Annotated in this window: 66 protein-coding genes and 2 tRNA genes (1 of these 68 only partly in view); 43 read left to right on the top strand and 25 right to left on the bottom strand. The window is 68.0% G+C overall.

From position 1 onward, the window contains the following. Positions 1-209, bottom strand: the start of a protein-coding gene (locus CRT23_RS21160; RefSeq protein WP_103711658.1) for a hypothetical protein. It extends 304 nt beyond the left edge of the window; 209 of the gene's 513 nt are visible here — the first part of the coding sequence; its start codon is at positions 207-209; its stop codon lies beyond the left edge, outside the window. A 208-nt stretch (positions 210-417) separates the two neighbouring features. On the opposite strand from CRT23_RS21160, the gene CRT23_RS21155 reads away from it, so the two are divergent. The 5 genes from CRT23_RS21155 (at position 418) to CRT23_RS27925 (ending at position 2,376) form a co-directional block, all read left to right on the top strand. After that, positions 418-717, top strand: coding sequence for a hypothetical protein (locus CRT23_RS21155; protein WP_103711657.1), 300 nt, complete (start codon positions 418-420; stop codon positions 715-717). 111 nt (positions 718-828) lie between these two features. Further along, a complete protein-coding gene (locus CRT23_RS21150) occupies positions 829-1,155 on the top strand; it encodes a hypothetical protein (RefSeq protein WP_103711656.1) in 327 nt (108 codons plus the stop codon). A 13-nt stretch (positions 1,156-1,168) separates the two neighbouring features. Continuing rightward, entirely contained in the window at positions 1,169-1,369 is a 201-nt protein-coding gene (locus CRT23_RS27930; protein WP_146056448.1) for a hypothetical protein, read from the top strand. 73 nt (positions 1,370-1,442) lie between these two features. After that, positions 1,443-1,724, top strand: a complete 282-nt coding sequence (locus CRT23_RS21145) for a hypothetical protein (protein WP_103711655.1) — start codon at positions 1,443-1,445, stop codon at positions 1,722-1,724. 259 nt (positions 1,725-1,983) lie between these two features. Further along, entirely contained in the window at positions 1,984-2,376 is a 393-nt protein-coding gene (locus tag CRT23_RS27925) for a hypothetical protein (protein ID WP_146056447.1), read from the top strand. On the opposite strand, the gene CRT23_RS21135 is transcribed toward CRT23_RS27925, so the two are convergent. Continuing rightward, a complete protein-coding gene (locus tag CRT23_RS21135; RefSeq protein ID WP_103711653.1) occupies positions 2,373-2,567 on the bottom strand; it encodes a hypothetical protein in 195 nt (64 codons plus the stop codon). The two genes, CRT23_RS27925 and CRT23_RS21135, sit on opposite strands and share 4 nt — an antisense overlap. Between CRT23_RS21135 and CRT23_RS28575 the strand changes: the two genes are divergently transcribed. Then, positions 2,554-3,288, top strand: coding sequence for a hypothetical protein (locus CRT23_RS28575; RefSeq protein WP_103711652.1), 735 nt, complete (start codon positions 2,554-2,556; stop codon positions 3,286-3,288). The two genes, CRT23_RS21135 and CRT23_RS28575, sit on opposite strands and share 14 nt — an antisense overlap. 143 nt (positions 3,289-3,431) lie before the next feature. Here the strand turns inward: CRT23_RS28575 and CRT23_RS21125 are convergent, their stop codons facing one another. The 3 genes from CRT23_RS21125 to CRT23_RS21115 all read right to left on the bottom strand — a co-directional run bounded on the left by CRT23_RS21125 (position 3,432) and on the right by CRT23_RS21115 (position 5,064). Further along, positions 3,432-3,686, bottom strand: coding sequence for a hypothetical protein (locus tag CRT23_RS21125; RefSeq protein ID WP_103711651.1), 255 nt, complete (start codon positions 3,684-3,686; stop codon positions 3,432-3,434). Beyond that, entirely contained in the window at positions 3,683-4,024 is a 342-nt protein-coding gene (locus CRT23_RS29260) for a hypothetical protein (protein ID WP_245436457.1), read from the bottom strand. The genes CRT23_RS21125 and CRT23_RS29260 overlap by 4 nt, the downstream gene beginning before the upstream one ends. Before the next feature lie 200 nt (positions 4,025-4,224). Next, positions 4,225-5,064 (bottom strand): hypothetical protein, encoded by an 840-nt coding sequence (locus CRT23_RS21115; RefSeq protein WP_103711649.1) that lies wholly within the window; start codon positions 5,062-5,064, stop codon positions 4,225-4,227. A 302-nt stretch (positions 5,065-5,366) separates the two neighbouring features. Between CRT23_RS21115 and CRT23_RS21110 the strand changes: the two genes are divergently transcribed. The 5 genes from CRT23_RS21110 to CRT23_RS21090 are packed head-to-tail and all read left to right on the top strand — an operon-like array spanning position 5,367 to position 6,826. Continuing rightward, positions 5,367-5,783, top strand: coding sequence for a hypothetical protein (locus CRT23_RS21110; protein ID WP_103711648.1), 417 nt, complete (start codon positions 5,367-5,369; stop codon positions 5,781-5,783). Positions 5,784-5,815: 32 nt separating this feature from the next. Beyond that, positions 5,816-6,052 carry a hypothetical protein gene (locus CRT23_RS21105; protein ID WP_181017414.1) on the top strand — a complete coding sequence of 79 codons (237 nt, stop codon included), beginning with the start codon at positions 5,816-5,818 and terminating at the stop codon, positions 6,050-6,052. Positions 6,053-6,066: 14 nt separating this feature from the next. Then, positions 6,067-6,366, top strand: coding sequence for a hypothetical protein (locus CRT23_RS21100; RefSeq protein WP_146056446.1), 300 nt, complete (start codon positions 6,067-6,069; stop codon positions 6,364-6,366). 8 nt (positions 6,367-6,374) lie between these two features. Further along, a complete protein-coding gene (locus CRT23_RS21095; RefSeq protein WP_103711645.1) occupies positions 6,375-6,584 on the top strand; it encodes a hypothetical protein in 210 nt (69 codons plus the stop codon). Continuing rightward, on the top strand, positions 6,581-6,826 hold the full coding sequence (locus CRT23_RS21090) for a hypothetical protein (protein WP_103711644.1): 246 nt from the start codon (positions 6,581-6,583) through the stop codon (positions 6,824-6,826). Before CRT23_RS21095 ends, CRT23_RS21090 begins: the two co-directional genes overlap by 4 nt. On the opposite strand, the gene CRT23_RS21085 is transcribed toward CRT23_RS21090, so the two are convergent. Together CRT23_RS21085 and CRT23_RS21080 are read right to left on the bottom strand one after the other, a co-directional pair. Then, positions 6,810-7,181 (bottom strand): hypothetical protein, encoded by a 372-nt coding sequence (locus tag CRT23_RS21085; RefSeq protein ID WP_146056445.1) that lies wholly within the window; start codon positions 7,179-7,181, stop codon positions 6,810-6,812. The genes CRT23_RS21090 and CRT23_RS21085 overlap by 17 nt on opposite strands. 76 nt (positions 7,182-7,257) lie before the next feature. Beyond that, positions 7,258-8,112: a zincin-like metallopeptidase domain-containing protein gene (locus CRT23_RS21080; RefSeq protein ID WP_103711642.1), complete on the bottom strand. Its 855-nt coding sequence runs from the start codon at positions 8,110-8,112 to the stop codon at positions 7,258-7,260. A 313-nt stretch (positions 8,113-8,425) separates the two neighbouring features. Between CRT23_RS21080 and CRT23_RS21075 the strand changes: the two genes are divergently transcribed. Continuing rightward, on the top strand, positions 8,426-8,764 hold the full coding sequence (locus CRT23_RS21075) for a hypothetical protein (RefSeq protein WP_103711641.1): 339 nt from the start codon (positions 8,426-8,428) through the stop codon (positions 8,762-8,764). Positions 8,765-8,770: 6 nt separating this feature from the next. Here CRT23_RS21075 and CRT23_RS21070 read toward each other — a convergent pair whose 3' ends face one another. Then, positions 8,771-9,022 carry a hypothetical protein gene (locus tag CRT23_RS21070; RefSeq protein ID WP_103711640.1) on the bottom strand — a complete coding sequence of 84 codons (252 nt, stop codon included), beginning with the start codon at positions 9,020-9,022 and terminating at the stop codon, positions 8,771-8,773. A 263-nt stretch (positions 9,023-9,285) separates the two neighbouring features. Here CRT23_RS21070 and CRT23_RS21065 point away from each other — a divergent pair, with 263 nt between their 5' ends. Further along, positions 9,286-9,924 (top strand): 2,3-bisphosphoglycerate-dependent phosphoglycerate mutase, encoded by a 639-nt coding sequence (locus tag CRT23_RS21065; protein WP_103711639.1) that lies wholly within the window; start codon positions 9,286-9,288, stop codon positions 9,922-9,924. 145 nt (positions 9,925-10,069) lie between these two features. Continuing rightward, positions 10,070-11,167 carry a putative sulfate exporter family transporter gene (locus CRT23_RS21060; protein ID WP_056186060.1) on the top strand — a complete coding sequence of 366 codons (1,098 nt, stop codon included), beginning with the start codon at positions 10,070-10,072 and terminating at the stop codon, positions 11,165-11,167. A gap of 26 nt (positions 11,168-11,193) precedes the next feature. Here CRT23_RS21060 and CRT23_RS21055 read toward each other — a convergent pair whose 3' ends face one another. Next, positions 11,194-12,345 (bottom strand): TDT family transporter, encoded by a 1,152-nt coding sequence (locus tag CRT23_RS21055; RefSeq protein ID WP_103711638.1) that lies wholly within the window; start codon positions 12,343-12,345, stop codon positions 11,194-11,196. A gap of 214 nt (positions 12,346-12,559) precedes the next feature. Between CRT23_RS21055 and CRT23_RS21050 the strand changes: the two genes are divergently transcribed. The 6 genes from CRT23_RS21050 (at position 12,560) to CRT23_RS21030 (ending at position 17,192) form a co-directional block, all read left to right on the top strand. Then, the gene (locus CRT23_RS21050; protein ID WP_103711637.1) at positions 12,560-12,793 is read left to right on the top strand and encodes a hypothetical protein; all 234 of its coding nucleotides are present in this window, start codon (positions 12,560-12,562) and stop codon (positions 12,791-12,793) included. A gap of 78 nt (positions 12,794-12,871) precedes the next feature. Beyond that, the gene (locus tag CRT23_RS29650; RefSeq protein ID WP_274533822.1) at positions 12,872-13,006 is read left to right on the top strand and encodes a hypothetical protein; all 135 of its coding nucleotides are present in this window, start codon (positions 12,872-12,874) and stop codon (positions 13,004-13,006) included. A 278-nt stretch (positions 13,007-13,284) separates the two neighbouring features. Further along, positions 13,285-14,508: a molybdopterin-dependent oxidoreductase gene (locus CRT23_RS21045; protein ID WP_103711636.1), complete on the top strand. Its 1,224-nt coding sequence runs from the start codon at positions 13,285-13,287 to the stop codon at positions 14,506-14,508. A gap of 11 nt (positions 14,509-14,519) precedes the next feature. Further along, positions 14,520-14,858 (top strand): cytochrome c, encoded by a 339-nt coding sequence (locus CRT23_RS21040; RefSeq protein WP_103711635.1) that lies wholly within the window; start codon positions 14,520-14,522, stop codon positions 14,856-14,858. A 185-nt stretch (positions 14,859-15,043) separates the two neighbouring features. Next, positions 15,044-16,027, top strand: coding sequence for a beta-propeller fold lactonase family protein (locus tag CRT23_RS21035; RefSeq protein WP_103711634.1), 984 nt, complete (start codon positions 15,044-15,046; stop codon positions 16,025-16,027). Positions 16,028-16,106: 79 nt separating this feature from the next. After that, on the top strand, positions 16,107-17,192 hold the full coding sequence (locus tag CRT23_RS21030) for a sulfite oxidase (protein WP_103711633.1): 1,086 nt from the start codon (positions 16,107-16,109) through the stop codon (positions 17,190-17,192). 3 nt (positions 17,193-17,195) lie between these two features. On the opposite strand, the gene CRT23_RS21025 is transcribed toward CRT23_RS21030, so the two are convergent. The 6 genes from CRT23_RS21025 to CRT23_RS21000 form a co-directional block, all read right to left on the bottom strand. After that, a complete protein-coding gene (locus CRT23_RS21025; RefSeq protein ID WP_103711632.1) occupies positions 17,196-17,567 on the bottom strand; it encodes a DUF202 domain-containing protein in 372 nt (123 codons plus the stop codon). After that, a complete protein-coding gene (locus CRT23_RS21020) occupies positions 17,564-18,454 on the bottom strand; it encodes a LysR substrate-binding domain-containing protein (protein ID WP_103711631.1) in 891 nt (296 codons plus the stop codon). Before CRT23_RS21020 ends, CRT23_RS21025 begins: the two co-directional genes overlap by 4 nt. After that, positions 18,451-19,260 carry an anti-sigma factor gene (locus CRT23_RS21015; RefSeq protein ID WP_103711630.1) on the bottom strand — a complete coding sequence of 270 codons (810 nt, stop codon included), beginning with the start codon at positions 19,258-19,260 and terminating at the stop codon, positions 18,451-18,453. Before CRT23_RS21015 ends, CRT23_RS21020 begins: the two co-directional genes overlap by 4 nt. Further along, positions 19,257-19,766 carry an RNA polymerase sigma factor gene (locus CRT23_RS21010; protein ID WP_103711629.1) on the bottom strand — a complete coding sequence of 170 codons (510 nt, stop codon included), beginning with the start codon at positions 19,764-19,766 and terminating at the stop codon, positions 19,257-19,259. The genes CRT23_RS21015 and CRT23_RS21010 overlap by 4 nt, the downstream gene beginning before the upstream one ends. A 13-nt stretch (positions 19,767-19,779) precedes the next feature. Then, on the bottom strand, positions 19,780-20,163 hold the full coding sequence (locus tag CRT23_RS21005; RefSeq protein ID WP_055882999.1) for a hypothetical protein: 384 nt from the start codon (positions 20,161-20,163) through the stop codon (positions 19,780-19,782). Between the two features lie 434 nt (positions 20,164-20,597). Next, on the bottom strand, positions 20,598-20,852 hold the full coding sequence (locus CRT23_RS21000; protein ID WP_103711628.1) for a hypothetical protein: 255 nt from the start codon (positions 20,850-20,852) through the stop codon (positions 20,598-20,600). A gap of 699 nt (positions 20,853-21,551) precedes the next feature. Here CRT23_RS21000 and CRT23_RS20995 point away from each other — a divergent pair. The 4 genes from CRT23_RS20995 (at position 21,552) to CRT23_RS28570 (ending at position 25,705) form a co-directional block, all read left to right on the top strand. Further along, complete coding sequence (locus CRT23_RS20995) at positions 21,552-22,643, top strand: alkene reductase (RefSeq protein WP_055950471.1); 1,092 nt, start codon at positions 21,552-21,554, stop codon at positions 22,641-22,643. Between the two features lie 178 nt (positions 22,644-22,821). After that, the gene (locus CRT23_RS20990) at positions 22,822-24,720 is read left to right on the top strand and encodes a PAS domain S-box protein (RefSeq protein ID WP_103711627.1); all 1,899 of its coding nucleotides are present in this window, start codon (positions 22,822-22,824) and stop codon (positions 24,718-24,720) included. Continuing rightward, on the top strand, positions 24,717-25,439 hold the full coding sequence (locus CRT23_RS20985; protein WP_245436455.1) for an HAD-IA family hydrolase: 723 nt from the start codon (positions 24,717-24,719) through the stop codon (positions 25,437-25,439). Before CRT23_RS20990 ends, CRT23_RS20985 begins: the two co-directional genes overlap by 4 nt. A gap of 41 nt (positions 25,440-25,480) precedes the next feature. Continuing rightward, complete coding sequence (locus CRT23_RS28570; protein WP_103711626.1) at positions 25,481-25,705, top strand: hypothetical protein; 225 nt, start codon at positions 25,481-25,483, stop codon at positions 25,703-25,705. 5 nt (positions 25,706-25,710) lie between these two features. Here the strand turns inward: CRT23_RS28570 and CRT23_RS20975 are convergent, their stop codons facing one another. Together CRT23_RS20975 and CRT23_RS20970 are read right to left on the bottom strand one after the other, a co-directional pair. Beyond that, positions 25,711-28,164 carry a PAS domain-containing protein gene (locus CRT23_RS20975; RefSeq protein WP_103711625.1) on the bottom strand — a complete coding sequence of 818 codons (2,454 nt, stop codon included), beginning with the start codon at positions 28,162-28,164 and terminating at the stop codon, positions 25,711-25,713. 120 nt (positions 28,165-28,284) lie between these two features. Further along, positions 28,285-28,782: an outer membrane protein assembly factor BamE gene (locus CRT23_RS20970; RefSeq protein WP_055950483.1), complete on the bottom strand. Its 498-nt coding sequence runs from the start codon at positions 28,780-28,782 to the stop codon at positions 28,285-28,287. Positions 28,783-29,004: 222 nt separating this feature from the next. Between CRT23_RS20970 and CRT23_RS20965 the strand changes: the two genes are divergently transcribed. From CRT23_RS20965 to CRT23_RS20920, 10 genes are all read left to right on the top strand, one after another. After that, complete coding sequence (locus CRT23_RS20965; protein WP_103711673.1) at positions 29,005-29,604, top strand: ubiquinol-cytochrome C chaperone family protein; 600 nt, start codon at positions 29,005-29,007, stop codon at positions 29,602-29,604. Next, complete coding sequence (locus CRT23_RS20960; protein WP_103711624.1) at positions 29,601-30,140, top strand: DUF177 domain-containing protein; 540 nt, start codon at positions 29,601-29,603, stop codon at positions 30,138-30,140. Before CRT23_RS20965 ends, CRT23_RS20960 begins: the two co-directional genes overlap by 4 nt. A 189-nt stretch (positions 30,141-30,329) precedes the next feature. Further along, positions 30,330-31,364, top strand: a complete 1,035-nt coding sequence (gene plsX, locus CRT23_RS20955) for a phosphate acyltransferase PlsX (protein ID WP_103711623.1) — start codon at positions 30,330-30,332, stop codon at positions 31,362-31,364. Positions 31,365-31,401: 37 nt separating this feature from the next. Then, positions 31,402-32,415 carry a beta-ketoacyl-ACP synthase III gene (locus CRT23_RS20950; protein ID WP_103711672.1) on the top strand — a complete coding sequence of 338 codons (1,014 nt, stop codon included), beginning with the start codon at positions 31,402-31,404 and terminating at the stop codon, positions 32,413-32,415. Between the two features lie 116 nt (positions 32,416-32,531). Continuing rightward, positions 32,532-32,852, top strand: a complete 321-nt coding sequence (locus tag CRT23_RS20945) for an integration host factor subunit alpha (protein ID WP_055950496.1) — start codon at positions 32,532-32,534, stop codon at positions 32,850-32,852. A 7-nt stretch (positions 32,853-32,859) separates the two neighbouring features. Continuing rightward, a complete protein-coding gene (locus CRT23_RS20940) occupies positions 32,860-33,390 on the top strand; it encodes a MerR family transcriptional regulator (protein ID WP_103711622.1) in 531 nt (176 codons plus the stop codon). A gap of 133 nt (positions 33,391-33,523) precedes the next feature. After that, positions 33,524-33,970 (top strand): 4-aminobutyrate aminotransferase, encoded by a 447-nt coding sequence (locus tag CRT23_RS20935; RefSeq protein WP_103711621.1) that lies wholly within the window; start codon positions 33,524-33,526, stop codon positions 33,968-33,970. Between the two features lie 197 nt (positions 33,971-34,167). After that, on the top strand, positions 34,168-36,114 hold the full coding sequence (locus CRT23_RS20930; protein ID WP_055950502.1) for a PrkA family serine protein kinase: 1,947 nt from the start codon (positions 34,168-34,170) through the stop codon (positions 36,112-36,114). A gap of 106 nt (positions 36,115-36,220) precedes the next feature. After that, positions 36,221-37,522 carry a YeaH/YhbH family protein gene (locus CRT23_RS20925; RefSeq protein WP_103711620.1) on the top strand — a complete coding sequence of 434 codons (1,302 nt, stop codon included), beginning with the start codon at positions 36,221-36,223 and terminating at the stop codon, positions 37,520-37,522. Between the two features lie 77 nt (positions 37,523-37,599). Continuing rightward, positions 37,600-39,171 carry a SpoVR family protein gene (locus tag CRT23_RS20920; RefSeq protein ID WP_103711619.1) on the top strand — a complete coding sequence of 524 codons (1,572 nt, stop codon included), beginning with the start codon at positions 37,600-37,602 and terminating at the stop codon, positions 39,169-39,171. Positions 39,172-39,383: 212 nt separating this feature from the next. Here CRT23_RS20920 and CRT23_RS20915 read toward each other — a convergent pair whose 3' ends face one another. After that, entirely contained in the window at positions 39,384-39,695 is a 312-nt protein-coding gene (locus CRT23_RS20915; protein WP_103711618.1) for an ETC complex I subunit, read from the bottom strand. 37 nt (positions 39,696-39,732) lie between these two features. Continuing rightward, positions 39,733-39,809: transfer RNA gene (locus CRT23_RS20910), tRNA-Pro, on the bottom strand. Positions 39,810-40,116: 307 nt separating this feature from the next. Here CRT23_RS20910 and CRT23_RS28565 point away from each other — a divergent pair. Both CRT23_RS28565 and CRT23_RS20905 read left to right on the top strand, forming a co-directional pair. Continuing rightward, positions 40,117-40,266: a hypothetical protein gene (locus CRT23_RS28565; protein WP_181017413.1), complete on the top strand. Its 150-nt coding sequence runs from the start codon at positions 40,117-40,119 to the stop codon at positions 40,264-40,266. A 148-nt stretch (positions 40,267-40,414) separates the two neighbouring features. Continuing rightward, positions 40,415-40,714 (top strand): hypothetical protein, encoded by a 300-nt coding sequence (locus CRT23_RS20905; protein WP_146056444.1) that lies wholly within the window; start codon positions 40,415-40,417, stop codon positions 40,712-40,714. 352 nt (positions 40,715-41,066) lie between these two features. On the opposite strand, the gene CRT23_RS20900 is transcribed toward CRT23_RS20905, so the two are convergent. After that, entirely contained in the window at positions 41,067-41,258 is a 192-nt protein-coding gene (locus tag CRT23_RS20900) for a hypothetical protein (protein ID WP_103711616.1), read from the bottom strand. A gap of 40 nt (positions 41,259-41,298) precedes the next feature. Further along, complete coding sequence (locus CRT23_RS20895; RefSeq protein WP_103711615.1) at positions 41,299-41,532, bottom strand: hypothetical protein; 234 nt, start codon at positions 41,530-41,532, stop codon at positions 41,299-41,301. Between the two features lie 183 nt (positions 41,533-41,715). Here CRT23_RS20895 and CRT23_RS20890 point away from each other — a divergent pair, with 183 nt between their 5' ends. Beyond that, on the top strand, positions 41,716-42,420 hold the full coding sequence (locus CRT23_RS20890; RefSeq protein WP_103711614.1) for a glutathione binding-like protein: 705 nt from the start codon (positions 41,716-41,718) through the stop codon (positions 42,418-42,420). A 76-nt stretch (positions 42,421-42,496) separates the two neighbouring features. On the opposite strand, the gene CRT23_RS20885 is transcribed toward CRT23_RS20890, so the two are convergent. Continuing rightward, the gene (locus CRT23_RS20885) at positions 42,497-43,366 is read right to left on the bottom strand and encodes an MBL fold metallo-hydrolase (RefSeq protein WP_103711613.1); all 870 of its coding nucleotides are present in this window, start codon (positions 43,364-43,366) and stop codon (positions 42,497-42,499) included. A 118-nt stretch (positions 43,367-43,484) separates the two neighbouring features. Here CRT23_RS20885 and CRT23_RS20880 point away from each other — a divergent pair, with 118 nt between their 5' ends. From CRT23_RS20880 to CRT23_RS20860, 5 genes are all read left to right on the top strand, one after another. Next, positions 43,485-44,789, top strand: coding sequence for a glycosyltransferase family 1 protein (locus CRT23_RS20880; RefSeq protein ID WP_103711612.1), 1,305 nt, complete (start codon positions 43,485-43,487; stop codon positions 44,787-44,789). A gap of 61 nt (positions 44,790-44,850) precedes the next feature. Continuing rightward, a complete protein-coding gene (locus tag CRT23_RS20875; RefSeq protein ID WP_103711611.1) occupies positions 44,851-45,174 on the top strand; it encodes a rhodanese-like domain-containing protein in 324 nt (107 codons plus the stop codon). 86 nt (positions 45,175-45,260) lie between these two features. Then, positions 45,261-46,412: an efflux RND transporter periplasmic adaptor subunit gene (locus CRT23_RS20870; RefSeq protein WP_103711671.1), complete on the top strand. Its 1,152-nt coding sequence runs from the start codon at positions 45,261-45,263 to the stop codon at positions 46,410-46,412. A gap of 162 nt (positions 46,413-46,574) precedes the next feature. Further along, a complete protein-coding gene (locus CRT23_RS20865; protein WP_055950531.1) occupies positions 46,575-49,787 on the top strand; it encodes a multidrug efflux RND transporter permease subunit in 3,213 nt (1,070 codons plus the stop codon). Positions 49,788-49,889: 102 nt separating this feature from the next. Further along, positions 49,890-49,967 (top strand) — tRNA-Pro (locus CRT23_RS20860). A 300-nt stretch (positions 49,968-50,267) separates the two neighbouring features. Here the strand turns inward: CRT23_RS20860 and CRT23_RS20855 are convergent. Genes CRT23_RS20855 through CRT23_RS20845 form a run of 3 tightly spaced genes read right to left on the bottom strand, consistent with a single transcriptional unit; the run spans position 50,268 to position 51,057 of the window. Continuing rightward, positions 50,268-50,477, bottom strand: a complete 210-nt coding sequence (locus CRT23_RS20855) for a hypothetical protein (protein WP_103711610.1) — start codon at positions 50,475-50,477, stop codon at positions 50,268-50,270. Beyond that, on the bottom strand, positions 50,474-50,830 hold the full coding sequence (locus CRT23_RS20850; RefSeq protein ID WP_103711609.1) for a hypothetical protein: 357 nt from the start codon (positions 50,828-50,830) through the stop codon (positions 50,474-50,476). Before CRT23_RS20850 ends, CRT23_RS20855 begins: the two co-directional genes overlap by 4 nt. Beyond that, a complete protein-coding gene (locus CRT23_RS20845) occupies positions 50,827-51,057 on the bottom strand; it encodes a hypothetical protein (RefSeq protein ID WP_146056443.1) in 231 nt (76 codons plus the stop codon). Before CRT23_RS20845 ends, CRT23_RS20850 begins: the two co-directional genes overlap by 4 nt. 680 nt (positions 51,058-51,737) lie before the next feature. On the opposite strand from CRT23_RS20845, the gene CRT23_RS20830 reads away from it, so the two are divergent. Then, positions 51,738-52,037, top strand: coding sequence for a hypothetical protein (locus tag CRT23_RS20830; protein WP_245436452.1), 300 nt, complete (start codon positions 51,738-51,740; stop codon positions 52,035-52,037). The last annotated feature ends 244 nt before the right edge of the window (positions 52,038-52,281 follow it).

The following is a 52,281-nucleotide window of genomic DNA, read 5'->3' as shown; positions in this document are numbered from 1 at the left end:
AGGGGATGCCCGGGGCAGGCCTTCTCCAGCGCCGCGACGAGCGCATGGACCTGGGCCGTCCGGCCGCGCAACGCGGCGTTCCCGATGCAGATCTGCCGGTTGCACTCCTCGATGGTCCCGGTCGCTTGAGCCTTGATCAGCCGGACGTCCCGGGCGTAGCCCATGGCCATCCCCATCGACTCGTAGTCGAGCCCCCGTCCCTGCAGCATGTCGGCCTCCTCGCGCGCGTTCTAAATACCCCGCATCCTAACTCGGACCGCCTGAACGCGAACCCCACGCCGGCCTCGACGCACCGACTTTCTTCGAGGCATGGTAATTAAATCGATCCCACTCTCTTGCACCGGATTGGGGCTGAAATTATGTTCTGATCGTTCCCGTCCGCATATCATTTGATTCCCACCATTAGAGGCACCCGACATGGCCACTAAGACTTTCATCCCCGCCGCGGACGAGTACCTCACCAGGGCCGAGGCCATCGCCCAGATCCGCCAGATGGACATCACGTGCGCTCCGCTCGGCATGGACCAGTACCGGCTCGACTATCGCAGCAACGATCCCCGCCGTGTCCTCGGTGACGAGGGGACCGCATACTTCGCGGACAGCATTCGCGAGGCCTACGACGTCGCCCTGTTCATGCGCGACCGCCCGCTTATCATCGACGCCGGCGTGCACATCGCCATGCATCGCGAGGCCCTTGCCGCGCACGTCAAGCGCTGAGCGGAACGCCGGGGCCACGCGCCTCGGCCCTCCTCCGGACGCCCCGAGGGACGTCTCGATGAGGGCCGCCACACCCGCCCGATCCCTGCGGGCACTACCAGGACCACCGCCATGTCCGCCAAGACCTACAACGTCGCCGCCCTGCGCGAGAACCTGATCGCCAACCTCGGCGAACTGGAGATGCTGACCCCCGGCCTGCCGTTCGACGCCGCGGAACTGTCTAAGGCCACCAAGGCCTGCATCAAGGCGCTCGCCGATGGCTCCGATCTGCACCTGGGCGACGCGGCCCACTGCATCGAGCTTCTGTCCCGCTACCGGGGCACCTGCGAGGTGCTGGCGGCGAGCGAGGACGGTACCCGATACGGCAGCGCGGCGACCGTCGCCAACGGCGCCATGGTCAACGCCTACCCCCTCGTCGACGCCCGTCGAGCCGCCTGATCAGGAGCCCGCGGTGCCCATCGTCTACCGCCGCTCCACCCCGCCTGCTCAGCAGCCTCTTCCCGAGGGCGCCATTCTAGTGCCCCTCGACGACCCATCCGTCACTGAGAACGGCGCGCTCCTCAACCGCGAGCGCGCCCTCGTGCAGCTACGCCGCGCCAGACTCCAGATCGGCCTCGCAACACCGAAGGGATCGACCGATGTCCTCAACTAGAGAACAGCAAGCGCGCCGGTGGCTCGTGTCCTACGTGGGGCCGCGCGCATACGGCGAGAGGTGGATCGCCCCCTTGGCGGCGGCCCTGTCACAGGCCACGGGCCGCTCGGTCCGAGGGCCTCAGATATCGCACTGGATCGCCGAGATCCGCCCGGTCCCTGAATGGGTCGAGGCCGCCCTGCTGACTGTCCTCAATGCGCGTATCTCGGAGCTCCTCGCCAATGCCGGCGAGCTTCGGAAGGTCGCCAACGGCCTCGAAAGGCGGGCCGCTGCGCGCATCGCGGCGGATGCCGAGCTCGTGCCGGATGCGGAGCCTGAGCCCGAGGAAAACAACGCCCCCTCGATGGGGATGTGACGCCGTGATCATCCCCAGGTGGCTCCCCATTCCCAAGCGCAAGCGCCTTCCGCCGCTCTTCGGACCGCCTCGCGAGCGCAAAGTCGACCCCCGGCAGGTCGACCTGGTCGCGTACTTGGAGGCGCATCCGCCGGCCGCGGCGCCCCCACCGGCCGGACTGAGGGCGCTCCGGCCGTCCCTCAATATCGATGACGTGCCGGAGCATGAGATCCCCCAGCGTCCGGCACCTCGGACGTCGGGCGCCCGATGGCGGCCGAAGATGCCCGTCATCGCGCAGATCGTGCTGCTCGCCAAAGTGACCTTCGGCCAGAACTGGATCGTACGCGCCGCTGACGCCTTGGGTGTTTCCGAGCGCACTCTCCTGCGGTGGCGTGCGCTCGGGAACCCGGAGGACAAGCCTCGGCCGTCGCCGGACCATCTCGAATACATGCGCGACGCCGCCGAAGCGCATGAGTCCGAGATGTCGGACGCCCTGCGGATCGCGGGGCGCCTGCCACCGGCGAAGGAGCCCCTAAAGGCGCCCAACGCCCCACATGTCCGTCGTGGCCAGGCCATTGCCGAGGCGCTTGCGCTCCATATCAAGGAGCGCCAGGCGGCGCTGATCGAACGCTCGAAGGCGACGCGCAAGGGCCCGCAAGTCGACGAGCCCTAGGCCCTGGAGACGACGGATCGCAGGCAGCGGATCTCCTCGCCCTGCATTTCGACCGCCGTCGTCAGGGATTGCAGGGCCTCGATCAGATCCTCCAGACCCGGCCCCTCCGGCTCCCCCGACGGAGCCAAAGCCGACAGGATCGCCTGCAGCAGTCGCTCCTGCGCGGACAGCCTTTCCATGATCTCGTCCATCGGCCTGTTCTCCTGCCTGCGTGAGGGACACGTCTTCGAGGCGCGCCCGGACGGCGGCCGCCGGAACTCTTTGGCCGTCGGCAGCCTTGCTCGCCGCTCCGATCAGCCGGGTGAGCAAGCGCGCCTGGCCAGCCTCGTCGAAGACGACAGGCCCGGATCTCCCGGCATGGAGCCGGAGGCCCCGCTCGCGCAGCGCGTCCCGGAGGCCTTCGCCATCCTCCGATGCGTGCCAGGCGGAAAGGGCGGCCGCCCGGACAGACGCCAGCGCGATGCCGGTGCGCTCCTCAATGAGGCGCTCCTGCGGGCTGAGGGGCGCCACAGGGCGCTCGATGTCGAGCATTCCGGCGGCCTCAAGCCAGTCGGCGACGTCGGCGCGTCCCTCCTCGCGGAGGGCCCGGGCGATTGCGCGGGCATGCTTGGAGGGAACGGGCGCCAGCCCGTACTCGTACTCGACGATTCGAGAGACCTTCTCCCTCCTCGCGTAGTCCCATGCCAGGTCGACGACGCCCCCGTCCCGGCGGACGAGGCCGTACACGCGGTGTTCGTGCTCCCTTCCGTATTTGACATGGACGGCCCCGCAATAGGGCTGCGACGCGAGGCGGAATTCCCTCTCGAAGAGAGCCCACCACCTCCGGCGCGCGCCCGCGTTGTCCGAGATTTCGATCTCGGGGTCCACGTGCGCGTGATAGATCGGCTGGTCGGTGCGGCCCCCCAAGCTTAAAGCGACGAGCTCTCTGATCTGGCCGATCAAGTCGGGCGAACCAAGGCCCCGCGGGGCGAGGAAGATGACCTCGTCGTTCTCGGCCTTGAGCAGGTGCTTGGCGAGGGCGTCTCCGAGCCCCTTGCCGCGCATGGCGCCGCTGATCACGCGCGCCTCCCGAAGAGGCTGTCGATGGCCCGACCGATCTCGCGTCCGGTGTTCAGGACGGCGACGGCGATGGACGCGCCCTGAAAAGCCGCACGAGTTGCCTGTGAGTCGCCAGGGAGCTCGAATGACGGGCGACCGTATCCGGCGGCTGCAAGGGCGGCCGCGAGACGCCGGGCCTCGCGACGGCGGACGTGAGCCGGAAGGCGACCGCCATGGCGAAGCTCCCGGTCCAGCGTGTTGCGCACGCTCATGGCGCCCTCCGCTCGAAGCCGATCACGACCGGAACGAGGACCTGCCGCGCCCGCTCCAAGGCCTCGACGGCCTCGGAGGTTCTCCCGGCTTGCGCCGACAGCGTGGCCTCGCCGATCTCGCGGATGACCCCTGCCAGGGCCGCCTGGTCCTCCGGTGCGACCCGGACGCGCCGGCCTGAGGCTGCATCCTCGGGGCTCTCGACGCCGAGGGCATCGAGGGCGACTTGCCGGAGCCATGCGCTGTCCGAGGAACCGGACGCCGTGGCCGCCTCGGCGACGCGGGCTCTCAGGTCTGGCGTCAGGCGGATGCCCAACACCTGCCCAAGGGCGGTCCGCACCGTCGGCGTCGGAGGAAGCCGCCTTGCCGGAGGCCTCTTGGCTGAGGGGTCCACGGGGCGGAGCCACTGGGAAGCCACCGCCGGGACGGGGGTGCTGGGGGCACACTGTTGTGCACCCATGGCTGGCTCAACTCTACTTTCCGTCTGACTGCACAACGTGTCGTGCGCAACGTCGATAGTGGTCATGGCGGAATACTTCTTCACTTGGGGCCAGCGGGGACGGACGGGGCTTCCTCCGCCTTTGCGACCTCGGCCGAGGGGAGGCGAACCACGTTCGCGCCTCCTTTCCCGGTGGCGCCCCCCGCACTCTCCGACCGCCTCTTGAGCAGGGCGGCGGCGGCGGCGGCCTTCCGGGCGATGACGGCTTCGACTTCGGCGGGGATGCGCAACGCGTCCGGCGGGGCGATCCCAGCCTCCTGAGCCTCGGCACGCTGGCGGTCTCGGGCAATAGCGGTCGATTCCCAGAGTTCGACGTCATCCAGCATCGCCCGTCTCAGGCGGACGCGGTAAACGGCGTCGTTCTGGTGTTCGAGCGCCGGGCTGATGCTTGGGAGGGGCTGCCGCTCCCGGAGGCACAGTGCGACGTACGAATGGAGATCTGGCCCGAGGGCGAGCTCGACTTCGGCGCGGGTGACGCCGGGCAGGCCGACATCGGACGGTGCGCAACAGGCCTCGTGCTGCAAGTAGCGCACGGCGCGACCCGCGGGGATCTTGCGGACCAGGCCAGTCGTCCTGACGCCCATCTGATGCGCCGTCTCGCGTGCCGCCCCGGGCTGCACAACGAGCCGGGTAGCCTGCGCAACGGGCTGCACAACGGGCTGCGCAACGCGGGGAGACGGGGTGCGGTGGATCGCATGCCTCCGTCCGCCGGGACCGGGACCAGTCGCTGTCGCACTGGTCACCTTGGGGGCTGGCAGAACGGCATGACGGCGCCCGGTCGGGCCGGGGCCGACACGGGCGGGATGGGACGTCGCCGGCGCGAAGCCGAAGAGCGCGAGGAGGGAGACGAGCAGGCTCTGGAACACGGTGTCGATCTCCATGGCGAGCGGGGGGTCGTTGCGCCGCCATTAGGATGAAAGCACTCGGCCTTCCCGCTCGCCTGGTCGCAGCGTCCTAAATCGACCGCACCGCCTGATTCATTTCGCCACAGCCAAGCTTGCCCCTCTCGAAACGCGTGCTGACGTCGTGCGCACAGGTGCTGACATCCTCGCGGGACGCGCTCAACGCCCTGTCGGGGATCACGAAATCCTCGATTATCAATGCACGGAAGGGCCGCGGCCCTGGTGGCTCGCGTCTCCGGGCGGGACGATCTCCAGGTGTTCAACAGGGGATCGATTCGGTCATGGATTACCGGCTTACGGACTGGGAGCAGTTGAAGGATCAGGACGCCGTCGTCCGGCACTTGGTGCATTCGGACGACGAGGACATGGATGAGGTCATCGCGACCTTCGCCCAGTCCGACCTCGGGGCGAGGATCGCCGACGCGGCGCTGGCGCTGGCCAACGGCGACGTCGCCCTGACGGACCGCATCCCGGCGGACGAGCGCACCATCGATCTCATCGTCAACGGGCAGCCCTTCCAAGTTTCCTGGAGATATGCCGACGACGTCGGCGCCGTCACGGCCCGCGCGTTGAGGATGGCAAAGTACCGGGCCTACCTGCCCTGGGAGGCGAAGGACGAGCATGGTGTCGTCCTCGCCGCGACGGACGGACCGGCCCGCATCCGACACATAGCTCTCAGGGCGGGGACGGCATCATGAAGGCGGAGGATCGGCTAGCCGACCTGCGCTCGATGACCGACCTCCAGGTGGTCGAGGCAGCTTTCGAGGCAAACCAGGTCAGAAACTCCTGGCCTCCGGCGCCGGCCCTGCAGGTGCTACGCGATGCCGGTTTTGCCAGGGGCGCCGACCTGGAGGCGATCTACCAGGCCGGGTTCGACGCGGCCCCGGTCGAGGGGATCTTCCGAACCGACGTCGACCCGGACCGGATGCGGGCCAACATCGCGAGTCTGGTTGGAGGCGCGTCATGAAGGCGGAGGCGGGCATGATCGAACGCCCCTACAACCCGATCCTGGACGGGGATGTCTACCTGCCGCCCTTGTTCCGCGACCTCTACCCGGGCGTATCGGAAGGTCCCGGCATCCGGATCTACACCGAGACGCGCTTCCGCCTCACGCCGTCCCGACAGGCGATGATCGTCCCCGCGGTAACGCTCCAGCCCATGCCGGTTGAACTCTTCGCGCGGTTCGTCGAACTCGCCAAGCGCCCCCCGGGGCTGTCCCGCCGGGCGCGCCGTCGGCACCGGGGAGAGCGTGCATCGATCCTGAAGGAGCTTGCCCGATGAGGGGGAGGATGACGCTCGAAGCCATCCGAGCCGCGAACAAGCTGAGGATGCTGGCCCGTCTCGAAGCGCTCCGCACCGGCGCGAAGGTGGATCAGACACCCCTGCTGCGGGTGCCCGCGAAGACCGTTCGGCACGCTCCGGGCCCGAACCGGCGCAGGGTCCCGACGGGATCGGAGGCCCACTGCTTTCACCTGCGCGACCGCCTGAACCCAGCATGAGGCGCCGGGGCGAGGATACCTCCGAGGCCGGCCTCGCCCTGGGCAAGGCCGCGTCTCAGAGCCGGGCGGCCCGTCGGAACCTGGCGGCCGCCCTCGATCTGGCGGACGATGCGCGGGCCCGGGCGGCCATCGAGGCCATGATGTCGGACGTCGAGCGCGTCGCCAGGCGGGCAGACTCGATGCGGCTGCGCCTGATCGCCAAAGCGGCGTCCGCGATCACGGACGTCAGGGACGGGGCGTAGGCGGCGGGTTCCTGATCGACCCGCCGTCCTCGGGGTGGACGCACGGGACGTCGCCCCGCCAGAAATGGCAGTGCCTCGCCAAGTTGTCGAGCATGGCCACGCACCAGTCGCGCGTCGTGCAGTTCGTCCGCGTTCCCGCGGCGACGTCCCGGCACCGCTGCTCCACGACCATGGACGAACGCCGCCCGATCGCCTTCCGACAGATGGGCCGGGCCTTCAGCGGCGAGTGCGCCTGGGCGTAGGCGCGCGCCTTCCCGTAGGCCGCCAGATATTCGGCGGTCGTGTGTTGGACGGGGTACTCGGGCGCGGCCGCGGCCGGCGTCGCGAGGAGGATGAGGATGATGGCGCTGCGCATGGCGGTCTCCAATTGATGATCGGTACCAGGTCTTCGCGGGGCGCGAATCGGGCGCCCCGCGGATTTCGGGAGACGGCTAGGCCGCCTCCGCCATCTCGGCCTGGAGGGAGGTCAGGAACCCCGCCGCCCGGGAGGCCGCGCTCGCCGCGGTGAAGATCGCCTTCGGGTCGCTCCGGAGAAGCTTGAGCCAGGATGCCAGGTAGCTGGCGTGGGTCGGGTGCGGCTCGGCCTCCAGGCCCATCTCGGCCAGCAGGAACGCGCTTCCGAGTTCGGCGATGAGTTCCTCGGCGGCGTAGGCCTGCGTCTTAAACCTTCCGGTCAGGTCCCGGTCGAGGCGGCCCTTGGCCCCGGACCAGTGGACGAGCTCGTGGGCGGCGGTGCTCGCGTACCCCTGCGAGGTGGCGAACCGTTCCCGGCGGGGGAGGACGATCCGGTCCTCGGAGGGCTGGTAGAAGGCGGCGTCCCCGCCGTGCGTGATCCGTGCGCCGGTGCGCTGGACGAACCCGTCGAACACGTCCGGGATGGTCCACTCGCTCGCCGGGTGGGGCTCTCCGGCCTCGGGCGCGCCCTCCACCTGGGAGGCGTTGAAGGCGTAGCTGGCCCGGGCCACGAACCGCTTCCGGTCCTCGCCGTCGGCGGCCTCGTACTCCTTGAAGAAGACCACCAGGGTGCTGCGCTCGCCTCGCTTCACCTGGGTCCCGAGCTCCGCCCATTGCTTGTAGGTGGCCCAGCGGTCGTCCGAATAACCGGCGGCCTGCGCGCCGACCCAGAGGCTGAGGGTGTTGATCCCGCGGTAGGCCTTCCCGGTCAGGGCGTTGCGGGGGAGGCCTCCGCCGGTGCGGTGCCAGGGGCAGGTCCACTGTCCGGCCTCGCCGGCCTCCATGGTCGCGATAATCTTGTCGGTGACTGCGTGGTGGACGTCGAAGGCCATGGTGCTCTCCCGTTGGCCGCCCAGCGCGGCCTCGTGGGGAGGCCTGGAGACGGCCGGGAGCGACCCGCACCGAAGGCGGGAACGGAGTGGACGACGGCGTAGCCGTTGCGGGGAATAGCGACGGCCCGTCGTATGACCCCCCAATCGAGAGGCCGTGCGGAGCCGACAGGGGGAGGTCCTGGCCCGTCCCGTCGCATTCGAGCGGTCCTGCTCATCGGTCGGTGACCACGCCGGCGGGTCGAGCTTGGCCGTTCGCCTCTCGGTAATCCCCGCCCGGCATCCTGCCCCAATCATCAGAATGGGAGGAGCCACCATGATCCGGATCGACGACAAGCTCACCGCCGCGGAGACCAAGGAATACATAGACCGCGCCAACGCCAGCATGGACAAGGCCATGGCGGCCAAGGCCGATCCGACGAAGTGGCTGAAGTCCGCATTCTCGGACGCGGACATGACGTACGCGGTCTGGCCGGATTCGCGGGCCAAGTTCCAGGTCGGCGTCGCCGTCGTGAACGGGAAGGCGGTGCTCGCTCAATCCCGGGACACGGGGCGGACGATTGACGCCAGGTCGACGTACGTCCGGTGCACGTCCCAAGCCGAGGCTCAGGCCATGTGCGAGGTCCACGGCGACGACAAGCGGGCCGCGGCCTGATCGAACTCAGGCGTCCGGGATCTCGGGCGCCTGCGCTGACGTGCGGTACATGCCGGTGCCTGGGAACCGCTCCTGCAGCGCGACGGGATTGGACTGGCGGATGCGGCGGTCCACGTCGACGAATGCCCGGATCGCCCTGATCTCGGCCTCCAGGGCGTTCAGTTGCCGGTTCGCTCCGGTGTACGGCACCGTGACGTCGGCGGTCCATCTCCGCATCTGAAGGAGCAAGGCCTTACGGGCCTCGTCGATGCCGGGCATCTCCAGCGCGTCTAGTGGTCCTAATCTGACGCTTGGTACCCACCTGCGAAGTCCGCAACGGGTCGGTAGCCGAATGACCGCGTTGGGTGGGAAGCAGCTTGGCTGCTTTCGGTCGCAAGACGTTCTTAAGCGGACCTAAGATGACCTGCCGACTCCGGATGGACGGTCCAACCCATCGCAGGGTCGAAGTTCGTTGAAGTCGGATGCCGACATCATCAGAGGCGATGCGACCGGCACGAAAGCGCTCTGCCTCGGGAGACAGCGTGATTCACGATTGCAAAGCCCCGGTCACGCGACATCTCGTGCTGGTCCGGCATGGCCAGAGCGTAGCCAACCGATCCGGCCTGTTCACGGGATTGCTGGACTCGCCCTTGACCGAGCAGGGCCGGATGGAAGCCGAGGCAGCCGGGCGGCGTTTGGCCGAGCGCAGCTGGCGCTTTTCCGCTGCCTTCACCTCGACGCTGACGCGGGCCGTCGTGAGCGGCCGGCTTATTCTCGATGCGCTCGGGCAACCCGGATTGGTCCCCCAACGCTTCGCCGCGCTCGACGAGCGAGACTACGGCGACCTCAGCGGGCTCGACAAGATCGCCGCCGATGCGCGCTGGGGGGCGGAGCGGATCGAGACCTGGCGCCGCTCCTACGCCGAGGCGCCGCCGAACGGTGAGAGCCTGCGCGATACCGTCGCCCGCATCGTCCCATGCTACCTCCGAACCATCCTGCCGGCGGTCATGGGCGGAGACGTGCTCGTCGTTGCCCACGGCAATTGCCTGCGGGCGCTTGTCATGGCGCTTGAAGACCTGAGCCCCGCGGAGGTCGAGTACCTCGAACTCGCGACGGGCTCCGTCAGGATCTATGAGCTTGCTGCGGACACGACGATCACGGCCCGCTGGATCGACGGATGAATCCGCCTGTCGGCCCCCCACAATGCGTCTCCGCAAACTCTGAAGGGGGCCTGATCATCTATTTCAGTGATGAAAAGCATCCAATCATTCCGTTGGAGTGAATGAACGGGACCTGGGATCCTCCGGCATCACTTCGGAGCCATCCATGTCCGCGCCCAGACTTTTCTCCCACTCTCGTTCGACGCGTGCCTTGGCCGGCACGAGAGCCATCCTTCCGGGACTGGGCCTCTGTGTGGCGGTCACCGCCGCAGCGATCGGCTTCGAAGCCGTCGAGACGCACCTGTTCGGTCGCGCTTGGCTCGAAGCCTTGGTGCTGGCGATCCTGCTCGGGAGCGCGATCCGCACCGCCTGGACCCCGTCGCAGCGTTTCTTTCCCGGCATCGCCTTCGGGGCCAAGACCGTGCTGGAGATCGCGGTCGTACTGCTCGGCGCGTCGCTCAGCCTCGCGACGATCCTCGCCGCCGGACCGGGCCTGCTCTTCGGCATCGCGGGCGTCGTCGTCGTGGCGATCCTGTCGAGTTACGGCATCGGCCGAGCGCTCGGGCTGCATCCGCGCATGGCGATCCTCGTGGCCTGCGGGAACTCGATCTGCGGCAACTCGGCGATCGCGGCCACGGCACCGGTGATCGGCGCCGATGGCGAGGACGTCGCCGCCTCCATCGCCTTCACCGCGGTGCTGGGCGTGCTGGTGGTGCTCGGCCTGCCGCTGCTGGTGCCGCTGCTCGGTCTGTCGCCGATGCAGTACGGCGTGCTCGCCGGCCTCACCGTCTACGCTGTTCCGCAGGTCCTCGCCGCCACCGCGCCGGTCGCGGCGCTCAGCGTCCAGGTCGGAACCCTGGTGAAGCTCGTCCGGGTGCTGATGCTAGGCCCGGTCGTCCTGATGCTCTCGCTCGGCGCAAGCCGGCTGCGCGAGGAGACCGACGAGGCCGCCCCCGGCGTCACCGCCGGCGACCGCCCTGCTCGCGCCGGCCTCGCGATCCACCGCCTGGTGCCGTGGTTCATCCTCGCCTTCCTGGCGCTCGCGGGCCTTCGCTCGGCCGGGCTGGTCCCGCAGGTCGCGCTCGCGCCGATGTCGGAGACTGCCAACGTGATGACCGTGGTTTCGATGGCGGCGCTCGGTCTCGGGGTCGATGTGCGCAGCGTCGCTAAGGCCGGAGCACGGGTGACCCTGGCGGTGGTCGCCTCGCTCGTCGCACTCGGCGCCGTCAGCCTCGGTCTGATCCGCGTGCTGGGCCTCGCTTGAACCGATCGGATGCGCCCGAGGCCGGGTCAGGCCCCGGCGAGGCAGGGCGAGACGAAGAGCTCCCCGCGATAGGCCCCGCGCAACGTGCGCACGGACACGATCAGCCAGAGTAGGGTCAGCAGGCCGACGAGGCCCGCTCCGAGCCAGGCGAACCCGCTGAGTGCCGTCGCTTCGCCGATCCGCAGGGTGGCCAGGGCATAGACGCCGAGCGGGAAGATGTAGCCCCACCAGCCGAGGTTGAACGGAACGCCGGCGCGTAGGTAGCGCACGGTGACGGCGAGCGAGAGCAGAAACCACCAGGCGCCGTAGCCCCAGAGGATCAGCGCGCCGATCAGGCCCGTGATCCTGAGGATCTCGGGCGCGCCGGCAAAACCGCCTGCCGCGAGGATCGGGCCACCGGCCTGCCCCAGCACGAGCAGGCCGAGCGCCCCGGTTCCGAGCGGACCGAGGGAGAGCCAGCTCGATGCGGCCATCTCACGCGGTGGCAAGTTGTGCAGCGCCATGCGCAGCACCAGGATCGCCAGGATGCTCAGCGCCAGCGGGACCGAGACGCCCCAGAGTACGAAGCTCGTGACGATGACGGCGAGTTGTTGGCTCTCGCCGCTCAAGGCTGGAGCGAGCAGGCCACCGGAGACGGCGACGACCTCGGCTGTCACCACTGGCAGCAGCCATACGGCCGTCATCTGGTCGATGCGGTGCTCCTGACGGGTGAACATCAGGTAGGGGATCGCGACAGCACAGATCAGAGCGAGCGCCACGTCGAACCACCACAGCGGCAGTGCGATTCGGACGGTCTCTGCGCCGAGATAGGGCGGACCGAATATCAGCAGCCCGTTCAGAAGCGTCGCCAGTGCCATCGGGATCGCCCCGAAGAACATCGACACCGTCGAGTGTCCGAAGATCCGTCGGGCGCCGTCGAAGTAGAAGATCCAGCGCGCGCCGTAGACTAGGCAGAAGGTGGCGAAAAGCACGACGGAGGCGAGCCAGAGCCCGAGCGGCACAGGGGCCAGCAGGGCATGCGTCTCCGGCAGACGGTCGAGGGCCAAGGCGACCACGCCAGTGCCCATCACCACGGTGAACCAGTTCGGCGTGAATTGTCGGATCACGTCCCGCGGATGCTGGAGGCGCGAGAGCGGCTTTAGGCCTGTGCTGATCGCCAGCAGACTGGATTCGGACACGGGGCGCTCTCAGGGCTCGGAGGGTCAACGCACCGGCTCTAGCACGACCCCGCATCGCGCGCCGCCGCGATAGACAGCAGCTCGCAAGTGGTGCTTAATCATCGAAACAATAGATTAAAACTAGCTAATCAAACCATTAGTATGAATGGTTGTCGGCCGCTACCTTCTTGTCATCACGAACCGACGTGACGACCCCACCAGAAGGATATCGACCATGACCCGTACGATCGCTGCCGTCGCCCTCGCCGCCTCCGCCCTTTTCGGCATGACGGGCCTCTCGCAGGCCCAGGGCCTCCGCGCTCCGCAGGCCCGCTCCATCACCAGCCCATCCGCACCGATCTACGGCGACGCCGATGGCGCCAACGCCAAGAACCCGGCGCTCCCGGCCTACGCCCGTGGCCGCGGCCAGGAGACCGGCGGCCCGGCGCGGGAACTGATCGGACGCTGACAGCGCCCCCTTGGCCGCCGGGCATCCGTCCGGCGGCGCGTGAAGCCTTCGACCACCCGAATGGCAGGGAGATCCATCATGACCCGACCCACCTTCGAGACCACCGACGAGGCCCGGCAGGGCGAGACCAGCGGTCACATGCGCTGGGTCCTGTTCTGGACGGTCGCCCTGACCGTCGCCGCCGTGGGCACCGTCTGGCTGACGATCATCTGACCCGCCCGCCCGCCATTGATCGGAGATCGGAAATCTTCGGATGATCGCAATCGGAGATCGTTGAAATCTCAAACAATCATTGGATGGAATAATCGTCTCGCTGTAGCATCTCCTTTACGGGGAAGACGCCTCTTTGCCGGGATGACATGGATCGATGACCAGAGTTTCCGGCGGCGAGACCGAACCGTCCCGACCGACGCCAATGCCGTCCGCCGACGGCGACACCGAGATCTAGCGACCGGCCGACGCGGCCCAACAAACGATTCCAGGGAGACATCATGCGCCATCTGCACGAACCGTTGAACCGCCGCCTCGTCCTGGGTGGCCTAGGGGTCGGCAGCCTCGCCGCCGCGATGCCGGCCTGGGCCGCGGGCTCGGTGAAGCTTCCGCTGCCCGGCGGCCCGGACGAGCGGGCGCTAACCACCGCCTTTCCGGGCAAGGCCGAGATGATCCTTCAGCGCACCCATCCGCCGCTGCTGGAGACGCCGTTCTCGGTGTTCGACGAGGGCGTGTTCACGCCCAACGACCGCTTCTACGTCCGTTGGCACTGGGCCTCGATCCCGACCGAAGTCGATGCCGGCACCTTCCGGCTCAAGGTCCACGGCCACGTCGAGAAGGAACTCTCGCTCTCGCTCGACGCCATCGCCGGCCTGCCGCGCTTCGAGATCGCCGCGGTGAACCAGTGCTCGGGCAATTCGCGCGGGCTGTTCGAGCCGCGGGTGCCCGGCGCGCAATGGGCCAACGGCTCGATGGGCAACGCCCGCTGGACCGGGGTGCGCCTGAAGGACGTGCTCGAAAAGGCCGGGGTGAAGGCCGGTGCCGTGCAGGTGCGCTTCAACGGCCTCGACGAGCCGGTCGTCGACGACGCGCCCGACTTCAAGAAGTCGCTCGATCTCGACCACGCCAACAATGGTGAGGTGATGATCGCCTACGCGATGAACGGCGAGCAGCTCCCGTTGCTCAACGGTTTCCCCCTCCGCCTCGTGGTGCCGGGCTGGTACTCGACCTACTGGGTCAAGATGCTGTCCGACATCGAGGTGCTGGACAAGCCCGACGACGGGTACTGGATGAAGACCGCCTACCGCATCCCGGACGTGCCGGGCGCCAACATCAAGCCCGGCCAGACCGGCTTCAAGACGGTGCCGATCAACAGGATGGTGCCACGCTCCTTCGTCACCAATTTGACCGAAGGTGCAAAGGTGGCGGCTGGAACGCCGGTGGCCATCCGCGGCATCGCTTTCGGCGGCGATTGCGGGGTAAAGGCGGTCGAGTTCTCCGGAGACGGCGGGGCGACGTGGTTTCCGGCGCAACTCGGCGCCGACGAGGGCCCCTACAGCTTCCGCCGCTTCGACGGCAGCCTGCCGGCGCTGGCCGCCGGCACCCATGCGGTCAAGGTCCGCTGCACCAATACCAACGGCGTCGCCCAGGGCATGGACCAGGTCTGGAACGCCAACGGCTTCATGCAGAACGGCATCGAGACCGTATCCTTCCAGGCCGCTTGAGGAGACCAGCCATGAACCCGATCCATCCGGCGGCCCTGATTGCCGCGCTCGCCCTGTCTCCCCTGGTGGCGCTCGCGGCGCCTGCACCAGAGCCGATGCGCTTCACCTCACAATCCATCGCGATGCCAACCTCCGACCGGATCTTCCCGGACGGGCAGGGGGTTGAGGTGGTCAACAACAACTGCCTCGCCTGCCACTCGGCCGGGATGGTGCTGACCCAACCCAAGCTCTCGAAGGCGCAGTGGACCGAGACCGTGAACAAGATGGTCCACGTCTACAAGGCGCCCGTCGATCAGGCCGACGTGCAGACCATCGTCGACTACCTCACGGCGTTGAAGCCGGCGCCCTGAACCCCTGTATCCCGAGGCCGCCGCGTTTTTTTCGCCGGCCTCGGGGAATAGACCGCGCCCTCCGGCATCTCCCCAGGGCGATGCACGGCCAAACCGGTCTCGCATCACGCAATCCGATTTCGAACCAGCCCTCACGGCCGGCCCCTGGCCGCCGAACGAGCGCGCATGCCCGAGAGACACGCTTCATGACCCATATCCGCACCAGCCTGCGCGCCCTCGTCGCCGGAGCCGCCTTGCTCCTCGCCCAGGGCCAGCCCGGGTTCGCCGCCGGTTTCGACGGGGCGATCAAGAACAACGCGCTGGCGCTGAACGCCGCCGGTACGGTCGCCGCTGTGTCGAACAGCGAAGAGAGCGCCGTCATCGTCTACGACGTCGCCAAGGGCACGGTGCTGCGCCGCCTCGACGGCTTCGTGACCCCGCGCAACATCGTGTTCGCGCCGGACGGCGCCCGCTTCTACGTCTCCGACAGCGGCACCGGCCGGATCACGGTCTACGAGACCGCCACCGGCAAGGAAGCCGGCGTTCTCGCCGCGGGCCCCGGCGCGTTCGGCACGGTGCTCTCGGCCGACGGGACCAAGCTCTACGTCAATAACGAGGCCGCGAGCACGCTGACCGTGTTCGACACCAAGACCATGCTCGCCGAGGCTGTGATCCCCGGCTTCGCGCAGCCGCGCCAGGGCGTGAAGTTGTCGCCGGACGGCAAGACCGTGTTCGTGACGAACTTCCTCGGCGACAAGATCACGTTGGTCGATACCGCCACCAACAAGATCACCGGCGAGATCGCCGGGTTCGACAAGCTGCGCGCCATCTCGATCACCAAGGACGGTAAGACGCTGTTTGCCGCCAACAGCGGCCGCAACACCATCGGCGTGGTCGATGTCGCCGCTCGTAAGGTCACCTCCGAGGTGGCAGTGGGCAAGGACCCCTACGGCGCCGCGCTGACCCCGGACGGGCACTTCGTCTATTCGGGCAACCTCAAGGACAACTCGCTCTCGGTGATCGACACCGGCACCCTCAAGGTCGTCGCCACGGTGACCGGCCTGAACGAGCCGCGCCAAGCGATCGCGTTCTCGGCCGACAACGCCCACGCCTACGTCCTCAACCGCGACCTTAGCGTCGCCGTGGTGGACCGGGCGAAGAACGCGGTCATCTCGACCATGAAGCCCTGAGGCAACGCGCGCCGGGTGCCTTCTCGGCTCCCGGCGCGTTCTCGTCGTCGACACGTCACGAACGCAGGACAAAGACCCCATGCTCGGCCTGTTCCAGCGCAAGGACCGCCTCATCGTCCACGGAAAGGCGCCCTACAACGCCGAGCCGCCGCTCGATCGCCTGCGCGCGGCCTTCCTGACTGATCAGGCCGACTTCTACGTCCGCAGCCACGGTGACATCCCGGACCTCGACGCCGACAGCTACCGCCTGATTATCGACGGGATGGTCGCGACGTCGCTCGACCTCTCGCTCGCCGATCTCAAGGAACGCTTCGCGCCCGTCACCGTCACGGCGGTGATGCAATGCGCCGGCAACCGCCGGGCCGACATGCTGGCAGTGGCGCCGGTCTCCGGCGACCCGTGGGCGCCCGGCGCCATCGGCAACGCGGAATGGACCGGGGTGCGCCTCGCCGAGGTGCTGCGCGCGGCCGGCCTCGACGCGGGGGGCGCACGTCACGTCGCCTTCGAGAGCCACGACCGGATCGCCCATACGGACACGCGCTTCGGCGCCTCGATCCCGCTCGCCAAGGCTCTCGCCCCCGAGACGCTGCTCGCCTTCGCGATGAACGGCGAGCCTCTCGCCCCCGAGCACGGTCACCCGCTGCGTGTTGTGGTGCCGGGCTTTGCCGGCATCCGCAGCCCGAAGTGGCTCGCCCGCATCACGGTGCAGGATCACCCCTCCAACAACCCGATGCAGGCCGACGACTACAAGCTGTTTCCGCCCGACGTGACCGCCGAGACCGCGGACCCCGCCCACGGCATCACCATCGAGGCGATGCCGCTCAACAGCGCGATCTGCGAGCCCGCCCGCGGCGCGGCGTTGAAGGCCGGCCGGCACGCGATCCGCGGCTACGCCATCGCCAGTGACCGCGCGGTCGCCCGCGTCGATGTCTCGACGGATGGCGGTCGCAGCTGGGCGCAGGCCCGGATCGACCGCGACGCCGACGCACCCTACGCCTGGACGTTCTGGGAGATCGAGCGCGAGCTGACGACCGGCGAGCACGAACTCGCGGTACGGGCCTGGGATTCCGCCGGCCAGACCCAGCCTGCGGCGCCGGACGACACCTGGAACTACAAGGGCTACCTCAGCGCCGCCTGGCACCGGGTGCGGGTCACGGTGGCCTGACCGTCACGCCCAGAGCAGGGCGGTGGCAGCGAGGCCCGAGATCGCAATCAGCAGGGCCGCGATCCCGACGGTGAGGAGGCGCGGCATCATCGGGATCTCGGCATGGGCGAGTCGCGCCCGGATCGCTCGGTCCCGCCATGCGGCGCCGGCGAACGAGGCGAGCGCACAGGCGATCAGCGTGAGCGACAGCACCTTCAGTGGCCAGACCGCCAGCACCTCTCGCAGGAAGCGCTGCGCGGCTAGGCCGACGCCGAGGAAGGCGAGCCCGGTGCGAAGCCACGCCACGAAGGTGCGCTCGGCTGCCAGCACCGTGCGGTCCTCGGCGAGCCTGACCCGCGGGTCGTCGGGGGGAACGGGTTTCGCGGGCTCGCTCATTCGGCATCCGCCGTTGCGATCAAATCGAGCAGCGCGTCGGCGGCCCGGCTGCGGTAGCGCTCCTTGTGGCGCAGTACCCGGAACGGCCGGCTCGGTAAGTCGAACGCCGCCCGTACCAGGGTCCCGGCTCGAAGCGCTGCGGCGACCACGGTCTCGGACAGCACGGCGGCCCCGCCCCCGGCCTCGACGGCGGCGCGGACCGCCTCGTTCGAGGGCAATTCGAGTGTGACTTGGAGTTGAGCCGCAGCGAGGCCGGCGTCCGTCAGCGCCGCCTCGAAAGCCGAGCGGGTTCCCGATCCCGCCTCGCGCAGCACCCAATTGGCCGTTGCGAGCTCCTTGGGTTCGAGGGCAGTAGCCCCGGCGAAGGGATGGCCAGGAGCGACTACGAGGACAAGCTGGTCTCGCGCGATGGTCGTGCTCGCGAGCGTCGGGTCGTCCAGCGCCCCCTCGACAAAGCCGAGTTCGGCCTGCCCCGCGCGCACCGCGTCGGCGGCGTCGGTGGTGTTGCCCACCGCCAGCCGGATAGCGATCTCGGGGTAGGCCCGGCGAAAGGCAACGAGATGGCGCGGCAGCCAGTCGCTGGCGATGGTCTGGCTGGCGTAAAGCGCCAACGTCCCTCGTCGCATGCCGCTGAGGTCTGCGAGCACCAGTTCGGCGGCCTCCGCCCGGGCGAGCACGGCACGGGCCTCGACAAGGAACGTGCGCCCCGCCTCGGTCAGCTCGATCCCGCGGCCGACCCGGTGGAACAACTTGGTGGCGTGACGCCCCTCGATATTGGCGATCGCCGTGCTGACCGCCGATTGGACGAGGTTCAGCGCCTCGGCGGCTCGGGTCACGTGCTGCCGCTCGGCCACCGCCACGAAGATGCGAAGCTGGTCGAGGGTCACGGCTGCAGCCTATCCGGCGCGAGGCCGCGGACCTGCGCATCAACCGCCTGCGCGACGGTCAACAGCCGGGCCTCGTCGGTCCGACCGGTGACGACGTAGGACATGCCGCCATCGACCCAGGAGAAAGCGGCGACGTCGCCCTCGCGGGCGAAGCGGAACACTGTGCGGCCATCCGCATCGCCCACGCGGCTGTAGAGCGTCAGCCGGGTGCCGTGGTCGTCGTCGTACATCAGCATCGCTGCGGATTCGGACCCAGCGGGCAACAACCGCCCGCCCATCAGGCGGAAGCCGTAGGCCGTGAGGTCGGGGGTGGTCACCGCCCGGCCGAGGCGCTTCGAGAGCCACGTCACAAGGTGCGGCTTCTCGTCGGCGCGCACCTCCACAGGATGCACCGCCTCGACCACGTAGGTGCGGAAGGCCGCCACTGCGTCGTCGGTCGCCGGCTCGGTTCGCGCGAGCGTGACCGTGGGTACCTGCCGCGCGGCATGGCCGAACCAGCCGGCGGCACCGCCGACCGCGAGGCAGAACACGGCCGCAGCCGCGACCGGAAGCCAGCGCCCGGTTATTGGGCTATGTCGCGAGCGGATGTTGGCCACCCGGAGCCGCGCCGGGATCGCCTCCTCGGCAATCGGCGCGAGGCGGGTACGCAAGCGCTCGCGCAGGGCGCGATCCGCCGAGACCTCGGCCGCCCGCGCGGGGTTTCCCCTGAGCCATGCCTCGACCAGCGCCTGCCGCTCCGGTTCAAGATGACCGTCGATCAGGCCGTGCAGGTCGTCCTCGCCGACCGGGCGCGGATCCCCGCTCATTTCACCCTCCTCAACAAGCCGGTTCGGCCCGTTTCCAGAAAACTTCGCATCCGCTCCCGCGCTCGGCTTAACCGCGACATCACCGTGCCCAGCGGTACTCCGAGCACCTGCGCCGCTTCCGCATAAGACAGATCCTCGACCGCGACGAGCAGTAGCACTGAGCGCTGCTCCTCGGGCAGGGCGTCGAGTCCGGCGAGCACGTCGCGTGCCCCCATAACGGCCTCGGGGTCGGCACCCGGATCGGGCACCTGCTCCAAAGCCTCAGCGCCGACATCGATGCCGCGCCGGCCCCGGCGTCGAACAGTGCCGAGGAACAGGTTGCGCTCGATCGTGAACAGCCAGGCTCGCAGGTCGCCGTCGCGGCGACGTCCGGACCAGCCGGACAACGCCCGCTCCAGGGTGTCCTGGACGAGGTCATCCGCCGCTTCGCGGTCCCGCAACAGTGCGACTGCGTAGCGCCGCAACGCTGGGATCTGCGGTTCGATGAGGGCGGCGATCTCGTCCACGAGGCTTTACCGATCAGGGCTTGGCGATGTGCCACGCGCCGTTGAGGAATCCGTCGCCGGTGATGTCGCCGGGCTTCGTATCCTTGGCGAAGGTGTAGAGCGGCTTGCCCTTGTAGGCCCACTGCATCGTCCCGTCGTCCCGCGTCACCATCGTCCAGTCGCCACTAGCAGCCGAGCCGGAGGCGGCCATCAGTGCCGGCCAGTTGGCGGCGCAGGGGCCGTTGCACATCGACTTGCCGCCCATGTCCTTGTCGAAGGTGTAGAGGGTCATGCTCTTGGAATCGACGAGCGCCGGCCCCTTGGCAGTCTCGGCCGTCATCGCAGGCGCAGCGGCCTGGGCGGCGACGGCGGAGAAGGCGAAGGCCGCAAAGGCAGCGCGGATCAGCATGGTGTGCATGAGTGAGGTCTCCGGCGGTCGACCATGACCGCATCGGGAGAGATGCCGAACGGGCGCGTCTATTCCACTGACACACGAAAAAGATTGGTGACGTCAGCGTGACCGCCGACTCGTCCTCAACCACGGCATACGGCCGTCACCCAGGAGCAGTCAGAGGAATGATGCGGCGGCGTCACCACTCTGAAAGGCGGAGATCCGAGATCATGCCCTCGCACGGCGAGATCGACTGCAACGTCTGCTTTCAAGAGATACGTTGGCTTGCTCTTACGGCGTAGTTGGGTCGGAAGCAGCCCCTCGCGGCGGGTACCAAGCGTCAGATTTCGACCACTAGGAGGAGGTCGTTGAGCCCGCGGAGGTGGCTCTCGGGAGTGTTCGTCGGGCGCATCCGTTGAGTCTGACGCGCCCGCGTTTCCGAACGGTTAAGCGGATCGCGCCTATCGGACGGGATCACCCCACGGGCAGGTCGCATCGAGCTCCCGAAACAGGTCGTCGGGCAGCACGGGAAAACCGCTGACGAGGGCCTCCACGGTGTCATGATGGCTGAACCCATCCGAGGCGCGCCAGACCCATCCCTCGGCAAGCTCGTCCTCCCAGGTGCCCTCCCAGGAAACCGGCTCGACCGTGTAGCCGAGGTGGAACGCGTAGGCCGTGAGGACGGCCTGGCGAAGGGGCGAGATCGAGTCTGACATTGGATACCTCCGCCCCGGAGGATGCCACCTCGGCCGGGCCGGTGCGATCAAGTGAGTGGATGACTCCCGAAAAATTCCGGGTGGCCCGCGTGGCCTGGAACGGGACACGGGTGCGGTGGCAGGCTGGTCCCGTGATGCCCCAAGGGCCGGCTGCGAGCCGGCATCCCGCATCGCCGACCACCCCGCCGGACCCCGTCCGAGTGGGGCCTAAACACGTCATCCGGTCCCGCAATCGGTCCCGCGAATGGCTGGAAGAGGCGTTTCCCCTAGGGCGGCGTGGATGGGGCCAGACCGTTATGAGCGGTCGGCTCTAACCATTGAGCTACAGGCCCTCTCGCTTCCTCAGCGATGAGACGAGCGATACCCGAGTGGGAGACGCGCGTCACCTCGGATTCCATGAGGCAGACGCGGATCAGCGCGGGTTTTCGGGCGACGATGCGGTGCAGCGCGGTGTGGCCGGACCTCCAGGATCGCGCTGTCGGCGAAACGGTTGGATGCGGGTTAGGCCGCAGGTTTTCTGGTGGGGCGCCGCCCGGACGGGCTCGTGCTGTGCGGCGCGTGCGCGCCCGCACAGCCTTGGCCCTCGGCCGGATCCCCGCGTCTGGCCGTGTCTGGCGTGACCACCACATGAGGACGACAACGGTCGTGGCGAAGGCCACGTGCCGTCCGTTTGTCCTCGAAACACCGTGAGCGTCCTGCATGCCTTCCCTGTCCGACCCGATCCGCATCGGCGCGATCGACGCCCAGAACCGCGTCTTCATGGCACCGCTGACCCGCGGCCGCGCCTCGCGCGAGCACGTGCCGACACCGATGATGGTCGAGTATTATCGACAGCGGGCCAGCGCCGGCCTGATCCTCACCGAGGCAACCGGCATCTCCCAGGAAGGCTTGGGCTGGCCCTTCGCGCCCGGCATCTGGTCCGATGAGCAGGTCGAGGCCTGGAAGCCGGTGGTGAAGGCCGTGCACGAGGCCGGCGGCAAGATCGTCTGCCAGCTCTGGCACATGGGCCGCATCGTGCATCCGGACTTCCTCGGCGGCCAGAAGCCGATCTCGGCTTCCGCAACCACGGCCCCGGACGCTGCACACACCTATGCGGGTAAGAAGCCCTACGCCGAGGCGCGGGCGCTGCCCGTCGACGAGATCCCCCGCCTGCTGGCCGACTACGACCGCGCCGCGCGCAACGCCCTCAAGGCCGGGTTCGACGGCGTTCAGATCCATGCGGCGAACGGCTACCTGATCGACCAGTTCCTGCGCGACGGCACGAACCTCCGCACCGATGCCTATGGCGGCTCCATCGAGAACCGTCTGCGCCTGCTCACGGAGGTCACGCGCACGGTGGCCGAGGCCGTCGGCCGGGACCGCACCGGCGTGCGCCTGTCACCCAACGGCGCGATCCAGGGCGTCGATGATTCCGACCCCGAGGCCCTGTTCGGCGCCGCGGCGGCAGCCCTCTCACAGATCGGGATCGCCTTCCTCGAGCTCCGGGAGCCGGGCCCGAACGGCACCTTCGGGACGTCCAACCATCCGCCTATCGCCCCGACGATGCGGGCGGCCTTCGACGGTCCGCTGATCCTGAACTCGGATTACGACGGCCCGCGTGCGCAGGCGGCTCTCAACGAGGGCCACGCCGACGCCATCGCCTTCGGACGCCCCTTCATCGCCAACCCGGACCTGCCGGAGCGGCTGTTCGCGGGCGCCCCGTTGAACAAGGATGAGGCGAAGACCTGGTACAGCCAAGGCCCGGAAGGCTACATCGACTATCCGACTCAGAGTGCCGCCAAGGCAGCCTGACGTTGCCGAGGCGAGATCATCCGAGCCGTCTATTGTATCATTCTCGACACTAGACGGCGCCTCGACCGAGGTGAGACCCAGGCGAAAGCGGTTTCACCTCGATCACTTCGAAGAACGTTGTCGCTATCGCTCGGACGGAAGACATCCTATGTGTTGCGACCGACGAGGATAGCCGCTTTTGCCTTCGACCGATGCCTGCTCAGTCGCGCCGACCGGATGGACCGAGTCAGATCGGCTCGCGGAGCTCGCCAGCCTGGACCTCGCCGCCACCGGCCGGGAAGCCGTCTACGATGATCTGACCCGCATCGCGGCCTTGCTCTGCAACGCGCCGATCGCCCTGGTCAGCTTCGTCGAAGCGGACCGGCAATGGTTCAAGGGACGCGTCGGGTTCGAGCTGCCCGAGACACCACGGCGGATGTCGATCTGCGCGCATGCCATCGAGGCCGAAACGCTTCTCGTCATCCCGGACCTCACCCACGATCCGCGCACCTGCGACAACCCGCTCGTGACGGAGGAGCGCCAGCTACGCTTCTACGCGGGTGCGGTGATCCGCTCGCGCTCGGGCTATCCCCTCGGCACCCTCTGCGTCCTCGACCGCGTGGCGCGCCCCGAGGGCATCACGCCGATGCAGGCTGAGATGCTGGAAGCGCTGGCCCGCCAGGCCGCGACGCTGATCGAGCTGACGCGGACTCGCAGCGAGGTCGACGCCCGTGAAGCGGACCTCCAGGCGAGCGAGCGCCGCTTCCAGGTGATGACCGGCGCGATGCCGCAAATGGTCTGGACCACCCAGCCCGACGGCTATCACGATTTCTACAACGACCGCTGGTACGAATTCACCGGTGTCCCGCCGGGCTCGACGGACGGCGAAGCCTGGAACGGCATGTTCCATCCGGACGACCAGGAGCGGGCCTGGTCGCGCTGGCGCCATAGCTTGGCCACCGGCGAACCCTATGAGGTCGAGTACCGCCTGCGGCACCATTCCGGGGCCTATCGCTGGACCCTGGGCCGGGCGATGCCGCTCCACGATGCCGAGGGCCGGATCGAGCGCTGGTTCGGCACCTGCACCGATATCGAGGACCTGAAGCGGGCGGAGGCCGAGTCGCGCAAGCTCGCCGCCATCGTCGAGCAGTCGCAGGACTTCATCGGCATGGCCGACCGGGAGGGGTTCGTCCAGCACATCAACGAGGCTGGACGCCGCCTGGTCGGGCTCCCCGACGTCTCGGCCGTGACCGGCACCCAGATCCTCGATTATTTCATGCCCGAGAGCCAGGCGCTCGTCACCGGAACGGTCCTGCCCGCCGTCGAGCGGCACGGCTGGTGGGAGGGCGAACTCGCCTTCCGACACTTCGGCACGGGGGAGGGGATCGCGGTCCTCTACAACATCTTTCCGGTGCGGGACGACGCGGGCCGTTTCGTCGGCTACGCCACCGTCACGCGCGACCTGCGCGAGCGCAAGCGGGCCGAGGAGGCCCAGGACCTCCTGATCAAGGAGCTGTCGCACCGGATCAAGAACATCTTCGCCGTGGTCGGCGGCATCGCCGGCCTGTCGGCCCGGACCGATCCGTCCGCACGTCCCTTCGTCTCGGCCTTCCGTGAGCGCCTCGGTGCCCTGGCGCAGGCGCACGAATACGTCCGTCCGCATTCCCCCGCCAGCGCCCCCGCGGTGAAGGGCCAGACGCTGTTCGGCCTGATGCGCCTGATCATGGCGGCCTACGTGCAGGACGGGCGCGCGCGGATCGTCATCGACGGGGACGACGTGGCCGTGGGCGAGCGCGCCGCCACGGCCCTCGCGCTGATCATGCACGAGCAGGCTACCAACGCGATGAAGTATGGCGGCCTCTCGACCGAGGCCGGCAGCGTCCGCCTGACCGGACGACGCGACGGCCCGTCCTACATTCTGACGTGGGCGGAGAGCGGCGGTCCCACGGTGACCGGTCCGCCGACCCGGCAGGGCTTCGGCACGGTCCTGGCGCAGCGCAGCGTGGTCGGGCAGCTGGACGGCACGCTGGAGCAGGACTGGGCCCCGAGCGGTCTCGTGATGCGCCTCGTCGTCCCGGTGGATCACCTCCGATCGTGAGATTCCAGCGGTATCGCCTCGTCGTCTTCGACTTCGACGGGACCCTGGCCGACAGCTTTCCCTGGTTCGCCGGTATCATCAACGGCGTCGCCGATCGCTACGGCTTCGCCCGCATCGCCGAGCACGAGACCGAGACGCTGCGGGGCATGGACGCGCGGGGCATCGTCCGGCATCTCGGCATTCCGGCCTGGAAGCTGCCGCCGATCACGCGACACATGCACCGGCTCGCGGCTCGGGATATCGGCGGGATTCGACTGTTCCCCGGCGTACCGGATCTCCTCGCCGACCTCGACGGGGCGGGCTTGCGCCTCGGCATCGCAAGCTCGAATCGCGAGGCGACGATCCGGCGGGCGCTTGGACCCGCGGCCCGGTACTTCACCCACTACGCCTGCGGTGCGTCGCTGTTCGGCAAGGCCCGGCGCCTGCGGGCCCTGATCCGTGACGCCGGCGTTGCCCCGTCCCAGGCGCTCTATATCGGCGACGAGATCCGCGACCATCAGGCCGCGACCGAGGCGGGCTGTGCCTTCGGGGCCGTGACCTGGGGTTATACCCGCGCCGACGCGCTCGCGGCGCGGACACCGGAGCACCTGTTCGCCGACCCCGCGGCGATCGGTGAGTCCATCGTGTCGGCCCTGCCACAGGGGATTGGAAACTGCCCAGCGCCCCGGCCGGCCGGATTGCCAATTGCTCCCTCGGCGCGCCAGGTTAACGTACGTTAGATCAGGCGTCCGGATCGACGCGGCGCTCGGAAAGCTTGTGCATGGACAGGACGCAGCGATCGCAACCGAACGGCCCGGCTGTCCCGGCGCAGAGGGAGCCGGTGGTCCGCCGCTTCAGGGCCCGCGGGGCGCGGTCGCATTTCCTGGTGGCCTGCCTCGCCGGCGGCCTGCAGGCGGCTTATGCCCCCCAGCCCGAGTCCGAAGTCTCGGATCTGTTCGCGGGCCTGATCGCGCAACTCGATTTCAGCGAGCCGGGAACGCGCTGACGCGGTTAGGGTCGATCGCGCCGTCCGCGACGGCTGCGGGCCACCGCCTTCCGTAGGACCCGTGAAAGCTGCTCCACCGAGTAGGGCTTGTGCAACAGCTCGAACCCGTGGGCACCTTCCTCGGCCAGGACATGACTGTACCCGCTGGCCAGGACCACCGGCAGGTCGGGCCGGCGCCGGACGATCTCCTTGGCAAGCTCGATCCCGTTCATGCCCGGCATGACGATGTCGGAAAACACCACCTCGAAGCGGAAGGGAATCTTCTCGAGCTGACGCAGGGCATCGGCGGCGGAGGTCGCCCAGACCGTGTGGTAGCCGAGTTCGGCCAGGGTTTGGGTGGCGAAGCGGCCCACCTCCGGGTTGTCCTCCACCACGAGGACGCAGGTGCCGTGCCCCTCCGTCAGCGGCTCGGCCTCCTCGGGCGGCCCGGCGGTTACGGATACGGCGGGGACGCGCGGCAGGTAGAGGGTGAAGGTCGACCCGCGCCCCGGCGCGCTCTCGACGACGACCTCGCCCCCCGACTGCTTGGCGAAACCGAAGACCTGGCTCAGGCCGAGGCCGGTCCCCTGACCGACGCCCTTGGTGGTGTAGAACGGTTCGAAGATCCGGTGCAGGTCCCCCGCCGCGATGCCGGAGCCGGTATCGGTCAGCGACACGGCCACGAAGGCCCCCCCGCGGATGTCGAGGGGTGGGATGCCCGAGACCGTACCGACGCGGATCGTCAGCCGACCCTCGCCTTCCATGGCGTCGCGCGCATTCACCGCCATGTTCACCAGCGCGGTGTCGAACTGGCTCGGATCGGCATGCACGTAGCAGGGCATCTCCGGCACCTCGACGACGATCGCGATGCGGGCACCGGTCAGGGTGCCGACCATCTCGCTGATCGCGGCGACGCCCGAGCCCACGTTGAACGTCTCGGGTTTGAGGGCCTGGCGCCGGGCGAAGGCGAGGAGCTGGCCCGTGAGCTTGGCGGCCCGTGCCACGGTGTCGGAGATCGCATCGACGTAGCGGCGGCGGCGATCCTCGGCGAGACCCGGCCGCTTCAGCAGGTCGGTGGAGGATTTGATGACCGTCAGAAGGTTGTTGAAATCGTGGGCGACGCCGCCCGTGAGCTGACCCACCGCCTCCATCTTCTGGGCCTGACGCAGGGCCTCCTGGGTCTGCGCCAGGGCTGCTTCCCGCGCCTTGTCCTCGGTGATGTCGCGGCCGCTGCAATAGGAGCGCCCGCCCTCCGGCACCGCCGTCCAGGACAGCCAACGGTAGCCACCGTCGCGGGTGCGATACCGGTTCTCGAAACGGAAGACGGGCGTACCGCCCGCCAGGGCCCCGACGGCCTCGGCGGTGCGCTCCACGTCGTCCGGATGGATCAGGTCGAGCACGGACCGGCCGGCGATCTCGGATTCGGACCAACCGAGCACGACCTCCCAGGCAGGGTTCAGGCGCTCGAAGTAGCCGTCCGGGTGCAGCACGCCGAGGAGGTCGGGGCTGACCAGCCAGGTCAGACCGCGCTCGTTGGACCGCAGGATGACTTGACGCTCTAGATCCGCGTTGAGGAAGCGCAGTTCCGCCTCGTTCCGGCGCAGCGCGATCTCGGCGAGCGCCCGGTCGGTGACGTCGACGCCCTCGACGAAGATGCCGGTGACGGCGCCGTCATCGTCGAAGATCGGCTGGTAGACGAAATCGAGATAGAGCTCGACGTCCGCCCCGTCCGCCGGGCTCTGGAGGGTGAGCTTCGAGGCCGTCGCCGTGAAGGCTTCGCCGGTGCGGTAGACGGTGTCGAGAAGCTCGAGATATCCCTGGCCTACGGCGTCCGGCAGAGCCTCGGCGACGGTCCGGCCCAGGACCGGTCGGTCGCCGACGAGGCGCCGGTAGGCCGGGTTGGCCAGTTCGAAGCGGTGTTCGGGCCCGCGCAGCACGGCCATGAAGCTCGGGGCCTGGGCGAAGAGCTGCTCGAGGCGCTCGCGCTCGGCGCTCGCCCGGCGCTCGGCCTGCACCCGGCCCGTCGTTTCGGCGCACGCGCAGAACATGCCGACGACCTGCCCGGCCTCGTCGCGCACCGGTGTGTAGCCGAACGAGAAGTAAGTCTCCTCCGGATAGCCGTTGCGATGCATAATGAAGGCGATGCCGTCCATATGCGTCGCCTCGCCCGCATAGGCGCGGGCGAGGATCGGCTCCACCTGATCCCAGATGTCGTGCCAGAGGTCGCGGAACGAGCCGCCGAGGGCGGCTGGATGGCGAGCGCCGCACATGGCGGCGTAGCCGTCGTTGTAGAGGGTGATGTAGTCCGGCCCCCACACGATCAGCATCGGCTGTTGCGACCCGAGCATCACGCCGACGAGCGTCTTCAGGGCCTGCGGCCAGCCGATCGGCGCGCCGAGCGAAGTCGCGGACCAGTCGTGGTGGCGCAGAAGCGCGCCGGTCTCGCCACCCTCGACGAGAAAGGCTTCGCGAAACGGCATCCTCGGGTCCTTTGCCCGCCTGGGGTCGAGCCCGGGCGAGCCATCCACGATGCGCGCCCCTGGCCGACCGGTCGCCCGGCCCCTCCGGCCCCTAGGGTCCCGAGAGGTGAGCCGCGAAGCTTACAGGCCGCGATTGGCCCCGGGCACCACGCTGGTGCCGGAGCCGCTGCCGAACGGCTCGTACTTGGTCAGGCCGCGGAAGAGCTGGCTGAGGAAGGCCCGGTCGGCGCCGCTGGTCGGCGTGGACCGCTCGATGAAATCGAACACCTTGCCATCCTGCAGGCCGTAGAGTGCCACGCGCTCAACCTTGAAGGCGCCGTTGAAATAGACGGCGGTGACCTTCTGGTCCTCGACCCGTTCGCCGAGGAACAGGACGGTGCGGCGCGTGTTCTGGCTGATGTAGTACCACGACTTGTTGCCGACGGTGGAGACGGTGGACGGCGTGCCGAGGATCTGCAGAACCTGCTCGGCGCTCATCCCCGGCTTCACGGTGGCGAGGGCCGCCTGGTCGATCTGGTAGCCATGGCGGATGTCCTCGCCGATGCAGCCGGACACTCCGGCTCCGATTGCGCCGAGGACGGCGAGGCGAGCGAGCGACGAGACGAGACGGCGCGACATCGGCCACCCTTGCTGACAGTGAGAAACTGAAGGCGACTTCCGTGAAAGCGTCCTGCGGCCCCGATCCCGACCCGGCACCGAGGCAGAAGAATCCCGATGGAGGTTGCACCTTGACCGTTCGCTGCCGTAACGCGGGGTTATGGTTTTGACAAGGCAAGCCCGGCCACACCCCCCGGCCGTCCGCGCCGGCTTCACGCCCGCCGATTCGAGGAGGTGCCCATGATGACGGGTCTCCTCGACAGGCTGCGCGCCTGGGGCGGGTCGAGCCCGCGCGAGCGGGTGATCGAGACGCTGCATGGGCGCATCAACCAGGCGGCCCGGGATCCGGATCTCTACCTTCACCTCGGCGTGCCCGACACGCTGGAAGGGCGGTTCGAGTGCCTGATCCTGCACGTCATCCTGGTGCTGCGGCGCTTGAACCGCCTGCCCGAACCGGCCGCCGACGTGGCTCAGGACCTCGTGAATTCGGTGTTCTTGCAGCTCGACTCGTCCCTGCGTGAATCCGGGATCGGCGATTTCGGCGTCCCGAAGCGCATGAAGAAGCTCGGTTCCGCCTTCTACGGGCGGGCCGAGGGCTACGATGCCGCGCTCGACGCCGGGGACACGGCGGCGCTGACGGCCGCGCTCGCGCGCAATGTCCTCGGGGTCGACGCGCCGGAGGCGGCGGCCGGCCTCGCCCGCTACGTCCTCGCCAGCGACGCCGCCCTTTCCCAAGCCGACCTCGACGGGCTGATCGGAACCGGCCCCGCTTTCCCGCCGCCGCAATCCTTCGCCGCTCCCCAGGCCGAACCGGACGGCGCCACGACACGGATCGTCCCATGACCCGCCAAGATACGACCCGCCACAATATGCCCCGCCACGAAGGGTCCGGACCGCTCTCGCGGATCGTCAGCGTCGACCGCCTGCGCCGCAGCGATGGGCGGCTCGTCGTCACGGCAAGCCCGGAGGAATGCGCGGCCCTGGCCGCCGACTTCAAGATTCCGGCCATCCGGGACCTCCTCGGCACGTTCGGGACGAGCGGTCCGCCCTCGGCCTTCCGGGTACGCGGAACGGTGACGGCGCAGGTGACGCAGGTCTGCACGGTGTCCCTGGAGGCCTTCGAAGGGCCGGTCTCCGAGCCGGTGGATCTGCTGTTCACCGACACCGACCGGCTCGCCGGGACCGACGCGGAGGATGCCGACGTCCCCGACCCGATCGTGGGAGGCAAGATCGATTTCGGCACCGTCACGGCCGAGTTCCTCGCGCTCGGGCTCGACCCCTATCCGCGCAAGCCCGGGGTGGCCTTCGAGCCCCATATCGAGGATCTGGAGGAGCCGCCGCTGGCGGCCCTGCGCGGGCTCAAGCCGGCCAACGACTGAGACCCGCGACCGCCAGATCGGAACGGCTTTCGGCAAACCGCTCAGATTTCGTTTGCCCGGCGGGCTTCAATCGCTATTTTCCGCCCCGCCGAGCAGGGGGCTGGTCGTTCGCCACCATCCCCGCTCACCGTGATGCCTCCCGCCGGGGGGCCGTTCTTTTCCGCGATCAGAGGCCACCGGCCACCCACCATGTCCCAGAGAGTGTGCATCTCGCTCGACGCCATGGGCGGCGACCACGGACCCACGACCGTGGTGCCCGGCGCCGCCATCGCCCGCGGGCGCCATCCCGAGATGACGTTCCTGATGTTCGGGGACGAGGCAATCCTCACGCCACTGGTGGCCGCCGAGCCGCGCCTGAAGGGCGCCGTCGAGATCCGTCACACCACGATGGCGATCTCCATGGACGAGAAGCCGAGTCAGGCCGTTCGCTCGGGGCGCGGCAAATCCTCGATGTGGCGCGCGATCCAGGCTGTGAAGGACGGCGAGGCCGATGCCGCCGTCTCGGCTGGCAACACCGGCGCCCTGATGGCGATGTCGAAGATCTGCCTGAAGACCCTTGCGGGCATCGAGCGCCCGGCCATCGCCTGCCTCTGGCCGACGGTGCGCGGCGAGAGCGTGGTCCTCGACGTCGGCGCCACCATCGGAACCGATGCCGAGCACCTCGTCGAGATGGCGGTGATGGGCTCGGCCATGGCCCGGATCGTGTTCGACCTCGACCGGCCGACCGTCGGGCTTCTCAACGTCGGCACCGAAGAGATGAAGGGCAACGAGGCCGTCAAGGAAGCGGCCCGCTACCTGCGCGAGACCGACCTGCCGAACCTCGCCTATCACGGCTTCGTCGAGGGTAACGATCTCGGCAAGGGCACGGTCGACGTCGTCGTCACCGAGGGTTTCACCGGCAATATCGCCCTGAAGACCGCCGAGGGAACGGCGAAGCAGATCGGCAGCTACCTGCGGGCCGCCATGAGCCGGACCCTCTCGGCTAAGATCGGCTACTTCTTCGCCCGCCAAGCCTTCAAGACCCTGCGGGACAAGATGAACCCGAGTCGGGCCAATGGCGGCGTGTTCCTCGGTCTCGAGGGCATCGTCATCAAGAGTCACGGCTCCGAGGACGCGCACGGCTTCGCGGCGGCGGTCGACCTCGCCCATGACATGGCCCGGCACGACCTCATGCGCACCATCCGCGACATGCTCGACCTGACGCCGGCCCCGGCCGCGCCATGAGCCGGGCCGTGAACAGAAGGACGGCCCCATGACGGTCATGAGCGGGCAGGCCATCGCCGAAAAGGTGGCCCCCGGACGCATCCTGCGCTCCGTCGTGGTCGGCTGCGGATCCGCCCTGCCGGCCCGATGCGTCACCAACGACGAACTCAGCCGCACCGTCGACACCTCCGACGACTGGATCGTGCAGCGCACCGGCATCCGCCAGCGCTACCTGGCGGACGCCACCGAAACCACCTCGGTCCTGGGGGCGCGCGCCGCCCGGGCGGCGCTCGACGAGGCCGGCCTCGCCGCCGACGACATCGACCTCATCATCTGCGCCACCTCGACGCCCGACCACACCTTCCCGTCCACCGCCACCGAGATCCAGGCGGCGCTCGGCCTGCGGGGCGGCTTCGCCTTCGACGTCCAGGCCGTCTGCGCCGGCTTCGTCTACGCCGTGACCACCGCGGACAAGTTCCTGAGCACCGGGAGCGCCAAGCGCGCCCTGGTCATCGGGGCCGAGACCTTCTCGCGGATCCTCGACTGGGAGGATCGCACGACCTGCGTGCTGTTCGGCGACGGCGCCGGCGCCGTCGTGCTGGAGGCCCAGGACGGGGAGGGCACCAGCGCCGATCGCGGCGTGCTCACGGCGAGCCTGCGCTCGGACGGACGGCACCGCGAGAAACTCTACGTCGATGGTGGCCCAGGCTCCACCGGCACCACCGGCCACCTGCGGATGATCGGCAAGGAGGTCTTCCGCTTCGCCGTCGGCTCCGTGACCGACGTCATCGACGACGCCTTCCGGGCGTCCGGGACCACGGCCGAGGATCTGGACTGGTTCGTCCCGCATCAGGCCAACCGACGGATCATCGAGGCATCGGCCGACAAGCTGGGCATCGCCCGCGAGAAGGTGGTCCTCACCGTCGACCGGCACGGCAACACCTCGGCGGCCTCGATCCCGCTGGCCCTCGACGTCGCCCGCAAGGACGGCCGGATCAAGCCCGGGGACCTCGTGATGATCGAAGCGATCGGCGGCGGATTCACCTGGGGCGCGGCCCTCATTCGCTGGTAGGCAGGACCCGTTTCCGAAACGGAGCCTCGCGCGCTGTTGACCCCGGGGTGAACGCCGATTAGCGTGCGCAATCATAGAGATACTAAGAAAACTCGAATCGCCTTGGGGAATATCGCATGACAGGAAAGACGGTCACACGCGCCGATTTGAGCGAGGCCGTCTACCAGCAGGTCGGGCTCTCGCGGACCGAGTCCTCCGCCCTGGTCGAAACGGTTCTGTCCGAGATCTGCACCTGCCTCGCCAGCGGAGAGACGGTGAAGCTGTCCTCGTTCGGATCCTTCGTCGTGCGCAGCAAGGGGCGCCGGGTCGGGCGTAACCCGAAGACCGGGGTCGAGGTGGCGATCGAGCCACGTCAAGTGATGGTGTTCAAGCCTTCGAACGTGCTGAAGGCCCGGATCAACGGCCTGAACGGCGCGGCCGAGCACGACGACGAGTAGGTCCTCCATGTCCCTCGCCGCGCGGATCGAAGAACCGAAAGCCGACCCTCGCGACGGGGAGGAGCCCGTGCGCGAGGCACCCGAGAAGAGCGCGGGCGCCTTCCGCACCATCAAGGAAGCCGCTGACGAACTCGACGTGCCGCAGCACGTCCTGCGCTTCTGGGAAACGCGCTTCACGCAGATCCGCCCGGTGAAGCGGGCTGGCGGCCGGCGCTACTACCGGCCCGACGACCTCGACCTCCTGAAAGGCATCAAGCGCCTGCTGCATGGGCAGGGCTACACCATCAAGGGCGCCCAGCGGGTGCTGCGGGAGCGCGGCCTGCGCTTCGTCCAGTCGGTGGGCCGCGGTGAGGCTGTGGCGGCCGCGCCCTCGATTCAGGATGCCGAGCACGAGGCTCTGCCGGCCGACCTCGCCTCCGGCGACGGCCTCACCGCTGAGCAGCGGACGGTTCTGGTGGACGCCCTCGCAGACCTGAGGGCCTGCCGCACCGCCCTGGCAGGCCTGCGCCTGCCGCCCGAACCCATCGGCGACGCCTGAGGGCAGGGCGGTGACCGAGAGGCGGGCAGTTGCCCACTCGACGGCCGCGCCAGCGATCCCCACATCCGCAGCACCCGGACCGAATCCACCGCGTCCCGCGCGGATCGCCCGGCGTGATCGGAGTTCGTCCCGCATGCTGCTCGCCCGTTCCCTCACCTTCCTGGTCGCTGGCACCCTCCTGGCCGGGCCGGCCCTGGCGCAGACCACGGTCACCCGCAGCGAGACCGCCGCCAGCGGCAAGAGCGTGCGCCTCGCCATCGTGCCGAACCTGAAGAAGGACTGCTCCACCGGCCCGATGCCTGAGATCCGGGTCAGCGGTGCGCCGAAGAACGGCTCGCTCATCACCAAGGTCGGCAAGATCAAGACCCCGGCGAAGTACCGCTGCCCGAGCAAGGAGGCCGCCGTGCAGGCGGTGTTCTACCAGAGCAAGGACGGCTTCACCGGCAGCGACGAGGTGACGGTGGACGTCAAGGATTCCGACGGGAACGTGCAGACTCAGAACATCAAGATCACCGTGAACGCCGCCAAATCCGACACGGCCAAGCCGGACGCAGCGAAGAAGGAGTCCACCGACTTGTGAGCCTTCCCGGGGCCGCAGCGGAAGACCGTCCGCGGCCCCGGCACCGAACCCGAGTGACAGGCCCGCCCATCGCACTGTGGCACGCATCACACGCCCAAATTCCGTGGTGACCGCGCTGCGACAAAACTGGGCCTGTCAGTTGCATCCAAGGCGAGACAGGATGAAGCTGTCGCTGTCGTGAGGGGATCGGAAAGCCTATGCCGTCGACGAACGACCTGTTCCAGAGCTTCGCCCGTGGCTACGAGGCGCGTCGCGATACGGAGATGAGCCTCTCCGAATATCTCGAAGCGTGCCGCGACGAGCCGTTGATGTACGCCTCCGCCGCCGAGCGCATCCTCGAGGCGATCGGAAAGCCGGAATTCGTGGATACGGCGAAGGATCCGCGCCTCGGGCGCGTGTTCATGAACCGGACGATCCGGGTCTACCCCGCCTTCGCCGAATTCTACGGAATGGAAGAGACGATCGAGCGCATCGTCTCGTTCTTCCGCCACGCGGCGCAGGGGTTGGAAGAGCGCAAGCAGATCCTCTACCTGCTCGGGCCGGTCGGGGGCGGCAAGTCCTCCCTGGCCGAGCGTCTCAAGGCGCTGATGGAGACCCATCCCATCTACGTGCTGAAGGCCGGCAACGAGGTCTCCCCGGTCTTCGAGAGTCCCCTCGGCCTGTTCGACCCCGAGACGATGGGGGCCGAGATCCAGGAGCGCTACGGCATCCCGAGGCGCCGGCTCACCGGTTTGATGAGCCCCTGGGCCCTGAAGCGCCTCGACGAGTTCAACGGCGACATCTCGAAGTTCAAGGTCATCAAGGTCAGGCCCTCGCGCCTGCGCCAGATCGCGATCGCCAAGACCGAGCCCGGCGACGAGAACAACCAGGACATTTCCAGCCTCGTCGGCAAGGTCGATATCCGGCGCTTGGAGACGCTCTCGCAGGCCGATCCCGACGCCTACTCCTACTCCGGTGGCCTCAACCGGGCGAACCAGGGCGTCCTCGAATTCGTCGAGATGTTCAAGGCGCCGATCAAGATGCTGCACCCCCTGCTCACCGCGACGCAGGAGGGCAACTATGTCGGCACCGAGAACATCGGTGCGATCCCGTTCACCGGCGTGATCCTGGCCCACTCGAACGAGTCCGAGTGGCAGACCTTCAAGACCAACAAGAACAACGAAGCCTTCATCGACCGCATCTACGTCATCAAGGTGCCCTACTGCCTGCGAGTGACCGAGGAGCAGCGCATCTACGAGAAGCTGGTCTCGGGCTCCGAACTCTCCGCCGCCGCCTGCGCGCCGGGGACCCTGGAGATGCTGGCCCGCTTCTCGGTGCTCTCGCGTCTGCGCGAGCACGCCAATTCGAACGCCTTCTCGAAGATGCGGGTCTACGACGGCGAGTCCCTGCGCGAGGTCGATCCCCGCGCCCGCTCCATGCAGGAATACAAGGATGCCGCCGGCGTCGACGAGGGCATGGACGGCATCTCGACCCGCTTCGCCTTCAAGGTGATGGCGGCGACCTTCAACCACGACACGACCGAAGTCTCGGCCGATCCGGTCCACCTCATGTACGTGCTGGAGCAGGCCCTGCGGCGCGAGCAGCTGCCGCCCGAAACCGAGAAGCGCTACCTGGAGTTCATCAAGACGGAGTTGGCGCCGCGCTACGCGGAGTTCATCGGTCACGAGATCCAGAAGGCCTACCTCGAATCCTACCACGACTACGGTCAAAACCTGTTCGACCGTTACATCGACTACGCCGATGCATGGATCGAGGACCAGGACTTCAAGGATTCCGAGACCGGGCAGCTTCTCAACCGCGAGCTCCTGAACCAGGAGCTGACCAAGATCGAGAAGCCGGCGGGCATCGCCAATCCGAAGGACTTCCGCAACGAGGTGGTGAAATTCGCCCTGCGCTCGCGGGCGCAGCATGGCGGGCGCAATCCGTCCTGGACGAGCTACGAGAAGCTGCGCGAGGTCATCGAGCGACGCATGTTCAGCCAGGTGGAGGAGCTGTTGCCGGTGATCTCCTTCGGCTCGAAGAAGGACGGCGAGACGGAGAAGAAGCACGGCGAGTTCGTCGACCGGATGGTGGCCCGCGGCTACACGGAGCGGCAGGTCCGCCGCCTGGTCGAGTGGTACATGCGGGTGAAGCAGGCGGGCTAAGGCATCGACCGAGCCTTGTCCGCACGGTGACGGGGCGGCCGCCATGGGTGGTCGCCCCGCTCCGCCGATCCCACATTGGTCTTGAGGGCGAAGGCACACACATCGGATGCACATCGTCGACCGCCGTCTGAATCCCGGGGGCAAGAGCCTCGCCAACCGCCAACGCTTCCTGCGCCGCGTGAAGGATGTGGCCCAGCGGGCCGTGCGGGAATCCGCGCGGGAAAAGGACATCAAGGACCTGGGCAAGGACGGCCGCGTCTCGGTGCCGGCCGATGGGGTTCGCGAGCCGCGCTTCGCCCGCCAGCCGGGCACCGGCCTGCACGACCACATCCTGCCCGGCAACAAGACCTACGTGGAGGGCGACCGGATCGAGCGCCCGCCGTCGGGCGGCGGGGGCAAGGGCTCGGGGGAGGGCGGCGACGGCTCGGAGAACAGCGAGGACGCCTTCCGCTTCGTGCTCACCCGCGAGGAGTTCCTCGAACTGTTCCTCGAGGACCTCGAACTGCCCGATCTCGCCAAGCGCCGGCTCTCGGTGGTGGAGACCGAGGGGCTTCGCCGGGCCGGCTACACGATCTCGGGCTCCCCGGCGAACCTCGCCCTGACGCGCACCCTGCGCAACTCCATGTCGCGGCGCATCGCCCTCAAGCGCCCGAAGCCCGACGAGATCGCCGCCCTCGAAGCGCGCATCGCCGCGACGCCGTCGAGCGACCCCGACCTGCCGGACCTGCTCCTGGCACTCTCGGGCTTGCGCGAGCGCACCAAGCGCATCCCCTACGTCGATCCCCTCGACCTGCGCTACCGCCGGTTCGAGACCTACCCGCGCCCGGTGGCACAGGCGGTGATGTTCTGCCTCATGGATGTCTCGGGCTCGATGACCGAGCACATGAAGGATCTCGCCAAGCGCTTCTACATCCTGCTGCACATCTTCCTGACGCGGCGCTACCGGCACGTGGAAATCGTCTTCATCCGTCACACCGACAAGGCGACGGAGGTGGACGAGGAGACGTTCTTCGGCTCGCGCGAGACCGGCGGCACCCTGGTCTCCTCGGCTCTCGTCGAGATGAAGCGCGTGATCGCCGAGCGCTACGACCCTAACGACTGGAACATCTACGCCGCGCAGGCCTCCGACGGCGACAACGTCTCCAGCGATGGGCCGACCTCGACGGAGCTGCTGCGCGCCCACATCCTGCCGGCCTGCCAGCACTTCGCCTATCTGGAGGTCGGCGACGAGAACGGCCCCCGGGCCGGCTTCGTCGAGCACCGCACCACCCTGTGGCGGACCTACGAGGGCTTGGCCAAGACCGGCGCGCCGATCGCCATGCGCAAGGTCAACCATCGCCGCGACATCTATCCGGTCTTCCGCGAGTTGTTCGGGCGCAAGGATGCCCGGGCGGAAGCCGAGGCTTGAAGCCGGCGCGTCGGGTCACCGGCTGCGCGGGACACGGACCCTTCGAAGTTGGACCTTTCGAGGAAGGCGTAAATCGTATGGTCGGCAGCATCATCCGCCCCACGCCCCAGCCGATCTCCGGCGGCCAGGAGCCGCTCTTCACCGGGAACGATTGGGACTTCGACACGATCCGGCGCATCCACGACGCCTGCGAGGTCGAGGCGCGGGCGCTCGGCCTGTCGTGGTACCCCAATCAGATCGAGATCATCACCGCCGAGCAGATGCTCGACGCCTACGCGTCGATCGGCATGCCGCTGTTCTACAAGCACTGGTCCTTCGGCAAGCACTTCGCCCAGCACGAGGCCGGCTACCGGCGCGGCATGATGGGGCTCGCCTACGAGATCGTCATCAACTCGGACCCGTGCATCTCCTACATCATGGAGGAGAATACGGCGACGATGCAGACGCTGGTCATCGCCCACGCGGCCTTCGGCCATAACCACTTCTTCAAGAACAACTACCTCTTCAAGCAGTGGACCGATGCCGAAGGCATCCTCGACTACCTCGATTTCGCCAAGGGCTTCATCTCACGCTGCGAGGAGCGCCACGGCCACGCCGCCGTCGAGGCGGTGCTCGATGCCGCCCACGCCTTGATGAGCCAGGGCGTCCACCGTTATCCGCGCAAGAAGCGACCGGATCTGGCCTCCGAGCAGCGCCGTGAGCGCGAGCGGGCCGAGCACGGCGAGCAGATCTACAACGACCTCTGGCGCACGCTGCCGCAGAAAGTGGCCGGAGCCCGCCCCGATCTCGCCGCGGAGCGTCGCAAGGCGCTCCTCGAACTGCCGCAGGAAAATATCCTGTATTTCCTGGAGAAGGCGGCCCCCCGTCTGCGACCCTGGCAGCGCGAGATCCTGCGCATCGTCCGCCTCGTGGCGCAGTACTTCTACCCGCAGCGCCAGACCAAGGTGATGAACGAGGGCTGCGCCACCTACTGCCACTACCGGATCATGAACGCCCTGTCCGAGAAGGGCCTGATCGGTGAGGCGGCCTATCTCGAGTTCCTGCAATCGCACACCAACGTCGTGCGCCAGCCGAACTACAACGAGCGCGGCTATAACGGCCACAACCCCTACGCCATCGGCTTTGCCATGATGCAGGACATCGCCCGCATCGTGGAGCAGCCCACGGAGGAGGACCGCGCGTGGTTTCCTGAGATCGCCGGCACCGGCGACGCCATGGCGACCCTGCGCGACGTCTGGGCGAACTATCGCGATGAGAGCTTCATCGCGCAGTTCCTGTCGCCCAAGCTCATGCGCGACATGCGCCTGTTCCACGTCGTCGATGACCCCGACGAGTCGGAGCTCTACGTCGAGGCGATCCACGACGAGCGCGGCTATCGCAAGATGCGGCGCTCCTTTGCGCGGCAATACGATGTGGCCTGGCTCGACCCGGACATCGAGGTGGTGGACGTCGATCTCGAAGGGGATCGGCGCCTCATCGTGCATCACCGTGCGCTCAATCGCATCACCCTGCAGAAGGACGATGCCAAGCGGGTGCTTCAGCACCTCGCCGATCTCTGGGGCTACGATGCGGTTCTCAGGGAGATCGACCCCGCCAACGACGCGGTCCTGGCCGAGCACCACGCCAGCGCGCGGCCGATCTTCTTCTGAAAGGGTGGACGCGGCATATCGGTCCGCGCCGCGGCGCAACGCCCGTGAGGATTGGCGGCAGTCCCGGACCGCGCTAGCCTGCGACGATGATGAACGACGACCTGCGCGAATCGCGCGCCGCCCTGATCCTGCTCGCCGCTGCGGTCGGCTCCGTCCTGATCTTCGGAGCCATCACGATCCTGATCCAGCTCTGAGGCGCTGGAGGCCGCGTCTCAGTGGGTCCAGGGCGCGGTGCGGTTGAACTTGAAATTTTCCGAGTAGGACAGGCCTTTGCGCAGAATCGGCTTCTGCGGCTCCTCGACCCGGTAGGACAGCCCGGCGCGCGTCGCGTAGGCCACGGCCTCCTCGCGGGTCTCGAACTCGAGGTGGACCTGCTGCAACATGTCGGACGAGCCGGTCCAGCCCATCAGCGGATCCGTCTCGCGCGGCGCGGTCTGGTCGAATTCCAGCACCCACGCCTTGGCACGCGCCGTACCGGACTGCGTCGGATCCTTCGCGGGCTGGTAGATGCGGGCGCTCGACATCGGGTCGTCCAACTCCAGGGAGCCTCGGCGGAAATGATGGTCGGGGCGATAGGATTCGAACCTACGACCCTCTGGTCCCAAACCAGATGCGCTACCAGACTGCGCTACACCCCGACACGCTTGCGCGTAGAGGGGACGTACGGTTTCGGCGGCGAAATGGCAACCGGCGCGAGGCGAGGATCGGGACAGGAAATGCCGCGGGACGCCACCATGGCGCTCTCAGGGACGGGAATCGTCCCCCACCGCCTTTGTCGGTCATGCGCCGTTGCCCTCTGCGGCTCCCAGCCGACCCGATTCCCGGCGCCAAACACGCACCGCCTCGCCACATACCGCCGCGCGGCTCGCCGGCTCCCGCGTCGCTGGACAGCGCCGATCGCGCCCCGCCAGATCGGGCTTCCAAACCGAATCAACGGAGCCGGGCATGAGCGATCCAAGATACCGCGCCCTGGAGGCGCGCATCGACGCTCTGGAAGGCGAAGTCAAACGTGCGCGGAACGACATCCAGTGGGCGATCGCCCTGATGTTCGTCGTACCGGTCGGATTGCTGATCATCCTGCGCGTCTGGTCCTGACAGGAGTCGTTCGCAGAACGGCCGACAAAGACGTCGCGAACACGTCTCGAATGCGAAGTTGATCGTTAACGCGGCACTCATGATGACGGCAACCAAGGCAATCACCGCGGTCGAACCATGCTATTAAAGCTCGAACGAGGGTCGATCGATGTTCTTGATTTTATTGGCCGCCCTGGGCGGAGGCATGATCTCGACGGCGCTGCTGCTGCCGTACGGCGTCCTGACCGCGGTCATGGGTGCGCCCCTGACCGCGAGCCTCTGCGCCGCCGCGGCGGGCGCCGTGATCATGCTGCGGCGGGGCAACGATTGGGGTACGGACGCGGCCTTTGACGAAGCCACGGACGATCAGACGGACGCCATGGTCAAGATGCTGCGCGACATCGCCGCCAAGGGGCGTGAGATCGATGCCGATGCGAAGCGCCCGGCGCGCGATTCCAGGGCGGCCTGAGGCAGGCGCGCCTCGCGCGCAACCCTCGCTCTGGGGAAGGCTCCGAGAAAATCTGCGATAACCTTCCGACGGAACGGTCGCGCTGACCCCATGTTCCGACCGCCGAAGCAAGCGTGTTTCCGGGAGGGCCAGGATGGCGGCCACGAGGTCTGGGTGCCAGGACCGACGCAGCCTCGATCTCTGCTCATGGGGATCGTGAAACGAGCGGGCGCAGAGCCTGAATCGCGCCACGATCCGAATCGGGCAGCGCAGACTTGCGTGCTCATGCGTCAGCAGGGTGGGCGTACGCCCCAGGTGGCCAAGCGCAGTTCCAAATCCAAGTCCGGGTGCCCGCTACGCTGGGGACGACGATCTAGACCCGTACGTCGACGATGCGGCGTTGACGACCGATCACGTCGCCCTCCGCATCCCGTGCCCGATCGACCTCGACGGAGACGGTGCGCGGCTCAGTTTCATGGCGTCGCGGCGCGTCGTTTCGGGCGCCATGCACGATCTCGGTGGCGCGGATGATGCCGACCTGCGTCAGGGGAACGGTGATCGTCATGGGCGTCGATCCTCCGAAAACGTACGAGGCGATCCGCGGCTCAGGCGAGGATGTCGAGGACCCGGCGCTCGGATTCGAGCGTGGATTTCAGGATGGCGGTGTTCATCCCGATATTGGTCTTTTCCTGCATGAGCTGGACGGCGGTGGTCGAGAGATCGACCTGGGTCGCGCTCGGCAGGCTGGTGCCGATGGTCGCGATCCCCTCAGCCGCCGTGGCGTAGCGCTGCGTCGCCGCCAGAAGCCCACCGCTGCTTGCCGATATTGCGCTGACCATCCCGTCGCTCCCTCGCTCCCGACGAGGCAACCATGGTCCCCTGAATTCCCCGTTGTGAAACTGCGGCGCATTTGAACGACCGCCCGCGGCCGTCATCCCCCCAGCTTGACCCCCGTTCCTCCGAGTCCCACCTCGGGCCCGACGCGACCGGACCGAGCCCCGGCGCGCAGCACGGAGACCGCGATGATCGATCTGCACTATTGGCCGACCCCGAACGGCCACAAGGTCACGATGTTCCTCGAAGAGGCGGGGCTCGACTACACCCTGAAGCCGGTGAACATCGGCAAAGGCGACCAGTTCAAGCCAGACTTCCTGGCGATCGCCCCGAACAACCGCATGCCGGCGATCGTCGATCACGCGCCGGCCGGTGGAGGTGCCCCGGTCTCGCTGTTCGAGTCCGGCGCGATCCTGCTCTACCTCGCCGAGAAGACCGGGCGCTTCATCGCCCGGGACGTGGCCGGCCGCGCCGAGGTGCTGCAATGGCTGTTCTGGCAGATGGGTGGCCTCGGGCCCATGCTCGGCCAGAACCACCACTTCACCCAGTACGCGCCCGAGAAGGTGCCCTACGCCATCGACCGCTACGTCAAGGAGACCAACCGGCTCTACGGCGTCCTCGACCGGCGTCTCGCCGACCGGCCCTTCGTCGCCGGCGCCGACTACACGATCGCCGACATGGCCAGCTATCCCTGGATCGTGCCCTACGAGAAGCAGGGTCAGCGCCTGGAAGACTTCCCGAATCTCCAGCGCTGGTTCCATGCGATCGCCGAGCGCCCGGCGACGAAGGCCGCCTATGCCCGCGCACCGGAGATCAACCCGGATTTCGGGAAGACCCTGAGCGAAGAGGCCAAGAAAGTCATGTTCGGTCAGACCGCCGCGACGCGCGCCTGACCCGGCCCGGGCGGTGCCACGGCGAGCCCGGATCCGCTTTTCCGGCGGGGCCGGTCGGATCGGTCCTGTCGTGCCTTCAGCGGCGCAGGGTGTCGAGGGGCACCGGGGCGGCATGCGGGCGGGTCGCCAGCATGCCGTCGATCAGCGCCAGCACCTCGGCCCGGCCGCAATTGGCGGCCGGCTCGAAGGGTGTCCAGGTCTGGGTGAAGTCGAGCTGGGCGAAGACGTCGCGGTATCGCCGCAGCTCGTTCGTGGTCAGCGGCACACCGCGCACGAAGGCCTTGTGGGCCGAGATGGTCAGCGCGCGCCGGAAATCCTTCGGGTCGAGCTCGAACTTCAGGGCGTCCCCGCAGAACAGGATCTTCCGTTCCCGATCGAACAGGACCGCGTGGCCGTCGAAGTGGCCGGCCGTGCGGTGGAGTTCGAGGCCGGGGAGGGGCTCGAGGAAATCGTCGTAGGGCCACGACACCTGCAGCGCCGCGCTCCAGATGAAGTCGGCGGCCGGCAGGCAGAGCTCCGGGTCGAAGCGGTCCTGAAGCTGCACGAGGGCGCCGTAGGCATGGGGGTGCGAAGAGGACAGCACCTGCATGCCTCCGAGGCTCGCGATGTGCTGGAGGGCCGCCTCGCTGAAGACCGGGCAGGCCTCGAAGCCCATATTCCCGGTCGGTGTCTGGACCAGGTAGGCACTGGGCCCAATGCCTGAGACGGGATCGTTCCAGAACCGCCACACGCCGGGCTCCAACTCCTCCCAGTGGCAGGGAAACCGCTCCTGCGCCTCCCGCTCGGTCCAGAACTGCCATCCCTTCTGCGGCACCACGTGGCGGGCGTCGAGGCACATCGGGCAGGCCGGCGGCCGCTCGAAATGGCGCTGCCAGAACCCACAATTGTCACAGGTGTAGGCGGGCAGGTCGAGGGCGCCGGCGAAGGGCAGGTATCCGGGAGACACGAAACGTTGCTCTCGTTGGCGGCATCGGCCGCGGGTAGCCTCGGGCTGAGGCGTGCGCATATAGGCGCGAAGCGGATACCGGCCATACGGCACCGCAGCTGAACGCCACCGGAGGATCATGCCCGTCCCGAGCCTCGCCTTCGACCTGACCCGCCTCATCAGCCGCCTGCGGCATCCGAGCCCGAGCGGCATCGACCGGGTCGACCTCGCCTATGCCCGGCATGTCCTGGCCCAGGCAGGAGACCGCTTCGGCCTGGTCTCGACGGCGTTCGGCCCACGCGTACTGGCGCGGGCGGAGGCGCTCGGCATCGTCGAGGCCGTGGCGGCCGGCTGGATCGAGGACCGCGACGCGACGCAGGACCCGGTCTACCGTCGGCTGGCAGCGGCCCTGGGATCGACCGGCGACGGTGGTCCGCCGGCCGCCGCGCCCGGGCGCGGCGGCGCCGGGGACCGGCGGCAGATCCAGGCCCGGACGGCGGCCACGACCCTGCGCGCCCGCGGCCCCGAGATCCTGCCCCTGGGGACCGTCTACCTGCACACCTCGCACCTGCGCCTCGACAAGCCGGGCCGATTCGACTGGCTCTACGACCGCCGCGACATCCGGCCCGTCTTCTTCGTCCACGACCTCATCCCGATCGACTATCCGGAATACGGTCGGCCCGGCGAGGCGGAGCGGCACCGGGTCCGGATGGAGACCATTGCCCGCCACGCCGCGCACGTGCTGGTCAATTCCCGCGACGTCGGCGAGCGCTTCGCCCGTTACTGCGTCGCGCTGGGGCGGCCGACGCCGCCCGTCACGGTGGCGCTCCTCGGGGTCGAGCCGGTGTTCCGGCGGGCGGGGCAGGGCCCGTCCTTCACGCCCGCGCGCCCGACCTTCGTCGCTTGCAGCACCATCGAGCCGCGCAAGAACCACCTGGCGCTGCTGCATCTCTGGCGCGACCTCGCCGAGCGGCACGGGCCCGACACCCCCCGACTCGTCCTGGTCGGCCGACGCGGCTGGGAAGCGGAGAACATCATCGACATGCTCGAGCGCTGTCCCGCCATCCGCGCGCACGTCACCGAAGTCAGCGGCCTGTCGAGCCACGGCCTCGCGGCGCTGCTGCGCTCGGCCACCGCCCTGCTGATGCCCTCCTTCGCGGAGGGATACGGCCTGCCGGTGGTCGAGGCCGCGGCCTCGGGCCTGCCGGTCGTGGCCTCGGACCTCGCGGTCCACAGGGAGATCGGCGCGGAATTCGCCGCGTTCCTCGATCCCCTCGACGGCCCGGGCTGGCGCCGGGCGGTGGAGGATCTCTCGGCGCCGGGCTCCGCCCTGCGCGATGCTCTCGCGCGCCGGACAACGGACACAGACCTGCCGAGCTGGACCGCGCATTTCGAGACCGTCGAGGACGCCCTGGCGCGCACCATTTGCCGTCCTGACGACTGACGCCTAAGAACATCCGTCATTGTCCGACCGTGCACGGGACGGTCCGAGAGAGGATAGACGGATGAAGGTTGTCGACCTGGACCGGGATGCGATCAAGGCCGGCCTCGCCGACCAGTCCATGCTGGTGATCGATGTGCGCGAGCCGCACGAATTCGAGCAAGGGCACATCCCCGGCGCGGTCACCCATCCGCTCTCCACCTTCGACCCCGGGGCGCTCGCGACGCTGCTCGCAGAGGACCGCCGGAAACCGGTCTTCTCGTGCATGTCGGGGGTGCGCTCGGTCCACGCGCTGGCGGCCGCCCAGAACGCCGGGTTGCCGATCGAGGCGCATTACCGGGGTGGATTCAAGGATTGGGCCGGCTCCGGCGAACCCGTCGAGGTATAAGGCATGCGCAGAGCATGTGTGGCAGCGCACGACATTGGTCGCGGCGGACCTCTAGCTGGCGCATCGTAGGGAACAACCATATGCGCATGCGCTCGATCTTCAGTCTTCTTCCGGTCGTCGGACTGGTCGCTTCGGCGCTCGTCGCGCCGGTCCTCGTCTCCTCCGCCCAGGCCCAGGCCCCGGGCGGACCGCCGCCGAAGGTCACAACCGCCAAGCCGGTGGTCCGCGAGATCGTCGAGACCGACACCTATACCGGCCGGTTCGACCCGGTCGACATCGTCGATGTCCGGGCGCGCGTCACCGGCTACCTGGAGAAGGTCAACTTCACGGACGGTGCCACGGTGAAGAAGGGCGACCTGCTCTTCGTCATCGACCGTCGGCCCTACAAGGCAGCCCTCGACCAGGCGCAGGCGGCCCTGGTCTCGGCGAAGGCCCGGCTCAACTTCTCGCAGACCGACCTCGATCGCGCTCAGACGCTGAGCAAGTCCGGCAACATCTCAGAGCAGGTCACCGACCAGCGTCGTCAGGCCTCGCAGACCGCGCAGGCCGATGTCGACAGCGCCGACGCGCAGCTGCGCCAGGCGCAGCTGAACTACGACTTCACCGAGGTGAAGGCCCCGATCTCGGGTCGCATCAGCCGGCGCCTGGTCACCGAGGGCAACATCGTCATCACCGACCAGACCCTGCTCACCACGATCGTGTCCCTGGATCCGATCTATTTCGGCTTCACCGTCGATGAGCGCTCGTTCCTGAAGTACCAGGGCAGCCTCGGCATCGGCATGGGCGAGACCCAGAAGGGCAAGGGCGTCCCGATCCTGATCGCGCTCACCGGGGAGGCCAAGCCGACCCGCAAGGGTACCCTCGACTTCGTGGACAACCGCGTCGACAACGCCACCGGCACGGTGCTGCTGCGCGCCACCGTCGAGAACCCCGACGGGTTCATCAAGCCCGGACTGTTCGGCGTCGTCTCGCTGCCCGCGACCAAGCCTTACCAGGGCATTCTGCTGCCCGACGAGGCGGTCTCGGCCAACCAGGACAAGCGCATCGTCTACATCGTCGCCGACGACGGCACGGTGTCTCTGCGCGAGGTCAAGCTCGGCCCGAAGGTCGATGGCTACCGGGTCATCCGCGAGGGCCTGAAAGGCGACGAGAGCGTCGTGGTCAACGGCGTCACCCGTGTCCGTCCGGGCGCCAAGGTGGCGGCCGAAGCCTCCACCCTGCCGCCCAGCAGGACCTGACGCCCAGCGAGACCTGACGGGCGGGTCCCGAGGCGGACGCCGCTCCCGAGACGATCATCCCCGACCGGCCACGGCCGGGGAGCGAACACCAGACCGCGGACGAAGAAACGGTGCCGCCTCGGACCCGCGCGTGCGGGCCGCATGCGGCGAGAGGTTCAAGCGATGCGTTTTGCCCACTTCTTCGTCGATCGGCCGATCTTCGCGTCGGTCACGTCGATCGTCTTCCTGATCCTCGGCTACGTCGCCTACCTGTCGCTGCCGGTGGCCCAGTACCCCGAGATCGTGCCGCCGACCGTGACCGTGCGCGCGAGCTTCCCGGGCGCCAACGCCGAGACGGTGGCGGCCACGATCGCCACACCGATCGAGCAGGAGGTCAACGGCGTCGACAACATGCTCTACATGACGTCGTTGTCGACCAACGACGGCAACATGCTGCTGACGGTGACCTTCAAGGTCGGCACCAACCTCGATATCGCGAACGTTCTGGTTCAGAACCGTCTCTCGGTCGCCCAGCCGCGCCTGCCGCCGGACGTGCGCAACCTCGGCGTCACCGTCCGCAAGGCCTCGCCGGACCTGATGCTGGTGGTGCACCTGCTGTCGCCGAAGAAGACCTACGACCAGAACTATCTCGCCAACTACATCTACCTGAACATCCGCGACGAACTCCTGCGCCTCGACGGCGTCGGCGACATCACCATCTTCGGCGGCAACGAGTACGCCGAGCGCGTCTGGCTCGATCCGAACAAGCTCGCGGCCTACGGCCTGACCACCTCCGACGTCATCACGGCCCTGTCCGAGCAGAACGTGCAGGTGGCGGCAGGCGCCCTGAACTCGCCACCGGCCGCCACAGGCCAGGCCTTCCAGCTCATCGTCCAGTCGCAGGGTCGCTTCCAGAGCCCCGAGGAATTCGCCGACGTCATCGTCAAGGCCGCGGACGGCCGCCTCGTGCGGGTGAAGGACATTGCCCGCGTCGAGATGGGCCAGAAGGACTACACCACCAACTCGTTCCTCAACGACACGCCCGCCATCGGCATCGGCGCCTTCCAGCGCCCCGGCACCAACGCCCTCGACGCCGCCGCGTCGGTGCGCAAGGTGATGGACAACCTCAAGAAGAACTTCCCGCCGGATATCGAGTACCGCATCGCCTACAACCCGACGGAGTTCATCGAGGAGTCGATCCACGAGGTCTACAAGACCCTCTTCGAAGCCGTCGGCCTCGTCGTCATCGTGGTGCTGGTCTTCCTCCAGAGCTGGCGCACCGCGCTCATCCCGGTGATCGCGATCCCGGTCTCGCTGGTCGGCACCTTCGCGGCCATGTCGGCCTTTGGGTTCTCGCTGAACAACCTCACCCTGTTCGGGCTCGTGCTCGCCATCGGCATCGTGGTCGACGACGCCATCGTCGTGGTGGAGAACGTCGAGCGCAACATGGCCGAGGGCCTGTCGCCGGGCGACGCCGCGCACAAGACCATGGACGAGGTCGGCGGCGCCGTCGTCGCCATCGCCCTGGTGCTCTCGGCGGTGTTCATCCCCACCGCCTTTATCCCGGGCATCACCGGCCAGTTCTACAAGCAGTTCGCGCTGACCATCGCGGCCTCGACCATCATCTCGATGTTCAACTCGCTGACGCTCTCGCCGGCGCTCTGCAAGCTGCTCCTGAGGCCCCACCACGAGCATGCCAAGCCGAAGTTCTTCCTCTTCCGCTTCGTCGCCTGGTTGGCGGATATGTTCAACAAGGGCTTCGACTGGCTCTCGAACACCTATGGGCGGATCATCTACGGCCTGACGAATTACGCGATCGGGCTGATCGCGATGATGATCGTCTACGCGGCCGTCATCGCCGCCACCCTCCACCTGGTCCAGACGACGCCCACCGGCTTCATCCCGGACCAGGACCAGGGCTACCTCATCGGCGTGGTGCAGCTGCCCTCGGGCGCCTCCCTCGACCGCACGACCGAGGTGGTGAACCGGGCGGCGGCCGCGGCCCGCAAGATCGAAGGCGTGACCAACACCGTCATCATCGCGGGCTTCGACGGCGCGACCTTCACCAACACCACCAATTCCGGCGTGATGTTCATCACGCTGGCGGGCGCCAAGGAGCGTGCCGGCCAGGGGCGGAGCGCGGCGGTGATCACCAACGAGGTGATCAAGGCCACGGCCGACATCCAGGAGGCCCGCGTCATCGTCATCCCGCCGCCGCCGGTGCGCGGTCTCGGCCAGGGCGGCGGCTTCAAGATGCAGATCGAGAGCCGGCAGAGCTCGTCCATCGGCCCGCTCCTCGGCGCGGTCGGCGAGGTCCTCGGCAAGGCCAATCAGAGCAACGACGTGCAGCGGGTGTTCACCACCTTCGGCAACGACACGCCGCAGCTCTACCTCGACATCGACCGCACGGTGGCGCGCATGCTCAACGTGCCGCTCGGCAACGTGTTCTCGACGGTGCAGACGGCCCTCGGCGGCGCCTACGTCAACGACTTCAACACCCTGGGCCGCATCTATCAGGTCCGCGTGCAGGGCGACGCCCCGTTCCGCGTCTCGAAGCAGGACATCGAGCAGCTGAAGGTCCGCTCTTCCACGGGCGCCCTGGTGCCGATGGGCACGCTGGCCACGATCCGCGAGATCACCGGCCCGCAGATCGTCCAGCGCTTCAACCTCTACTACTCGGTGCCGGTCCAGGGCACGGCCAAGCCCGGCATCTCCACCGGCCAGGCCCTCGACGCCATGGAGGCCATCGCCAAGGACAACCTGCCGGACGGCTACGCCTACGACTGGACCGAGATCGCCTACCAGCAGAAGGCAGCGGGCAACACGGCGATCTACGTGTTCGCGCTGGGCGTGCTCCTCGTCTTCCTCGTGCTCGCTGCGCAGTACGAATCCTGGGCATTGCCGCTGGCGATCCTGCTCGTGGTGCCCACCGGCGTGCTCGCGGCCCTGTTCGGGGTGCAGTTGCGAGGCCAGGACAACAACATCCTGACCCAGATCGGCCTGATCGTGCTGATCGGCCTGGCAGCCAAGAACGCCATCCTGATCGTGGAGTTCGCGCACCAGCTGGAGGAGACCGAGCGGAAGGGCCCCGTGGCCGCCGCCGTCGAGGCCTGCCGCCTGCGCCTGCGCCCGATCCTGATGACGGCCTTCGCCTTCATCCTCGGCACGGTGCCGCTGGTGATCGCCACCGGGCCCGGCGCCGAAATGCGCCAGGCACTCGGCACCGCGGTGTGCTTCGGCATGATCGGCGCCACGGTGTTCGGCCTCTTCCTGACCCCGGTCTTCTACGTGGTGATCCGGAACTTTCTGATCTGGCTCGCCAAGAAGCGCGGCAAGGACCCACACAACACCACGCCGGACAAGCACGATCCGCACGCGGCGCCCTCCCACGCCTGAGACTGACCCGAGCCCGGATGCGGACCCCGCATCCGGGCTTCATGTTTGGGGTTGCGCCCCGCAAACCGGAAAGCTAAAGACCCCTCACCCCGCGAGGGGCGTCGGAGCGTAGCGCAGCCCGGTTAGCGCACTAGTCTGGGGGACTAGGGGTCGGAGGTTCGAATCCTCTCGCTCCGACCATTAATTTTCGTTCTTTGAGAGCGAGTTAGAAAGGGCGGCCTTCGGGTCGCCTTTTCTGTTTCTAAGGCTGGGGGTTCACCCGGGGTTCAAAGCTCGCTTCGTTAGGCGCTCCTGAGTCGGTGCGTGATCGTTGGAAGGCCATCATCGGCACCCGTATCTCGCTCGGAGGCAACGCTAGGCCTGCAGCCTTCAGCCGATCTTCGGCACGGCCGACGTAGAAGGCAGCGGCCCGCATATCGCGGCGGGCGGCTCGGATGAGCCAGATGTGACTGAGGGATTGGATCAGGCGCATGGGACTCATCACCGAAGCGTCTCCGCTTTGTCGTCGGCCGTGCCAGTTGCCACACGCAGCTGGCGAACGCAGTCATCGAGGGCATTGCAGATCATGCGAATGGCGAAGGGCGCTACGTCCTCGCGTGAGTCTGACATGACTGAGAGCACCTGAACCCAGCCTTCTAGGTCAATGAGGGTGTGATCTGCGGCGGCGAGGTTGAAGTCGCGGGCTTTCATGCGTCGCCCTCCCGCCAGTCACAGCCGACCGTCGCGAGTACGACAGGCGCACGGCCAAGCGCTTCCTGCTCCACGCGCTGCCACCAGCCCTCATGGCCGAAGCGGTCGGCAAAGTGGAACAGCGCACCCTTGTTATCCAGCGGCACGAACGTGCCCTTGGGGATCTCGGGATAGAGGGCCGAGTGCACGGCCCGCTTTTCGAAGTGCAGCCACGCGAGGTAGCTCTCCATGCAGAGCCGCGACGGCGCCTCGGCCGCGCCGACAGGCTTGCCGATGAGCGTCACGCCACCGCCGATCAGTGGAAGCGAGACGAGGCCGGAGAGGAAGCCCCGGCGGTTAGCAGGGCCGGTCATTGCTTGGCCTCCGCAGCGAGCTTGAACGCCAATTCCCATTGCGTTTCGAGCCGCGCGGCCAGTGCTTCCAACGCCTCTGCGAGAACGTGGACGGCCTTCGGAGGAATGTAGGTGCTAGACGACCCGAAGACACAGAGCGCCTGTGCAAACCCCACGAGGTCGCGCACCCTTTCCTCCATATCTGAGACGGCCGAGAACACGGCAGATCCTGATGCGGGCGTGCTCATGCGCCAACTCCTTCCAGCAAGGCAGCGTCGGCCGCGAACTGCGCAGCGATGCGGGCTCGAAGGGCGGCGAGCGCGCGGCGCTCTTCCTGGTCCTGACGCGCTTGCCAGGAGGCGGCTTCCGTCTGGCGCATCGCCCGGACGGCAAGCGTCACAGGGCCTGGCTGTGGTTTGCGCAGGCGACCGCGTTCACCGGCACAAGCCGGCGTGATAGGGGCTTGGATAGCCATTTGCGTTTCTCGGGGTTCGTGGATGGTTAGGGCCAAGCAGGAAGTTCGCGCTTCCGCTTGGCCTGCCTTTCTGGTAAATCAGAAATATGCGCGAGTCAATTCCGGTAAATGCGAAAAAGGCCGGTCGGCCAGCGGGCCGGGATTTTCCTGTGTCCGTTCAGCTTCGTCTCACGGACGCGCAGGCCAACGCTATCGACGATTGGCGACGCACCGAGACGGACATTCCCTCGCGCTCCGAAGCCATCCGCCGCCTTGTTGAGGAAGCGCTGAAGGCAAAGCGGTCATGAAAGAGGTTACGCGCACAATCCTAGCGATTGCAGTCTTCTGCGTCGGGGTGACCATGTTCGTATGGATCACCGCATTGCCTGATGAGCCGCTACTTGTTCTCGAAGACGTCACAGGCTCTGCCCTGTCCGCCTTTGTGATAACGCTCGTGGTGAGCCGCAGGGCGACGTGGCTGAAGTAGGCAAGGAGGCGCCATCATCGGAGGGAGATCTGCCGGAACGACTGGCAGAGGTCTCCCACCTTTCGACGCTTCTCGCTGACCGCGTGCTGGCAGCTCAGGCAGCAGACGAGCCCATTCCCAAGGCTCACATCAACGCGCTGCTCGACGCAGCCATCATCTTGGACAAGTACGAGGTCGACCTGCCGGCATCGCTCGGCCAGATCATCGATCTGATCAGCGATGCCGAGGACGAGGAGGCAGGTCGGCTTGCGTGGCTGTTCCGGCCGTTCCAGGGAGCGAAGAGCTGACCAGCATGGGCGCTCTTTGGGCAACACTGATGTGACCTTTGGCGAGAAAAACTAGCTTCTATGCTCACCAGAATGTGAGGATCAGAACGCCCCTTCGTGGAAACTCACCGCCGACAAATTAGGTACATCCTGGTGCAGCTCTAAGCTTTGACCAGGAATATTTATTGTCTGATACTAAGCCGAAAGCCTCCGAGACGGAGCAACGCCAGAAACGAACCTATCGCGCTATAACGCGGCACAGCGA

The organism is Methylobacterium sp. V23 (assembly GCF_002917135.1).
Taxonomy (GTDB): Bacteria; Pseudomonadota; Alphaproteobacteria; order Rhizobiales; family Beijerinckiaceae; genus Methylobacterium.
This window is presented reverse-complemented; position numbering and strand designations above follow the sequence as displayed.

Coding starts and splice junctions, on each gene's coding strand:
- CRT23_RS21155 (WP_103711657.1), top strand. CDS start 418: ATGGCCACTAAGACTTTCATCCCCGCCGCGGACGAGTACCTCACCAGG.
- CRT23_RS21070 (WP_103711640.1), bottom strand. CDS start 9,022: ATGCCCGGCATCGACGAGGCCCGTAAGGCCTTGCTCCTTCAGATGCGG.
- CRT23_RS20920 (WP_103711619.1), top strand. CDS start 37,600: ATGGTCGGCAGCATCATCCGCCCCACGCCCCAGCCGATCTCCGGCGGC.
- CRT23_RS28570 (WP_103711626.1), top strand. CDS start 25,481: ATGGACAGGACGCAGCGATCGCAACCGAACGGCCCGGCTGTCCCGGCG.
- CRT23_RS21035 (WP_103711634.1), top strand. CDS start 15,044: ATGACCCATATCCGCACCAGCCTGCGCGCCCTCGTCGCCGGAGCCGCC.
- CRT23_RS20915 (WP_103711618.1), bottom strand. CDS start 39,695: ATGTCGAGCGCCCGCATCTACCAGCCCGCGAAGGATCCGACGCAGTCC.
- CRT23_RS21125 (WP_103711651.1), bottom strand. CDS start 3,686: ATGAGCGTGCGCAACACGCTGGACCGGGAGCTTCGCCATGGCGGTCGC.
- CRT23_RS20880 (WP_103711612.1), top strand. CDS start 43,485: ATGCCCGTCCCGAGCCTCGCCTTCGACCTGACCCGCCTCATCAGCCGC.
- CRT23_RS21110 (WP_103711648.1), top strand. CDS start 5,367: ATGGATTACCGGCTTACGGACTGGGAGCAGTTGAAGGATCAGGACGCC.
- CRT23_RS21050 (WP_103711637.1), top strand. CDS start 12,560: ATGACCCGTACGATCGCTGCCGTCGCCCTCGCCGCCTCCGCCCTTTTC.
- CRT23_RS21060 (WP_056186060.1), top strand. CDS start 10,070: ATGTCCGCGCCCAGACTTTTCTCCCACTCTCGTTCGACGCGTGCCTTG.
- CRT23_RS21015 (WP_103711630.1), bottom strand. CDS start 19,260: ATGAGCGGGGATCCGCGCCCGGTCGGCGAGGACGACCTGCACGGCCTG.
- CRT23_RS21090 (WP_103711644.1), top strand. CDS start 6,581: ATGAGGCGCCGGGGCGAGGATACCTCCGAGGCCGGCCTCGCCCTGGGC.
- CRT23_RS20960 (WP_103711624.1), top strand. CDS start 29,601: ATGACCCGCCAAGATACGACCCGCCACAATATGCCCCGCCACGAAGGG.
- CRT23_RS20935 (WP_103711621.1), top strand. CDS start 33,524: ATGCTGCTCGCCCGTTCCCTCACCTTCCTGGTCGCTGGCACCCTCCTG.
- CRT23_RS21000 (WP_103711628.1), bottom strand. CDS start 20,852: ATGTCAGACTCGATCTCGCCCCTTCGCCAGGCCGTCCTCACGGCCTAC.
- CRT23_RS20945 (WP_055950496.1), top strand. CDS start 32,532: ATGACAGGAAAGACGGTCACACGCGCCGATTTGAGCGAGGCCGTCTAC.
- CRT23_RS20850 (WP_103711609.1), bottom strand. CDS start 50,830: ATGACCGGCCCTGCTAACCGCCGGGGCTTCCTCTCCGGCCTCGTCTCG.
- CRT23_RS21040 (WP_103711635.1), top strand. CDS start 14,520: ATGAACCCGATCCATCCGGCGGCCCTGATTGCCGCGCTCGCCCTGTCT.
- CRT23_RS21135 (WP_103711653.1), bottom strand. CDS start 2,567: ATGGACGAGATCATGGAAAGGCTGTCCGCGCAGGAGCGACTGCTGCAG.
- CRT23_RS20845 (WP_146056443.1), bottom strand. CDS start 51,057: ATGAGCACGCCCGCATCAGGATCTGCCGTGTTCTCGGCCGTCTCAGAT.
- CRT23_RS21005 (WP_055882999.1), bottom strand. CDS start 20,163: ATGCACACCATGCTGATCCGCGCTGCCTTTGCGGCCTTCGCCTTCTCC.
- CRT23_RS20890 (WP_103711614.1), top strand. CDS start 41,716: ATGATCGATCTGCACTATTGGCCGACCCCGAACGGCCACAAGGTCACG.
- CRT23_RS27925 (WP_146056447.1), top strand. CDS start 1,984: ATGCCCGTCATCGCGCAGATCGTGCTGCTCGCCAAAGTGACCTTCGGC.
- CRT23_RS21030 (WP_103711633.1), top strand. CDS start 16,107: ATGCTCGGCCTGTTCCAGCGCAAGGACCGCCTCATCGTCCACGGAAAG.
- CRT23_RS21100 (WP_146056446.1), top strand. CDS start 6,067: ATGATCGAACGCCCCTACAACCCGATCCTGGACGGGGATGTCTACCTG.
- CRT23_RS20855 (WP_103711610.1), bottom strand. CDS start 50,477: ATGAAAGCCCGCGACTTCAACCTCGCCGCCGCAGATCACACCCTCATT.
- CRT23_RS20905 (WP_146056444.1), top strand. CDS start 40,415: ATGTTCTTGATTTTATTGGCCGCCCTGGGCGGAGGCATGATCTCGACG.
- CRT23_RS28575 (WP_103711652.1), top strand. CDS start 2,554: ATGATCTCGTCCATCGGCCTGTTCTCCTGCCTGCGTGAGGGACACGTC.
- CRT23_RS29650 (WP_274533822.1), top strand. CDS start 12,872: ATGACCCGACCCACCTTCGAGACCACCGACGAGGCCCGGCAGGGCGAG.
- CRT23_RS20940 (WP_103711622.1), top strand. CDS start 32,860: ATGTCCCTCGCCGCGCGGATCGAAGAACCGAAAGCCGACCCTCGCGAC.
- CRT23_RS21150 (WP_103711656.1), top strand. CDS start 829: ATGTCCGCCAAGACCTACAACGTCGCCGCCCTGCGCGAGAACCTGATC.
- CRT23_RS21105 (WP_181017414.1), top strand. CDS start 5,816: ATGACCGACCTCCAGGTGGTCGAGGCAGCTTTCGAGGCAAACCAGGTC.
- CRT23_RS20875 (WP_103711611.1), top strand. CDS start 44,851: ATGAAGGTTGTCGACCTGGACCGGGATGCGATCAAGGCCGGCCTCGCC.
- CRT23_RS20925 (WP_103711620.1), top strand. CDS start 36,221: ATGCACATCGTCGACCGCCGTCTGAATCCCGGGGGCAAGAGCCTCGCC.
- CRT23_RS21045 (WP_103711636.1), top strand. CDS start 13,285: ATGCGCCATCTGCACGAACCGTTGAACCGCCGCCTCGTCCTGGGTGGC.
- CRT23_RS21085 (WP_146056445.1), bottom strand. CDS start 7,181: ATGCGCAGCGCCATCATCCTCATCCTCCTCGCGACGCCGGCCGCGGCC.
- CRT23_RS21025 (WP_103711632.1), bottom strand. CDS start 17,567: ATGAGCGAGCCCGCGAAACCCGTTCCCCCCGACGACCCGCGGGTCAGG.
- CRT23_RS28565 (WP_181017413.1), top strand. CDS start 40,117: ATGAGCGATCCAAGATACCGCGCCCTGGAGGCGCGCATCGACGCTCTG.
- CRT23_RS20865 (WP_055950531.1), top strand. CDS start 46,575: ATGCGTTTTGCCCACTTCTTCGTCGATCGGCCGATCTTCGCGTCGGTC.
- CRT23_RS20965 (WP_103711673.1), top strand. CDS start 29,005: ATGACGGGTCTCCTCGACAGGCTGCGCGCCTGGGGCGGGTCGAGCCCG.
- CRT23_RS20895 (WP_103711615.1), bottom strand. CDS start 41,532: ATGGTCAGCGCAATATCGGCAAGCAGCGGTGGGCTTCTGGCGGCGACG.
- CRT23_RS20970 (WP_055950483.1), bottom strand. CDS start 28,782: ATGTCGCGCCGTCTCGTCTCGTCGCTCGCTCGCCTCGCCGTCCTCGGC.
- CRT23_RS21075 (WP_103711641.1), top strand. CDS start 8,426: ATGATCCGGATCGACGACAAGCTCACCGCCGCGGAGACCAAGGAATAC.
- CRT23_RS20900 (WP_103711616.1), bottom strand. CDS start 41,258: ATGACGATCACCGTTCCCCTGACGCAGGTCGGCATCATCCGCGCCACC.
- CRT23_RS21115 (WP_103711649.1), bottom strand. CDS start 5,064: ATGGAGATCGACACCGTGTTCCAGAGCCTGCTCGTCTCCCTCCTCGCG.
- CRT23_RS20930 (WP_055950502.1), top strand. CDS start 34,168: ATGCCGTCGACGAACGACCTGTTCCAGAGCTTCGCCCGTGGCTACGAG.
- CRT23_RS20870 (WP_103711671.1), top strand. CDS start 45,261: ATGCGCTCGATCTTCAGTCTTCTTCCGGTCGTCGGACTGGTCGCTTCG.
- CRT23_RS21095 (WP_103711645.1), top strand. CDS start 6,375: ATGACGCTCGAAGCCATCCGAGCCGCGAACAAGCTGAGGATGCTGGCC.
- CRT23_RS20975 (WP_103711625.1), bottom strand. CDS start 28,164: ATGCCGTTTCGCGAAGCCTTTCTCGTCGAGGGTGGCGAGACCGGCGCG.
- CRT23_RS20950 (WP_103711672.1), top strand. CDS start 31,402: ATGAGCGGGCAGGCCATCGCCGAAAAGGTGGCCCCCGGACGCATCCTG.
- CRT23_RS21080 (WP_103711642.1), bottom strand. CDS start 8,112: ATGGCCTTCGACGTCCACCACGCAGTCACCGACAAGATTATCGCGACC.
- plsX (WP_103711623.1), top strand. CDS start 30,330: ATGTCCCAGAGAGTGTGCATCTCGCTCGACGCCATGGGCGGCGACCAC.
- CRT23_RS20995 (WP_055950471.1), top strand. CDS start 21,552: ATGCCTTCCCTGTCCGACCCGATCCGCATCGGCGCGATCGACGCCCAG.